This window comes from Gemmiger formicilis (assembly GCF_016900095.1).
Classification (GTDB): domain Bacteria; phylum Bacillota; class Clostridia; order Oscillospirales; family Ruminococcaceae; genus Gemmiger; species Gemmiger formicilis_A.
The window spans coordinates 1-53,776 of sequence record NZ_JACJJP010000024.1; the positions used below are offsets into that span (position 1 = coordinate 1).

Genomic DNA, 53,776 nt, shown 5'->3' on the forward strand with positions numbered 1-53,776 from the left:
CTTGTTTTTTTGGAATTGATTAAAGTGTTTTTCCAAACACTGTAAGGTTCCACAAGTTTCAGGTTTGTTCAATTTTCAAGGTCCTGCGCGCTGCCCTCGCGGGACAGCTTAGTTATAATACCACTCTCAAAGAGTTTTGTCAACACTTTTTTCGAAGTTTTTTTCACTTTTTTTATCCGGGGTTTTTGGGGGTCTTTTCTTACCTATTCTATATACAAAAAGGCCCCGGACAGGGCAGAGCGTCTGCGCCGTCCGGGGCCGATGCCGTATACCATTACCGCTTGCTGCCCACCCAGAACAGCGCCACGGTGCCGGGGCCGCTGTGGGCACCGATGACCGGGCCGATGTCCCCGATGTGCAGATCCTTCACGCCCAGGGCCCGCAGCTTGTCCGCCACATAGTCGCAGTCGGCCTTGCAGTCCCCGTGGCTCAGGAACACCGTGCCCCCGGTCACATCCAGGGCGGTGGCCTGGTAGTGCTTGACCAGGGCGTCCAGGCTGGCGCGGCGGCCACGGACCTTCTCCATGGGGATCAGGTGGCCTTCGTCGTCCACGTGCAGCACCGGCTTGATGCCCAGCAGGGTGCCGGCCACGGCGGCGGCGCCGCTGCAGCGCCCGCCCCGTTTGAGGAACATCAGATCATCCACCGTGAACCAGGCGCAGACGGTGGGGGCCAGCTTGCGGGCATAGTCGGCCGTCTCGTCCAAAGAGGCGCCGCCCTTGGCGTAGTTGGCCACCAGATAGCTGAACAGCCCTTCGCCCATGCTGGCCTGCAGGGAATCCACCGTGAGGACGCGGCGGCCGGGGAACTTTTCCATCAGTTCCTGGGCGGCCAGGTTGGACGCCTGGTAGGTGCCGGAAAGGCCGCTGGAGAAAGCCAGGTACAGAATATCCTGTCCCTGTTCCAGCACGGGGGTGAAGGCGTCCTCAAAGTCGGCCAGGGTGACCTGGCTGGTGGTGGACATGCTGCCGTTGCGCAGCTTGTTGTAGAAATCCGAAAGGGGCATTTCCCGGCCGTCGGGGTAGTTGCGGTAGGTGGCGCCGTCCAGGGTGAAGGTCATGGGCAGCACCTGCAGGCCGGCCTGTTCGATCAGCGCCGGGGTCAGGTCTCCGGTGGAGTCGGTAAAGATCAGATAATTTGCCATTGTCAGAACGCTCCTTATCAGTATCATCCGTCCCGTTGGAACGGTGGTTATCCATTGCTTACTATACCACACATCCGCCCGGTTTGAAAAGGCCCGGGCAACCGTACAGGCAGCAAAAACCCGGCAGACCGTATGCCCGCCGGGAAGGTATTGCCGAATCAGGATTCTTCGGGGCGCCAACCCTTGCCGATGTCCACCCAGCCGGCGAACTCCTGAGCCGCCCGTTCCAGTTCGGGAATGTGCAGCCGCACGGCGCTGTGGTCGGTGCCCGCCGCCGGATAGACGATGTCGAACCGGCGCAGGCTTTCGTCCAGGTAGACGGGCACCCCCGGCAGATGGTCGAAGGGGCACACCCCGCCCATGGGATGGCCCACCAGCTCCACCAGCTTGTCGGGGGGAATCATCACCGCCTTGGTGCCGAACTGGGCCTTGTACAGGCTGTTGTTGATCCTGGCGTCCCCCGCCAGCACCACCAGAATGGGCCCCGTCTTGGTCTGAAAGGCCATGGTCTTGGCGATGTGGGCTTCCTCGCAGCCCAGGTCGGCGGCCGCCTGGGCCACCGTACCGCTGCACTGGGCCAGGTCGATGGCCCGGTCCCCCAGGCCGAATTGTTCCAGATACTCCCGTACCTTTTCAAAAGACATGGTTGCTCTCCCCTTTCTCGTCAACGGGCCTTGCCCAGCAGCTTGGTGCGCACATAGGCAAAGCAGGCGTCCTCCCCCTCATCCCGCAGGATGGTCAGGGCGGTTTCCAGCTGGGCCCGGCTGTCCGGGTGCATGACATAGTGGTCCTTGCTGCGCTCGTAATACTCCCAGGCCGTGGCGTTGGTGTACTTGTCGCCGGTATAGTTGCGGCTGGCGGCAATGCGGTCACAGATCATCTCGGCCACATACCGTTCCGGCATCCGCATCCCCGCCAGGGCGTAGGGGCCCTTGGGGGAATAGTCGATCCAGTATTCCAGGTGGTGCTTGTTCCGGCCCTTGTGGTGCAGCCAGGCGGCGCTGTAGCCTTCGGCCTTACGCTGGGCGTTGTTGGGGCTGCAGCTGCCCTGCCAGTATTTGGCCCCGGCCAGAAATTCCACCGGGGACAGCTTGCTCAGGTCATGGAGCAGGCCCTGGCGGTACAATCCGCAGCGGAAGCAATACCGCATGACCAGCATTTTGTGGTGGTGAATGGTTTTATAGTGCTTGATGGGGTGCCACACGGGCCGCCGCCTCCTTTTCCCCGCCGGGCGGGGGAGTCTTTCTTGATTGTACACGAAAACCCGGACTTTGAAAAGCCCCGCCGGGGGCGGGGCTTTCGCTTTCAGGAACGGGATGCCGGTTGGGCCGCCGTCTTGGCCTGGGAAGCTTCGGCGGTTTTTTCGGCGGCCGGTTTGCGGCCGGGCAGCTGTGCCCCCACGATGGCCGCAAACATCAGGCAGCAGCCCAGGGTCTCCACGGGGGTCAGGGTCTGGTGCAGCACCACCCATCCGGCCAGGGCGCTGAAGACGCTTTCCAGGCACATGGCCAGGCTGGCGATGGTGGGGTCCAGGTTCTGCTGGCCCAGAATCTGCAGGGTATAGCCCACCCCGCTGGACAGGATGCCGCAGTACAGGATGGACACCGCCGCCCCGGCCAGCTGGGCGGGGGTGGGGTTTTCAAACAGGAACATGAACAGGGTGGAGAGCACCGCCGTCATGAGGAATTCCGCAAAGCTCAGCTGCACCCCGTCCAGCTGAGGGCCGAAGTGGTCCACCAGCATGATCTGGAAGCTGAACAGCAGGGCGCAGAGCAGCAGCTGCCATTCGCCCCCGGTGAGGGTGAGGGCATCCCGCCCGGCCATGCACAGCAGGTACAGCCCCACCACGCTGACGGCCACACAGACCCACAGCTTGGCGCCGGGGCGGCGGCCGGCGAACAGGCCCAGCACCGGCACGATGACCACGTACAGGGCGGTGAGGAACCCGGCCTTGGCGGTGCTGGTGGTGCCCACGCCCATCTGCTGGGCGGCGGAGGCGGCGAACAGGGCGATGCCGCACAGCGCCCCGCCCAGCACCAGGGTTTTGGGCTTGATCCAGAAGGGCAGGCGGCTGCCCTGTTTCTGCCGGGTCTTGTGGCGCACAAAAATCAGGCCCAGCAGAAAGGCGCAGGCCAGCCAGCTGCGGGCCGCCAGAAAGGTGTAGGCGCCCACATAGCCGCTGCCCACGCTCTGGGCCACAAACGCCACGCCCCAGATCAGGGCGCCCAGCACCAGCAACAGGGTGTTGCGCAGCTGGGTACGGTCAAGGGTGGGATGATGCATGGGTGTGATTCCTCCTGTTCGTTTGGGGAAGGTAGATGCAGAGCCTCCCCTGTGCAAGGGAAGTCGGGGCACAGCCCCGGAAGGGTTGTGGAGTTTGCCGTATTTGCCGTTCGCGGGCAACAACAGCAAGTTTCCAACCCCTCAGCCGCCTTCGGCGCCAGCTCTCCTTACACCGGGGAGCCTTTTGGGTTTATGCTTCCCGGGGGGCAAAAAAAGGAGCCGGCCCGGGGGCCGGTCTCTTTGCCGTTAGGCGTCTTCGTTTTCCACGGTGGTCATTTCCTCGCTGCCCACACCGGTCACGGTCATGGCGCCGGTGATGTAGTAGCTGCTGGAATCATAGCTGATATACACCTTGTACATCTTGCCGGGGGTCAGGCCGGAGATGGTGGCGGTGGAGCACTCGCCGCCGGTGGCAAAGTAGACGGTGGTGCCCTGCACGTAGCTGGTCTGGGTGCGGTCATCGGACAGTTCCCAGATGGCGGCCTTGAACTCGTTGATGGTGGCGGAATCGGTGGTGGCGTAGGCGGTGACGGTGACGCTGTCACCACCGGCCACGAAATAGTCGGTGCTGCGGTTGGCAATGCCGTTGAAGGCGATGTACAGGGTGTCGCCGTGGACTTCGTTCACAAAGCGGCCTGTGGTCTCCATGCCGTCGGGGAAGGTGATGCTGCCGCCGGCTTCGGCCTTCTTTTCGGGGGCTTCGTCCTCGTCACCGGCATCGGCATCCCGGAACCCCAGCACGGTGGCGGTGGTCAGGATGGCGTTGGACAGCATTTCCTTGGGGCTGCAGGCGGTCAGGGTCAGGGCCATGACCCCGGCCATTGCCAGTGCGGCCAAACGTTTTTTCAGGCTCATATTGCATACCCTCCAGGGGAAACTTCGTGTGGTGTGCGGCGGCGGGATACACCCCCGCAGTTTGAAAATCTTTGTTTATTATACCCGATTTTCCACGCCGGTACAAGGGGCCGGGGAAAATTCACATGTAAACAGTGGGCAGGCGGGAAAGCCTCCCCTGTGCAAGGGGAGGTGCCGCTTCTTTCCCTCATGCCTCCCCTGTGTAAGGGGAGGTGCCGCGCAGCGGCGGTGGGGTTGTTTTGCTGCCGGCTTCTGGGGGGGAACGACAGATGCCGTTGGGTCTCTTCTTTTTGGTTTGGCAGGTTGGAGGCTGCCGGGGGGACGGCTGGCAGCCGGAGTGTCCTTTCTTTTTTTCTGTCGGCATCCTGCCGGGCGGACGGCTGCCGGCTGTTGAGTCCTTCCTTTTGTGACCAAAAGGAAGCGAAAAGTCCCACCGTTTCGACGCGGTGGACGCCGACCAGGGCTGCGGCCCTGGACCCGGAGATGCGGCCACCTTACGACGGCCTACTCAGGTCCTGGGGGACCTGAGCAAGGAATGGATTTAGAAATCCTTGCGGGGGAGCCTCCCCTGTGTAAGGGGAGGTGCCGCGCAGCGGCGGTGGGGTTGGAAACCATGCCTGATTTCCCGTTACCGGGTAATGCCGTCAAGTCTCCAACCCCTCAGTCGCCTTCGGCGCCAGCTCCCCTTGCACAGGGGAGCCATTACCAGCTGCTGCCGGGAAAAGGTGGCCGCACTCCAACGGGGCAAGGTTTCTCACCCAACCATTGGCCGCTTTTCGCGGCCGCCCCGTTTCGGAAACAACGCTGCGCGTTGCTTTTTTGCCCGGGCGGCATAGCCGCCCGGGCAAAAAAAAGCCCGCACCGGGCAGGTGCGGGCCAAAAACAAAGGTGTTTTACTTCTTCTTTTCCTCGTCCAGACGGTCGAGCAGGTCCCAGACGCCCAGCATATACTGGATGCCCAGGGCACGGTCGTACTTGCCGTAGCCGGGGCGGCAGTTGCCGGGGCCTTCCTCCCACAGCTGACGGCCGTGGTCGGGGCGGATATACCCCTCAAAGCCGCAGTCATGGTAGGCGCGCAGGATCTCGATGATGCCGGTCTCGCCGCAGCAGTCGCGGTGAGCAGCCTCAGAGAAGTCGCCGTTGGGGAAGTGGTGGATGTTGCGGATGTGGGCGAAAGCGATGCGGTCGCAATGCTTGCGCACGATATCGGCAACGTTGTTGTTGGGGTTGGCGTTCAGGCTGCCGGAGCACAGCGTCAGGCAGTTGTACGGATCGTCCACCATGGTCAGGAAGCGCTGGATGCTCTCCTCGTCCACCATCAGGCGGGGCAGGCCGAAGATATCCCATGGCGGATCGTCCATGTGAATGGCCATCTTGATGTCGCATTCGCGGCAGGTGGGCATGATGGCTTCCAGGAAGTACTTCAGGTTCTCCCACAGCTTTTCCTTGGTGACGGGGGCATAGGCCTTGAACAGCTCGTCCAGCTTGGCCATGCGCTCCGGCTCCCAGCCGGGGAAGGTCATGTTGTACTTCTCGGTGAAGTTCAGGATATACTCGGCCATGGCCTTGTAGTCGTCCTGGATCATGTCCTTCTGGTAGAACAGGGCGGTGGAGCCGTCGCCCACCGGGTGGAACAGGTCGGTGCGGGTCCAGTCGAAGATGGGCATGAAGTTGTAGCAGATGACCTTCACGCCGAACTGGGACAGGTTGCGGATGCACTGCTTGTATTTCTCGATGAGCTGGTCACGGGTGGGCAGACCGATCTTGATGTCGTCGTGCACGTTCACAGACTCCACCACATCGGCGTTGAAGCCGGCGGCCTCGATCTGGTCCACGACCTTCTTGATCTCGTCCACTTCCCAGATCTCGCCGGGCATCTTGTCATGCAGGGCCCAGACGATGGTGGAAACGCCGGGAATCTGTTTGATGTCGCCCAGGGTGATGGGGTCGTTGCCCTCACCGTACCAGCGCCATCCCATTTGCATAGGCATAGGTTGTCCTCCTTTATATTGGGTTCACGCCCGCGGGGGGCGAAGGATTACTGCAGAGCTTCGTGCAGGGTCTTGCGCACGGCGCCGGGGCCGGCCAGTTCCGCCACGAAGAACTTTTCGATCTTGTCGGCCAGCACGGTCTGGGTCAGATCGGTGCCGAAGATGGAAGCGTTGCTCAGGATGCCCTTCAGCTGACCGTTGTAGGTTTCGGGCTTGCCCACCTCGATGCCGGCGAGCTTGGCCTGCAGGTCATCCTTCAGCGGGTCGGCAGAAACTTCGAAAGCCTTGCCTTCGTCGTCCACAGCCAGCAGGTAACGCAGCCAGCCGGCCAGGGCCAGAGGAATGGAAACCAGGGTGTTCAGGTCGCGGCCTTCGGCGATATAGCTCTTGATGGTCTCACCGAAGCGGATGCCCACCTTCTGGGAAGTATCGGTGGCGATACGCTGGGGAGCGTCGGGCATGAAGGGGTTGGGCAGACGCTGCTCCACCACCTCGTCGATGAAGGCCTTGGGGTCCAGGATGCCGGGGTTGACCACCACGGGCAGACCTTCCTGGTAGCCCAGGCGCTTGATCAGGGCCACGATGTCGGCGTCCTTCATCTCGTCGCAGATCAGGGTGTAGCCCAGCATGCAGCCGTAGACGCTCATGGCGGTGTGCAGGGGGTTCAGGCAGGTGGTGACCTTCATGCGCTCGGTCTTGTTGACGGTGTCGCGGTCGGTCATATACACGCCGGCCTTTTCCAGGGCGGGACGGCCGTTGGGGAACTTGTCCTCAATGACCAGGTACTGCGGGCGCTCGGCGTTGACGAAGGCCGCAATGAAGGTGTTCTTGGAAGTGACGATGGGAGCCATGCCCTCGATGCCGTCCTTGGCCAGGGATTCCTCCACGATCTTGTGGGGGCGCGGGGTGATCTTGTCGATCATGGACCAGGGGAAGGTGATCTTGGTTTCATCGGTCAGGTAGTCGATGAAGTCCTGGCCCACGTAGCCCTTCTCGGCCCAGGCCTTGGCCACGGTCATGACGCTGGACTGCAGCTTTTCGCCGTTGTGAGAGCAGTTGTCCATGCTGACCACGGCCAGAGGATACTTGCCGGCGTTGAAACGCTCGAACAGCAGGGCGGCCACCATGCTCATGGCATGGCGGGCATGGTCGGGGCCTTCGTCGATGTCGGCCTGGACAACGGGCATCAGGCTGCCGTCCGGACGGTACAGGGCGTAGCCCTTCTCGGTGATGGTGAAGGAGATCATCTGCAGACCGGGATCGGTGAAGATTTCCTTGAAGCGGGCCATCATGGCGGCGTCGGCGGAGTTGGCGCGCAGACCTTCGGCCACGGAACCGATGATCTCACGGCTGGTGGTGCCGTCGGGGTTCAGGGTGACGTTCATGGTCAGGCAGTCGTAAGGGGTGTAGATCTTGTCGATGATGTCGTAATCGAAGGTGTCGGCGGCGATGATGCCCTTGTCGGCCAGGCCCTCGTTCAGCAGGCGCTGCTGCAAAGCGGCCACAAAGCCGCGGAAGATGTTGCCGGCGCCGAAGTGGACCCAGATGGGATGGGCTTTGGTGGCGGCGGAAACGGCCTCGTGGTCAAAAGCGGGCAGCTTGACGCCCAGGGCTTCCCATTCAGCCTTCTGGTTTTTGATGGATGCAGCGTTCATTTGCATGATGATACACACTCCTTAACAGTTGCTTAAAGGGGCGGCGGACGGTGTGTTCCGTTCTGCCTTTCTGTCCCCTAGTATACGATGTTCTTTTTACAAGTTAAATTGACGGGATTGCTTGAAAGATTGCGAAAATTGCGGTACAATCAGAAGGTAAGCTCTGCTGTTCCACCATGTGGATTTTTGCGGCTGCTGTGTGGTTTGTGGGTTGTGTTTTTTGGCTTTTCCGGGCAGACGGCTGCCTGCCGTGGGGTTGTCGCTTTTTGGCGTCAAAAAGCGACGGAAAACCGCCACCGTTTCGACGCGGTGGACGCCGACCAGGGTTTTCAACCCTGGACCCGTGTGCGGCCACCTGACGACGGCCTATTCACCGGCCTGGGGGCCGGTGAACAAGGAAATGGATTTAAAACCATTTCCCGGCAGCAGCTGCTGAAGGCTCCCCTGTGTAAGGGGAGCTGGCGGCCGTCAGGCCGACTGAGGGGTTGGAGACTTGACGGGTTTGCCCGGTAACGGGAAATCAGGCAGGGTTTACAACCCCTCCGCCGCTGCGCGGCACCTCCCCTTACACAGGGGAGGCCTGGAGGAAGATGCGACTGCGCGGCACATCCCCTTGCACAGGGGAGGCTTTCCGGAAGCGCCATTTTAATCATTTTCCTTGCTCAGGTCCCCCAGGACCTGAGTAGGCCGTCGGTAGGTGGCCGCATCTTGGGGTCCGGGGCCGCAGCCCCGGCCGGCGGCCGCCGCATCGGAACGGCGGGACTTTTCGCTTCCTTTTGGTCACAAAAGGAAGGACTCAACGGCAGGCCGCCGCTTGCCAGGAAGTGTACAACCCCTCAGTCGCCTTCGGCGACAGCTCCCCTTACACAGGGGAGCCGGTCTCGGCATCCAGTTTTCCCTCATTCCAAGGAGGTCTCCCTCATGTCCACACCCTTCCAGCCTTACACCCGGCGCCAGACCATGATCGCGTCGGACTTTGAGGTGTACCGCTATCGCAGCACCTACATGAATGAGGTTGCCCTGCATCACCATGATTTTTACGAAATCTATCTGCTGCTGCGGGGCCAGGTGAGCTATATCGTGGAAAATCACCTGTACAAGATGCGCCCCGGGGACATCATGCTGGTCAGTCCGCTGGAACTGCACCAGGCCCGCATTGCCACCGACACCGAACCCTATGAGCGGATCGTGCTGTGGGTGGCGCGGCCCTATCTGGAGCGGCTTTCCAGCGCCCGCACCAGCCTGACCCGGTGTTTTGACACCACCGTGGCCGGGCACACCAACCTGCTGCGCCTGCCCGGGGCCACCAGCGCGGCCATGCGCCAGAAACTGGAAACCCTGGGGGAGCTCCATGCCCGGCAAGGCTACGGCGATGACCTGCTGGCCACCGGGTGCCTGGTTTCCCTGTTGGTGGAGCTGAACCGGGCCGCCGCCGACCGCCGTGGCCAGAACATCGCCGACTGCTCCACCGACCGGGTGGTGGACGCGGTGCTCACCTACATCAACGAGCACTACAACGAGCCCCTGACCCTGGACATGCTCTCGGAAAAATTCTTTATCAGCAAATACCACCTGCTGCGCAAATTCGACGCCCAGGTGGGCACCACCGTGCACCGGTATATCCTGCAAAAGCGTCTGCTCATTGCCAAGCAGCTGCTGGCCGGGGGCGTGGCCCCCAACGAGGCCTGCGGCTACTGCGGGTTCGGGGATTACGCCAATTTCTATCGGGCTTTCCGGGGGGAATATGGCACCACGCCCCGGCAATACGCCCAAACTATTCGCGAACAGGGGTAGTTTTTTGGCCAAAACCTCTCAAAAGAAGTATACCACACCCCCTCCCTTCCACGCAAGCACCCCCGCCGGGCCAAGGGCTGCCCCGCCAAAAATTCCCTGGCAGTTTTTTTGACGCAGCCGTGAAAATTCCCCGGTGAGAAAGCTTTCATTTTTGTACATTATGTCCCCATTTTGTGCATAAAATTGCCAAGTTAGGCTTGCATAACCCACCGGGTCGGTGCTACAATGATGAAAACGCGGGAGACCGTACCTGTACGGTATTCCGCGTGTCGGCGTACCGTCCCACCGTGCAAAGCGGCCGCCGTGCAAAAACACTATGCACGGAGATAAGGAGTATCACCATGGCTCATACCGTTTCCAGCGAATGCGTTGCTTGCGGCGCCTGCGTTGACACCTGCCCCGTCGGTGCTATCAGCATGGCCGACAAGGCTGTCGTCGATGCCGCTACCTGCATTGATTGCGGCGCTTGCGAAGGCGTCTGCCCCACCGGTGCCATCCAGCCGGAATAATCTTCCGACCGAACATGGTTACAAAAGCCCCGTCGTGTTTTTGGCACGGCGGGGCTTTTTGTTTTTTCCGCAGCCTTCCGGCCGGGAAAATTTTCCACAATTTTTGATTTTCCGGTGAAAAACTCAGTAGATGGGCCCCTGGGCGAAGAATTCCATGGTGTACAGCACCCCCAGCACCGCCCACAGCACCAGGGCGGCGGCCCGCAGGCCGTTTTTGCGGAAAATCACCGCCGGCAGCACCGGCAGCAGGAAGCAGGCGGCGAAGTACCGGGGCAGGCTGATGGCCCAGGTGGTTCCCGCCGTGAGGGCGAAGTAGGCCAGGGCGTAGCCCAGGTACTGGGGCGGCAGCCGCCGGGCGGTGAGGGCCAGCAGCCCCAGCACCAGGAAGATGGCCGCCACCGCCGCCCCGCACAGGTAGAGGGCGGCGGTACGGTTGGAGGTCCACCACTGGGCCATGTACCGCAGATGGTAGGCCACCGTGTTGGGGAACAGGCCCAGGGCCTGGCCCCAGTGGTCTTTCTGGTAGAAGGCGTACTGGGTGGGGTTGCCGTACACCGCCCAGTTCAGGGCAAAGTAGAGTCCCAGCCCTGCCGGGGGCCCGGCCACGGCCAGCACCGCCCCGGGGCCGGGGGCGTGCATGTGGCAGCAGGCCCGCCCGATGAGCCAGATCAGGGCCAGGCCGCAGAGCAGCCCGCCGGGGGCCCGGGTGAGGGCGGCCAGCAGACCCACCAGCCCGCACAGGGCCCAGTGCTGCCGTTCCAGCAGCAGCACGTAGGCGGTGGAGAGGAGCAGGAAGAGGCTTTCGGTCATGGGGGCAAAGAAGAAGAGGCTTCCCGGCCCCACCGCCGTGAAAGCCAGCGCCCACAGGGCCCGGTGGTGGCCGAACCGCCCGGCCAGCACCAGATAGAGGTTGGCCCCCGCCGCGGCGAACAGCGGTACCTGCACCGCCAGGGCCAGCACCCCCCAGTCCAGAACGCCCAGGGGGTTGAGCAGCCGCAGCAGGGCGGGAAAGAGCGGGAAGAAGACGATCATCAGGTACTGTTCGGGAAAGGCCTCCCCGGTGCCGTAGCCGTATTGGGCCAGGTCAATGTAGTGGCGGGCGTCGGTGTTGCCGTAATACTGGGCCTGCAAAGCGGCCAGGGGGTCCAGGTCAGGATAGCGCACCAGGGCGGCGGTCCAGAACACGGCCTGCCACACCAGGGCGATGAGCAGGCAGACGGCGGCGGCATGGCGCCATTTCCAGCGGGGGCCGGTGTCCCCGGGAGGCAGCGGGCGCAGGATGGCGGGGCGCAGGGTGCCCGCCACGCACACCCCGGCGCACCACACAAAGAGCAGGACGGCCAGGGCGGGCTGAATCCATGGGATGATTGACAAGATGGTTTCCCCCTTTTTGGCGGAATACAAAAGCGCCCCGGCGCGCCCGCGAAGGGGAGCAGGCCGGAGCGCTGCAAAGGCAGGATTATTCGTCGGAGATGGGAATGTTGCCGTTCTCCTCTTCCTCGGGAGCCAGCTCAATGTCGAAAGCGGCGCCGCAGTTGGGGCAGACCAGTTCCTGGTTGAGCAGAGTGTCCTCGTCCACGGCGGTGACGGCGCCGCAGTTGGGGCAGGTGACCTCGTATTCGGCGTCATCGTCGTCGGACTCGTCTTCCTCGTCCTCGTCGTCGATGCCGAAGAGGGCGTCGGTCAGATCGTCCATGTCCTCATCGATGGCGTCCAGCTCATCGAACGCCTGGTCCAGCGCCTGGTCATGCTCGGTGACGGTGGCAGCCATCGCCTCCAGCAGATCCATCATGGCGGCAATGATCTTGCCGTTCTTGCTGTTGGGGTCAAATTCCATGCCGGTCATCAGGCCGCGGATGTAGGCGGCCTTGGCGTTCAGGTCCATAGCCATAAGGGTTTACCTCCTTTGTTTTGCAAACGGATATGCTGCACCCGCCAGGGGTGCAAAAAGCCGGGCGCGGCAGACCCGCGGCCCGGCTCAGGCACATAAATCAGTTGACGCGCTCCATATACTCGCCGGTGCGGGTATCGATGCGGATCTTGTCGCCTTCGTTGATGAACAGGGGCACGCGGATTTCGGCGCCGGTCTCAACCTTGGCGGGCTTCAGGGTATTGGTGGCGGTGTTGCCTTTGAAGCCGGGTTCGGTCTCGGTGACTTCCAGCTCGATGAAGTTGGGGATTTCCACGCTGAAGACCTTGCCCTTGTAGGACAGCAGCTTGCAGACTTCGTTCTCCTTGCAGAACTTGAAGTTTTCCGGCACGTCGGAAGCGCTGACCGGGATATCGTCGTAGGTCTCGTTATCCATGAAGTGATACAGGCCGCCGTCCTCGTAGCTGTAGGTCACTTCCTTGCGCTCGATGAACGCCTGGGGGAACTTGGCGGTGGGGTTGTAGCTGGTTTCGACCACGGAACCGGTGATGACGTTCTTGGTCTTGGTGCGCACAAAGGCAGCGCCCTTGCCGGGCTTGACATGCTGGAACTCCACAACCTGGAGAACCTGGCCGTCCTGTTCAAAGGTGACGCCGTTACGGAATTCGCCTGCAGAGATCATAAATGGATTCCTCCGATTACAGAATTAAGTTGATGCAAATAAAACATACCTGTTGATATTTTACCCGAAAACTTGGCGTATTGCAAGTGTTTTGAGCCACACAAGCACAAAAAATGGGGATTGCGGGTGGATTTTTTGCGGCAGAATCGCTGTCTGCACAAGCACGGACCGGCTCCCCTGTGTAAGGGGCGGCTTTGCGGACGAGCCGAGACCGGCTCCCCTGTGCAAGGGGAGCTGGCGGCCGCAGGCCGACTGAGGGGTTGTAAGCTTGGTGGTGTTGCCCGGTAATGGGAAATCGGGCAAGGTTTACAACCCCTCCGCCGCTGCGCGGCACCTCCCCTTACACGGGGGAGGCATAGGGAGAAAAAGGCGGCACCTACCCTTGCATAGGGGAGGCTTTTCGGAAGTGCCATTTTAATCATTTTCCTTGCTCAGGTCCCCCAGGACCTGAGTAGGCCGTCGCAAGGTGGCCGCACTCCCCGGGTCCAGGGCCGCAGCCCTGGTCGGCGTCCACCGCGTCGAAACGGTGGGACTTTTCGCTTCCTTTTGGTCACAAAAGGAAGGACTTTCCGTCAAGCACCCGCTTGCCAAGAAGCAAGAGGCAGACCAACCCCTCCGCCGCTGCGCGGCACCTCCCCTTACACAGGGGAGGCTTAGGGAGAAAAAGGCGGCACCTCTCCCCTTGCACAGGGGAGGCTTTCCTCATCACGCCTCCTCAAACGCCTTTCGCAAAGTCGCCGCGTCCTCCGCCTGGGTGCCGGCGGATTCGCAGATGAAGGTGGGGTGCAGCCCCCGCTGTTTCAGCAGCTTCATCAGGGGTTCATGGGGCGGGCCGTACTGGGTGTCCGCAAAGGTCAGGTGCATCTTCTCCCCGCCGTCGGTGTAGGCGATGCGGGAAAAATGGGCGTGGAAGTTTTTGGCCCGCTCATCCCCCAAAGCCTCCTCCAGCCGGTCCAGCAGGGCGGCGTACCCCTTGCCCTCGGGGTCGGCCAGGTCCTGGCCCCGGCTGCGGGCGTACAGATGCCCGAAGTCGATGCAGGGGGTGATGCGCTTGTCCACGGCGCACAGGGCCAGCACCTCGTCCAGGGTGCCCAGCTGGCCCACCTTGCCCATGGTCTCGGGGCAGAGGATGCAGTCCCCGTACCCCGCCTCGTCCACCGCCTTCTGGGCCCGGGTCAGGGTGTCCATGGCCTTTTCCAGGGCGGCTTCCCGGCTCTGCTTGCCGCAGGACCCCGCGTGGAAGATCACCCGGCGCCCGCCCATGGCCTTGACGGCGGCACAGCTCTGGAGCAGATAGTCCACGCTGTGCAGGCGCTTGTCCTCCTCCAGGCTGCTCATACTGATGTAGTAGGGGGCGTGCACCGAAAGCACGATCCCCTGGGCGGCACAGGCGGCGCCCAGTTCGGCGGCACGCTCGGCACTGATTCGCACCCCCCGGCCGCACTGGTACTCGAAGGCGGTGAGGCCGAAGGAGGAGGTGTAGCGGGCAATGTCCGCCGGGGTCTTGCCGCCGGTGGCCTTGAAGCTGTCCGACAGGCCCGCCGTGCCGAAACGGGGAGATTCATTCATGGGTCACACCGCCTTTTTCGTAGTATCGGCGCACAAAGGGCTTTTCCAGCCTGCGCTTGAGGCGCACCACCTTGTTCTTGTCGTGGGGGGTGCGGGGCAGCACATACAGGCACTGGATGCCGTACAGCCCCGCCGCCATCCGGTCGGTGAAGATCTGGTCCCCCACCATGGCCATGGCGCTGCGGGGCACCCCCAGCCGGTGCCGGGCCACAAACAGCCCCACCGGCAGAGGTTTGCAGGCCAGAGGCACAAAGGCCAGGCCCACCCGCCCCGCAAAGGGCCGCACCCGCTTGGCGGTGTTGTTGGACACGATGGTCAGCGAGATACCGGCGGCGCGCATGGTATCCAGCCAGGCCTGGACGGATTCGTCCAGCTGCTGGCTGCCGTCGCCGGTGAGGGTGTTGTCCACATCCAGCACCAAAGCCCGGATGCCCCGGCTGCGCAGAAATTCCGGGGTGATGGATTCCACATGACGGAAGATGATTTCGGGTGTTAGCAGCATGGTGTTGGCTCCTTGGTTGTGATCGGGTATGAACTGATGGAAGATATTTGTTTTTTACGGCTTCTTGGCAAGCGGCTGCCTACCGGAGTGTTGTCGCTTTTTGACGCCAAAAAGCGACGGAAAAAGCGCCACCGTTTCGACGCGGTGGACGCCGACCAGGGCTGCGGCCCTGGACCCGGGGATGCGGCCACCTTACGACGGCCTACTCAGGTCCTGGGGGACCTGAGCAAGGAAGAAATTAAAAACCATAAGGGAAAGTCGTTGCCAATCCGGAGTCTGCCATGAGCTGTTGCTGTTGGGCAATGGTATAAAAATCATACCTTGTTCACCGGGCCCCAGCCCGGTGAATAGGCCGTCCCGGAGGGGTGGCCGCACATGGGTCCAGGGTTGAAAACCCTGGTCGGCGTCCACCGCATCGAAACGGTGGGACTTTTCGCTTCCTTTTGGTCACAAAAGGAAGGCCCCAACGGCAGACTGCCGTCACCCCGGCAGCCTCCAATCCGCCAAGCAAAAAACAAAAAGCAGACCCGCCGCAGCGGATCTGCTTTGCCGTTCCTTTTGTAAACACGGGTCATCAAATGCAGCCATACAGCCGCTTTTGCCGAAATTTACTTATACTTGCGCTTGCGGGCGGCTTCGGACTTCTTCTTGCGGCGCACAGAAGGCTTCTCATAAGCCTCGCGCTTGCGCACTTCGGCCAGGACACCGCTGCGAGCAGTGCTGCGCTTGAAACGGCGCAGGGCGCTCTCCAGGGATTCGCCCTCCTTGACACGGATCTCCGACATCTTTATCCCTCCCTTGGTCTTTAGACAGGAGTTTGCCGGTCAAAAATTTCTAATCAACCAGTAAACAAAAGTATACTATATGAAAAGGCCGGCTGTCAACCTCGTTTTCGCCGCTTCGGCGAAATTCGCACAAAGTTTACAAATTAAATAACAGCCACAGGGCGCCAAACACCACCGGCTGGTGCAGCATGTACACCAAAAGGCTGTGCCGTCCCAAAAAACACAGGGGTTTCAGCCCCGCGGGGGCGGTTCCCCGGGGGATGGGCGGGCGCATGCGCCCCACAAAATACCCGCACAGGAACAAGAACAGCCAGGGCAGCAGCGGGAAATAATCGGCGGAGGAAAATTTTGTCAGGTCCGGCAGACCCAGCCAGAACAGGTTGGGGGCGTACAGCGCCCCGGGCACCCGGCAAAGGCGCAGCCCCTCGAACCCCAGATACCCCGACGGCAGCTGGTTGGTGAGGGCGAACACCACCGCCGATACCACCAGCCCCGCCGCCGGGGGAATTTTTTCCAGCAGCGGCCGGGCGGCGCAGCACAGCAGGATGGCGCACCCCACCAGATGCAGCACCCCGAACCAGATGGATTCCGACGGCAGGAAGCCCACCGTGACCACAGTGAGCAGCACCGCACACCCGGCCACGATCAGCCCGTTTTTCAGCGGCCGGCGGGAGAGGGTGAAGCTGTACCCCGCCAGCAACAGAAAGCTCCAGCAGATGTACTGCTGCCACACATGGCACCCCGGGGCGGTGATATCGTACCAGGACGAGGTCTGCCCGAACACATACACCCAGTCAAACATGGCATGGTAGGCCACCATGTTGATCATGGCCAGCCCCCGCAAGGCATCCAGCGGCCACAGCCGGGCGGCAGTGGATTTCGGCACGGCGATTCCCCCTTTTTCTGGGACCAGTGTAACACAGCAAGGCCAAAAAGCGCAAGGGGAACGGTTGCAAACCGACGAAATTTGCGGTACAATCTTTGTGGAAAATGACAACATCTGGAAGACCCGCGCCCACTGGGTGCCGGGACCGCAAGGAGGCAGCACCATGCAGGATATCCGCCTGATCGCGCTGGATTTGGACGGCACGGTCTTTGATGATCAGAAGCACATCACCCCCCGCACCCTGGCAGCCATCCGGGCCGCCCTGGACAAAGGCATCGACGTGATTCCCGCCACCGGGCGGTCGGTGACCGGCGTGCCCAAGGAATTCCTGCACATGCCGGGGGTGCGCTACGCCCTGACCTCCAACGGGGCCAGCGTGGTAGAGCTGGCCACCGGCAAGGCCATTGTGACCCTGCCCTTTGAGACCGACCTGGCCCTGCGTGTGCTGGAAGTGGTACAGCGGTTTTCCTCTTCCCTGAGCCTGTTTGTGAACGGCGAATGCTACACCGACCCCGCCAGCGCCGCCATTGTGGAAGCCTGCTGCCCGCCGGAACTGCTGTCCTACGTGCGGGACAGCCGGGTGGTGGTGGACGATCTGGCCGCCCTCATCCGCAGCCGCCCCGGCGAGGTGGAAAAGTTCAGCATCATGTATGCCAGCACCGAGCTTCGGGACGCTGCCCGGGAAGCGGTGCTGGCCGCCTGCCCCGAGGTGGACGCCACCAGCAGCGTGAAGGACAACCTGGAACTGAACGCCCCCGGGGTGAACAAGGGCCGGGGTCTGATGGCCCTGGCGGAGTATCTGGGCCTGCGCAAGGACCAGGTCATGGCCTGCGGCGACAGCGGCAACGACCTGGAGATGGTGCGTCTGGCCGGGCTGGGGGTGGCCATGGCCAACGCCTTTCCCGAAGTGAAGGAGGTGGCCGACGTGATCACCCTGGACAACAACCACGACGGGGTGGCCGCGGCCATTGAAACCTATGCTCTGGGCAAACCTGTTGCGTAAAAAGCTTGCCTTTTTGGCCGCGCTCGCATACAATGTAAAATAGTAAACTATGCGTACCTTTTGTGCGCAGGAATCAACCCAAAGAAGGTGAAAGACATATGGCATGGAATCTCCTTGTCGGGCAATCGGGCGGGCCCACCGCCGTCATCAACTCCAGCCTGGCCGGCGTGTTTGAAAGCGCCCGGGCATTCGGCGCCCAGCATGTGTACGGCATGCAGTATGGTATTGAAGGTCTTTTGGAAGGCCGCATCGTGGATCTGAACGACCAGCTGGGCGACAAGATGGCCATTGAGCTGCTCAAGCGCACCCCGTCCAGCTTTCTGGGCAGCTGCCGCCACAAGCTGCCCGATTTTGCCGTGAACGAAAAACCCTACCAGATCCTGTTTGACCTGTTCAAGCGGTATTCCATCGGGGCGGTGCTGTACATCGGCGGCAACGACTCCATGGACACCATCGCCAAGCTGGCGGCCTACGGCGCCGTGAAGAACAGCGAGATCCGGTTCATCGGCGTGCCCAAGACCATCGACAACGACCTGATGGGCACCGACCACACCCCCGGCTACGGCAGCGCGGCCAAGTACATCGCCACCATTTTGAAGGAAGTCATCTGCGATTCCAGCGTGTACGACCTGCGCAGCGTGACGGTGGCCGAGATCATGGGCCGCCACACCGGCTGGCTGGCGGGGGCGGCTTCCCTGGCTGCGGGCAGCGACAGCGCCGGGCCGGACATTATCCTGCTGCCGGAACGCACCTTTGACGAGGAAGCGTTCTTGAAGCGGGTGGCCGACCTGACCGCCGAAAAGAAGAACGTGATCATTGCCGCCAGCGAGGGCGTGAAGAACAAGGACGGCGTCTTCCTGTGCGATCTGGTGAGCACCGCCGGCCAGCTGGACGCCTTCGGCCACAAGGCCATCCTGTCCGGCACCAGCCGGTACCTGGCCGACCTGATCCGGGTGCGGCTGGGCTGCAAGACCCGGGCCATCGAATTTTCCACCCTGCAGCGGTGTGCCTCCCATCTGGCCAGCCGCACCGACATCACCGAGGCCTATCAGGTGGGCGGCGCCGCCGTGGAAGCCGCCTACAACGGCCAGACCGGCAAGATGTGCGGCATTGTGCGGCTGTCCGACATGCCCTACCGCACCGAAACCACCACCGTGGACGTGGCCGAGGTGGCCAACAAGGAAAAGTGCGTGCCCGCCGACTGGATCACCCCCGACGGCATGCATCTGAACGAACAGTTTGAAAAGTACGCCCGGCCGCTGATTCAGGCCGAACTGACCCCCATCTACATCAACGGCGTACCCCAGCACATCCACCTGCAGGGCTGAGCGCCCGCGCCGGGGGATCCATCATCCGAACGCTGCACGCGTCGAGGACCGCCGCCAGAAGCCCGGTTTTCGGCGCGTGCTTTTTTGTATGGGTATGGGAGTGGATTTTGTCATGAACAACGCATCCGTGCGGGCCCGGCGTGTGGGCTACGCGGCCTTTTTCCTCAGCGGCATCTGCGCCATCAGCAGCGGGGTGGTGGTCAGCCTGCTGCAGCAGCGGTACGGGCTGGCCTACGGCGTGTCGGGGTCGCTGATCTCGGTGATGAGCGTGGGCAACCTGGTGGCCGGGTTTCTGGCCGGGGTGCTGCCCAGCCGTCTGGGGCTGAAGACCACCACCCTGATCCTGGGCACCGGCTACACCCTGGGCTACGCCCTCATGGGGGTATCCGGGCAGGTATGGCTGCTCACCGCGGCCTTTGCCCTGGTGGGCCTGGCCAAGGGCGGGGCCATCAACGCCTGCACCATCCTGGTGGGGGACAACGTCCCCGACCGCACCCGGGGCATGAACACCATGCACAGCTGCTACGCCTGCGGGGCGCTGCTGTGTCCCTTTGTGGCGGCGGGGGCTTCGGCGGCTTTCGGGATTTCCGGCCCCACCAACCTGCTGGCGGTGCTGGGCCTGGGCCTGCTGCTGGCCTTTGCCCTGGCCCCCGCCTCCCTCACCGGGCAGCGGCAGGGGGCGGCCCGGCCGGACTGGAGTTTCTGCCGCAGCCGGAAATTCTGGCTGCTCACCGCCCTGCTCTTCTGCCAGAACGGGGCCGAGACCAGCGTCACCGGCTGGCTGGTGACCTACTTCAAGGACCAGGGCATCCTGAGCGGGGCGGTGAGCCCCTACACCGTCACCCTGCTGTGGGGGGCCACCATGGCGGGACGGCTGTACCTGGCCTTTGTGCGCCCGCCCAAGAATCCCTACACCGCCATGATGATCATGGGCCTGGGCTGCACGGTGTTTTACGGCGGGCTGATGCTGGCCCGCACCCAGGTACCGGCCCTTTTGCTGCTGTTGCTGTTTGCGTTGTCCATTGCGGGGATGAACCCCACCGCCGTGGCCTGCGCCGGCAAGATGACCAGCGTGACCAGCATGGGGGTCATGCTGCCCGCGGCGGGGCTGGGGGCCATCCTCATGCCCTGGGTCATCGGGCTGGTGGCCGACGCCGCCGGGCTCACCGCCGGCATGGCCTGCAACATCCTGCCCTGCGCCGGGATGCTGCTCTTTGCCGCCCTGGTGCGCCGGGAATCCCGCGCCGATGCCCCCGCCTGAACTTTGCACCATAAAAACTCCCCCGTTTCCGGTCTGCCGAAGCAGGCCCCGGAAACGGGGGAGTTTTGCTGTCATGATCATTCCCAGGCGTTGGGGTCGCTCACCCGCACCCGGATGTAGGCGCTGTCATACTGTCCGTACTCCTCCTCGGGGTCGGTGCAGTAGTCGGTGCTCACGGTCAGACCGTCGTCGGTGTCGTACCAGGTGTACGCCTCCTCATAGGGGTAAGCCGCGGTCATCTTTTCGGCAAAGTCGTCGGGCAGCAGCTCGGGGGCGAAATAGTCCCCCGCCCCGTCAGGGATGGGGATGCCCTGCAGCACCCGGGTGGCTTCCTCCAGCCGGGTGCGGGCCCGGTCCAGGTTTTCCTCGGGGGTCTGCTGGATGTCCACCCCCAGGATGTACTCTATTTCGGCCACCTGTCCCCGGTTGTCCACCAGGACCGAGACCTTCACGTCCTCCGGGGTGATGAACACATCCTCCCCGCCGGAAAGATACCCCGAGACATAGTACCCGTAGTCGGCGTATTGGTCGTAGGGGTCGCTGTACCACACGCCGGTGCAGCCGGCTTCCTCCAGGGTGGCGGCCACCGACTGCAGCCCGGCCGCGGCCAGCTGTTTGCTTTCCTCTATCTGCCGGGCCCCGGCCCCGTACCGGGGCAGAAACACCGACAGCAGCACCGCCGCCGGCAGCAGCACCACCCCCACGGTCACGGCCGACGCCGGCGGGGTGGGAATCTCCCACCAATGGGCCACGGTGCCCGGGGGCAGGTCCGGCCCGGCGCCGGGGGCAAAAGGCCCGGCCCGCAGGGTACGGTCACACAGGTCCAGCCAGGCGGGGTCGGTGCTGCGGCGGCGGGCGGCCACCAGGCAGACGATGGCCCCGGCCCCCAGCAGCACCGCCAGCACAAAGCCCAGGATGACCCCGGGGCGGTAAGCGTCCCGGCGATGGAAAAACACCGAGTCCGCGGCGGTCAGGGCTTCGGTCAGCACCAGCATGACGGCGCAGGCGGTCAGGCCGTCCCGGGCCAGCAGGGGCAGCAGGGTGTATTTTTGGATCAGCTTGCGGTCAGTCGGCGTCAGCATGGGGAGTCTCCTGTTGCGGTTCGGCGGGTTTGTCCGCCGGGGATTCCGCCGCCGGGGGTGCGGGCATCGGGGCAGGCCTGGCGGGCCTGGCCACCGCCAGGCGCACAAGACCGCCGATGGATGCCGCCCCCGCCGGGGCAAAGGCGAAGTTCCACAGCATGGGGATCAGGTGGGGATGGGGCTCGCAGTGGGCGGGGGCCAGCACCATCCAGCTGACGGGGGCGGCCAGACCCAGCACAAAGAGGGCAGCCAGCCCGGCGTATTCGGGGGGCAGGGCGCGGCGGCGAAGAAACAGCACCACCGCAGCCAGCACAAAAGCGGCCAGGCAGATTGCCAGCCACACCGGCGGGGTGAGGCCCACCGGGCCGATCTGCAGGATGGCGTCCCCCTGCACAAAGTAGCGGTCCAGCATGGCGGCGGCGGTGGCGGTGCCGCCGGTGGTGTGGCGCAGAGCTGCGGCCACCACGTTGTCCACCGCGTCGGCCCAGTTGCCGAAGTAGAGCAGGCTTTGCACCAGCCAGACGGCCAGGGCCACCACCACCCCGGCCAGACAGGCCAGCCCGGTGCGGACCATCCGCATGAACCAGCCCCAGGCCGGGCGTTTGCGGCCCAAGGCCAGCACCCAGCAGACAAACAGGGGGATTTCGGCCAGGATCAGGAAGGTGGAGATGAACTCAAACCCGCACATACACCGCACCAGGACGGCGGCAAAGACCAGGAAGTAGGCCCAGTCGGGGGTGATGCGTTTGCGTTTGGTGGCGGCGCACAGGGCCAGCCCCGCCAGGGCGGGGAGCAGCCAGGTCCACAGGCACCAGTACAGGTCCTTCATGCCCCGCTGCACCCAGGGGGAGAGCAGCACCGCGGCCATCCAGCCGACGGCGGCGGGGGCGCCGAAGGTCCGCCACAGCCCGATGCACAACCCCAGAGACACGGCGTAGAACAGGATGCTGTTGGCGGCGTAGAGCATCCGTTCCCGGGCCTCGCCGTTATCCTGCCACACCGAAAACACCTTGTTGAGCACCCCGAACCCCAGGCCCTGCAGCCCGGTCTGGTGGGTGTAGCTCAGGTACTGGTCGGGGGTGACGGGGGTGTTTTCCCGGTAAAGATACCGGTTCTGGGTGTCGCCGAACTCCCCGGTGTAGCTGCCCAGGAACCCGCCGGGGGCGCTCTGGTCCTGCTGCATCTGCAAAATGCGGGCAAAGACCAGGGACTGGGAGTAGTCGTCCCAGAAGCCGGTGCGGTAGGTATCCTGGTTGTGCATGAGGAAGGTCAGCACCACCGAAAGCACCCCCACCCCCAGCAGGGTGAGCAGGGTGCGCAAGATTTTTGGTATGCGGTGAAACAAAGGGAAACCGCCTTTCTGCGGGAATTTTGGTTTTCCCGCTCTTGGGTTATTTGGGGGAAGGCAGACGGGAGTCTGCCGGGGGAAACGGCTGCTTGCCGTTACCTCTTTCCTTTTCGTGCCCGAAAAGGAAACGAAAAGGGCCCGCCGTTCCGATGCGGCGGCCGCCGGCCAGGGTTTTCAACCCTGGACCCGTGTGCGGCCACCCCTCCGGGACGGCCTACTCAGGTCCTGGGGGACCTGAGCAAGGAAAATGATTAAAACGATGCTTCCGGAAAGCCTCCCCTGTGTAAGGGGAGGTGCCGCGCAGCGGCGGTGGGGTTGGAAACCATGCCTGATTTCCCGTTACCGGGCAATACCGTCAAGTCTCCAACCCCTCAGTCGGCCTTCCGGCCGCCAGCTCCCCTTGCACAGGGGAGCCTTCAGCAGCTGCTACCGGGCAATGGTATTAAAATCCCTTCCTTTTCGGGCACGAAAAGGAAAGAGTCCCCGGCAGACTGCCGTCCGCCAAGAAGCCGCCTGTCAAAAATTCAAAAACTCACCGGTCCCACTTATCACACAGCGAGGCAATCTGGCTGGCAAAGCGGGCCAGGTCCTTGTTGGCGCCGCCGCGGTTGTGCTCGATGACCACCATGAGCCGCTTGCCCATGTTGACCAGCCGTTCGTAGGCGGCCGCCGCACGGCGGGACTTGTAGCCTTCGGGGGCGGTGGAGGTGCCCGGTTCCTTGGGAGCGATCTTTTCCCGGTTGCCGGGGGCCACACAGTGCACCTGTCCCCCGCCCAGGATGTACTCTCCGCCGTTGTAGGGGGCTTCGGCGGCGTAGCCTTCCAGCTGCAGGGCCTTGGCAAAGTCGGCGCAGGCGGCGTCCTCGCCGTGGTTCACAAACACAAACCCCGGTTTGGGGGCAAAGCTGTGGATCCACCGCAGCAACCCTTCGTTGTCCGCGTGGCCGGACATGCCGGACATCTGGGCGATCTCGGCATTGACCTGCACCGTCTCGCCGAAGAGCTTCACCTCGTCGATGCCCTCCAGCAGCGCCCGGCCCAACGAGCCGCCCGCCTGGTACCCCACAAACAGGATGGTACATTCCTCCCGCCAGAGGTTGTGCTTGAGATGATGGCGGATGCGCCCGGCGTCGCACATGCCGGACGCCGATATGATCACCTTGGGATTGGGGTCGGCGTTGATGGCCACCGAGTCTTCCTTGGTCTCGCTGATGCGCAGGTTGGGGAACTGCAGAGGGTTTTCCCCCTTGTTCACCAGGGCCAGGGCCTCCTCGTCGTAACATTCGGAGTAGTTTTCCCGGAAAATGTTGGTGGATTTGCTGGCCAGCGGGCTGTCCACATAGACTTCAAAGCCGTCGTGGTGCCTGATGCGCCCTTCGGCCTTGATCTGGCGGATGAAATAAAGCATTTCCTGGGTGCGGCCCACCGCAAAGCTGGGAATGACCACGTTGCCGCCCCGGTCAAAGGTGCGCTGCAAAATTTCGGTCAGTTCCCCCACATAGTCCGGCTTGGGCCCATGGCTGCGCCCGGCGTAGGTGGATTCCATGACCACATAATCCGCGTCGGTCAGGTACTGGGGGTCCCGCAGCAGGGGCTGGTTCAGGTTGCCGATGTCCCCCGAAAAGACGATGGTCTCGGTGTTGCCGTTCTCGGTGATATACAGGCTGATGGAGGCGCTGCCCAACAGATGCCCCACGTCGGTGAAGCAGGCTTCCACCCCGTCCACAATCGGCACCCGCTTGCCGTAGGGCTGGGCCCTGAACTGGGCCATCACCGCCAGGGCGTCCTCCACCGTGTAGTCCGGTTCGATCAGGTCCCGGCCGCTGCGCTGGGCTTTGCGGTTCTTCCACTCCGCCTCCTGCTCCTGGATGTGGGCCGAATCCTCCAGCATGATGCCGCACAGGTCCATGGTGGCGTCGGTGGAGTAGATGGGCCCCTTGTACCCGTTTTTGTACAGGTAGGGAATCCGCCCCGAATGGTCGATATGGGCGTGGGTCAGCAGCACCGCGTCGATCTCGCCGGGGGCACAGGGCAGGTCGGCGTTCTCATAGGTGTCCTTCCCCTGCTCCATGCCGCAGTCGATGAGGATTCTGTGGCCGCCGGTCTCCAGCAGGGTACAACTGCCGGTGACTTCCCGGTCGGCGCCCAAAAAGGTCAGTTTCATGACGAACGCTCCTTCCCGCAGTGGCGTTATTCTGTTTTGTCGTTCAGCTCACCCGGCCCGCCCCGTAGGCAGGGGCTTCGGGCAGCACGAACGGGTCGGCAAAGTTGTTGGTGCGGTCGTTGATGTTCATCCGCACATCCCAGAAGGCGTCCCCGTAATCCCGCAGGACGGTGTAGTTCTGGTCGCTGAGGGTGCGCAGGGTGGTGGTGTCGGTGATGAGCAGGGCGTCCCCCTCGTACTCGTAGCCCACCAGGCTGTCGGCGTAGGTCTGGGTGACGGTTCCGCTTTGCAGCAGCTGGGACACCGCCTCGGCGGTGGTCTTCACCAGCTGCACCCGGGCCCCCGCGGGCAGGCTGTTCAGCAGGGCGCCCCGGGTGACCTCCCCGTATTCCGGCTGGGTCACGCCCCCCGCCACGGCGGTCAGGGGCAGGTCGGCCAGGCCGTCCTCCAGGCTCTGCCAGTTGTCCTTGTCGCCGTCGGCGTAGGCCAGCCACACTTCGGCCACATAGTTGCCGAAGGAGACGGTCTTTTTCTCCTCCTCAAGGGTGAAGAGGGTCTGCCCCGCCACCGAATCGTCCCCCGCCGCCAGGGATTGCAGGCTGGTGGTGGTGGAATCGTAGGTAGCCCGGGCGTCGTCGGACAGGCTTTCCCGGTTGGCCTGGAGGGTGGCGGCGGGCAGGGTCTGGGCGTTGCGCACGCTCACCCCACCCTTGGCGTCAAACACCAGTTCCAGGCTTCCCACGCCGTCCAGGCCGCCCGACACAGCCACCACCGGCAGGCCGTCGGTGGTGGTTTCGGCGGCATTGGCGCTGATGACCGCGCTGACACCCAGGTTTTTCAGGTCGCCCAGGATGGGGGATACATCGGTGTCCGGCCCGGCAATGCAGAGGATGGCCTGGGCGCCGGCGGCCTTGAGGGCCGCCACCTGCTCCGAGGCGGTCTGGGCCAGGTCGTCAGCGGACATGCCGTTGGCGTGGGCGTAGTTGCCGGTGGAAGCCAGAGAGAAGAACCCGATGGTCTTGCCCGCCCGCTGCACCGTGTAGTTCATGCCGTTGGAAATGCGGTTGCGGCTCCAGCAGGTGGACCGGTAGAACAGGGGCGCCCCCTCGGTGCCGCGCAGGTTGGCAGCCAGGGAAGGCCCGTTGGCGGTGACCACGTCGTCCAGCAGCCGTTCGGGACCGAAGGCCAGGTCCACCCCGTCGAAGGCCTGCAGGTCATACCCCGCCGCCGCAAAGGAGGAGGTTATATCCATGCCGCCGGTGAGACTGGTGTTGGCGGTGCCCTGCACGCTGCCCCCGGCGTCCAGCAGGATGGCGTCGGTGTCGGAAGCCAGAGCGGCCACGTCGGCCAGGGTGACGGTGCCGTTGTCGGTGACGCCCCGCAGGTTGCCGGTGGCGTAGACGGGCACGCTCACCTCCCCCACCCGCACGGTGACGTCGGCGGTCTGGCGGCCGTCGGCCAGGGTGGCGGTGATGATGCAGCTGCCGTCCCCCTTGGCGGTAACAACCCCCTTCTTGTTCACGGTGGCCACATTCTCATCGCTGGAAGTCCAGAAGATGCGCTGTCCGCCCTCCTCCTCGGTGACTTCGTCGGTGGTCAGGGTCACCTTGTCCTTGGCGGCGCCCAGCCACAGTTCGTTGGTATAGGTGTCGTTGGTAAAGCTGGGCTGGGCCGCGGCGGCCTTGGCGTCGGTGATGCCGGTGAGCAGCAGCTCCTCCATCACAAAGTCGATGTCCACCGTCTCGCTCTGCACCCCGTAGGCGGCGCCGGGCTCGGTGTAGCTGGCCTGCCACATGGTGTAGGGGCCGGTGTAGCCCAGGTCGGAGTTGAACCGGGCGATCCAGAAATTGTCCCGCCACTCATCAAAGCCCGCGTCCATCAGACGGCCCCGGGTCCAGTTCAGCGAGGCATAGACCCCCTGTTCCCCGGTGTAGCCCCAGCTTTCCAGCTGGTCGAAGAAGGCGGCGGTGAGTTTGGCCATCTCCTCGGGGAAAAGGCCGGTGATGGCCTTGTCCTCCAGGTCATAATACACGGGATAGTCCAGCTTGTATGCCTTGGATGTATAGTCGGTCAGACCCTCGTGGTCGGGGGCTTTCAGCCCCAGAAGCCGGGCCACATGGTCGGCCTCGCTGCGGGCCTGCTCCTCGGTGGTGGCGTAGGAGTAGAGGTAGGCGCCGAAGGGGATGCCCAGTCGGGTGCACTCGTCGGCGTTGCGCTCCCAGTACTCGTCGTCCTGGGCGTACTCCCCTTCCCCGTTCCACTCGCTGCCGAAGCCGCAGCGCAGAATGGCAAAGTCGATGCCGGCGGCCTGGGCTTTCTCCCAGTCCACCTCGCCCTGGTATTTGGACACATCAATGCCCTTTTTCACCGCGGGCAGAATCACTTCCCCCGCATCGTTGAAATAATACCCGTTTTCGTTTTTGGCCCAGGCGCCGGCGGCGGTGCCCACATCGGGCACCGCCGGTTCCCGGGGGCCCTTGTCCCGCCCGGCAATGACCACAATGATGATGGTCAGAATGACGGCCAGCACACAGACGCCGGCCAGCAGCAGGGCGCCGGGGCCGAACGCCGATGCACGGTTTTGCGGTCCTTTTCCATAACAGTCCTCTTTTATCTTGGGGCGGGGCGGCGGTTTTCCGCCCGCAGTTTCCTTTTATATATAGATTAATAGTACCATTTTGCCCGTGAAATTACAACGCCCGTTTCCGGCAAAATGTGTAAAATCAAGCCGGAAACGGGACGTGGTTTATTGCGTTTTTTCCAGAATTGCGCGCACTTCGGCCTCGGTCAGGCCCAGGCGCACGGGGGCGGGCTCTCCCCTGTCGGATTCGTCGGCCAGATGCAGCCACCAGGTCTGCACGTCCAGCCAGCGGCCGAACTTGTACCCCGACCGGGGCTGGGTGCCTGCCTTGAAGAACCCCAGCGCCTTGTGGAAGGCTTCGCTTTCGGGATTGGGGTGGGTGATCAGGGCGGCGGCTTCCCGGTAGCCCTGGGCCTTGAGCATGGCCAGCAGGGGGCGATAGAGTTTGCCCCCCACCCCCTGGCCCATGCAGTCGGGGGCGCAGTAGATGGTGGTCTCCACGCACCAGCCGTAGGCGGCCCGGGGGTGCAGCGGATGGGCGCAGGCATAGCCGCACAGGCGGCCGGCAGCGTCCTCCGCCACCAGGAAGGGGGCCCGCTGCAGCACGCCCCGGATATTTTCTTTCATCTCCTCCACCGTGGACAGTTCATACTGGAAGGTGGCGGTGGAGTGGGTGACGTACCAGTTGTACAAGGTCACCACGGCCTGGGCGTCCTCCTCGGTGGCCAGGCGGACGGTGACTTTGTGCTCGGCGGCCCAGGCATCGGCCAGGGCCTCCTTTTCGGGGCGGGAAAGCTTTTTCAGCGCCGCTTCCTGGCGCAGGGCCTCGCTCTTGTCGGCGCAGCGCCGGGCATAGGCCAGCCTGGCCCCGCCCTTCATGCGGGTGTACCGGGCGCCGGTGCCCCCGGCGTGGTTGTGCAGGCGGCGGGCCAGGTCGTTGGTCCAGCCGGAATACAGGCTGCCGTCGGCGCAGCGGACCATGTAGACCCAGGCGGTGGGGGCGTCGGTGGCACGCAGGTCGGCGGTGCTGGGGGCAAAGCCCCGGGGCGGGTCGTCGTGGAGGTAGGCGCTGCTCATTCGCTCACCGGCTTTCCGGCGGCGCGCAGGGCGCGGCGACAGGCTTCCACCGCCTGGTCCTTGTCATCGGCGGTGATGAGGAAGCGGCTGGGGTGGCAGAACCGCAGGCCCAGACCGCTGCGTTCCCGCAGAACGGCTTCGGGCTGCCCGGCCCAGGCCGGGGGGAAGGGCACCTTGCTGCGGCGGGTCTTGTAGTCGGTGACGCACTGGGCGCTGTAGCCGCCCCGCTGGCTGGGATACACCACAAAGATGGCGTCGGTCTTGTACAGGCCGTTTTTCCAGGGCATGTAGGCGGGCAGCACCACAATGCCGTCCTTGGCGGCCTTCCAGGCACGCTGGACCGTCTCGTCCGCCCGGTTGACGGCGTTGGCAGCGGCGATCTCGTTGCGCAGGATCTGGTCGGCCACCGCCACTGCCCGCCAGAAACACTCGTCGGGGTCGTCCTTGGAATCCCACACCGGGTTGAAGGAGCCGATGGCGTCGGCCAGGGAGTTCTGTTCCCCGGTGTTGTCGTTCAGGTCCAGGGGCTGGACGAAGTTTTCATCCAGCAGACGGGCCTGGTGCTCCCCCACCAGCCCGGCGCCCAGCACCCGCCACAGCAGGCCGAAGGCGGCGTAGGGCACCCCGTTGGGGCGGGATTCCCGGGGTTCGCTGTGGTGGTCGAACATGCCGCCGCCGATATCGAAGACGATGCCGTCAAAATTGTCCGGCACGGTGAAGCCCCGGGTGATCTGGATGTCGGGGCGAAGGATGCGCAGCAAGGCGGTGGAAAACACGTCGTCGGCGTGGAATTTGCCGCCGTGGGTGAAGCCTTTGGACGGAATTTTCATGGGATTTTCCTCCTGTATGGAACACGGCCGGAAAGGCCGATGGGTTTTGGTTGGACGGGTTTTATTATAGCACATTTGGGGGGTGGGGGAAAGCTGTGGTGTTTTTCTTGGTTTTTCCTTTGGGGTTCGTTTTGGCTACTTGGCAGGCAGCTGCCGACCGGGAACTCTTTCCTTTTCGTGCCCGAAAAGGAAACGAAAAGGGCCCGCCGTTCCGATGCGGCGGCCGCCGGCCAGGGTTTTCAACCCTGGACCCGTATGCGGCCACCCCTCCGGGACGGCCTACTCAGGTCCTGGGGGACCTGAGCAAGGAATGGATTTGAATAGCACCTCCAAAAAGCCTCCCCTGTGCAAGGGGAGGTGCCGCGCAGCGGCGGTGGGGTTGGAAACCTTGCCCCCTTTCCCGTCATCGGGCAATACCTCCAAGTCTCCAACCCCTCAGTCGCCTGTCGGCGCCAGCTCCCCTTGCACAGGGGAGCCTTCAGCAGCAGCTGCCGGGAAATGGTTTCAAATCCTTATCCTTGTTCACCGGCCCCCAGGCCGGTGAATAGTCCGTCGTAAGGTGGCCGCATCCCCGGGTCCAGGGCCGCAGCCCTGGTCGGCGTCCACCGCATCGAAACGGTGGCGGTTTTTCCGTCGCTTTTTGACGCCAAAAAGCGACAACTTTCCGGCAAACTGCCGCTTGCCAAGAAGCCAACAACACAAAAGCAGAATTTTTCGTTTCCTTTTCAGCCACAAAAAAGGAAAAACTCTCCCACTTGCATCCTCCTGCAAATCTGGTATAATAATAGGTTGTCGATACATCGCACTTATTTTCTCAGTTGTCCAAAAAAGGAAGTAGTTATGCAAAATTTTAGTAAAACCCTCCGCAGCAGGGCCTTCTGGCTGGGCAAGGTACTGCCCTTTGTGCTGGCGGTGGCCGCGGCTTTTGTGGCCCGGTATCAGCTGGAACTTTCCGACGGCGTCACCCCCGACTATCTGGCCGGGCAGTGGCCGCTGTACGCCCCCCTCAATGCCCTGACGGCCTTCTGCCTGACCCTGGTGTTCTTTGCCTTCATCGGGCGGTGGAGCCTGGCCACCGGCCTTTCGGGGGCGCTGTTCACCCTGCTGGCCATCGTGAACTATTACACCCGGGACCTGCACGGCACCGCCCTCATGCCCCAGGATATCCTGAACATCGGCACCGCTGCCGCGGTCATGGGCAGCTACACCCTGCGCATCACCCAGACGGTGCTCACCATCGTGGGGTTGTGCGTGCCGGTGCTGGCTATCGCGGTGGCCCAGCATTTTCTGGCTTACGGCCGCAGCAAGCCCCCCAAAATCCACTGGAAGCAGCGGCTGACACGCTGGGCCGGGTGTTTCGTGGGCATCTTCCTCATTCTGTATGTGGGATACTTTGCCCCCTTTGCGGTCAAGCCCAAGCAGACCTACGGCTGGGCCTGGCAGCTTACCTATTATAAGTACGGGTATCTGGCGGGCACCATCGAGTCGGCGGGGCTGCTGATGAACCCCATCGTGCAGCCGGACAACTATTCCGACGAGGCCGCCGAAACCGCCGCGGCCTCCACCCGGAACTACACGCCGGAGACCGCCGCGGTCTCCGAGCAGGAATACCCGGACATTGTGCTGATTTTGTCCGAGAGCTTTTACGACTTTGACCTGGTCACCGACCTGCAGGCGGACACCGAGATCATGCCGGTGACCAAGAACCTGGAAAACAGCATCTACGGCCACACCGTGTCCCCCCAGGTGGGCGGCGGCACCAACTCCAGCGAATACGAGATGCTCACCTCCAATTCTCTGATGCTCATGCCCAGCATCACCCCCTTCAACTGGCTGAACCTCTACGGCGCCGACAGCGTGGTCAGCTATCTGGAGGACCTGGGCTACTCCACCATGGCGGCCCACCCCTACACCAACCTGAACTACCGCCGCAACAGCGCCTGGCTGGCCCTGGGCTTTGACAATGTGTATTTCCAGGACAGCTTCCCCACCCAGGAGTATTACGGCAACCGTCCCTACCAGACCGACAGCGCCACCTACAAGGACCTGGAAGCCATGTACGAGTCCATGCCGGAGGACCAGCCCCGGTTCACCTTCCTGGTGAGCATCCAGAGCCACGGCGACTACGACATGAACGAGCCGGAACTGGACATCGTGCATGCGGCCACCGACTACGGCGAATATGATTCGGTGATGGACGAGTATCTGTCCTGCATGAAGATGACCGACGCGGCCTTCGGCGAGCTGACCGAGTATTTCACCCAGGTGTATGAACAGACCGGCCGCAAGGTGATTGTGGCCATGGCCGGCGACCACGCTCCCAGCTTCGTCACCCATGTGTCGGACCAGAGCCGGGCTTCCGAGAACGATCTGCAGGTATTGCAGCGCAGCACTCCCTTCATCATCTGGGCCAACTACCCGCTGGAGAACGCCGGCGAGACCAACGACCGCGACCCGCTGAACCGGATGGACCTGTGCATGCTGGTGCCCACCGTGGCCGAGCAGGCGGGCCTGCCCCTGACAGACTACTACAAGTATCTGCTGGCCATGAAGGAGGACGTGCCCCTGATGACCGCCGGCAACGACTATATGGACGCCGACGGTGTGACCCACGTGTTTGGAGAAAACCAGACCAACGACGACTGGGTCCACGGCTACTTTGCCCTGGAATACAACAACATCGGCACCCACGCCAAAAAGAACGATGCTTTGTTCCGGCTGAACGGATAAAGCCTGACTTCCCTGCCCTGCCTTTTCCTTGCGAAAGGGCGGGGATTTTTTGTTTTTTATGTTGCGGGCTGCTTGGCGGACGGCAGGCAGCCGCTTGGGGAGCCGAGATTGGCTCCCCTGTGTAAGGGGAGCTGGCGGCCGGAGGCCGACTGAGGGGTTGTGAGCTTATTTTGGCCTCCCGGTAACGGAAAATGTCGCAAGGTTTCCAACCCCTCCGCCGCTGCGCAGCACCTCCCCTTACACAGGGGAGGCTTAGGGAAAAAGCGGCAGCACTCCCCCTTGCACCGAGGAGGCGTTCCGGAAGCAGAGACCGGCTCCCCTGTGTAAGGGGAGCTGGCGGCCGGAGGCCGACTGAGGGGTTGTGAGCTTATTGTGGCCTCCCGGTAACGGAAAATGTCGCAAGGTTTCCAACCCCTCCGCCGCTGCGCGGCACCTCCCCTTACACAGGGGAGGCTTAGGGGAAGCAGCATTTTAAAAACTTTCCTTGCTCAAGCCCCCCAGGGCTTGAGTAGGCCGTCGGTAGGTGGCCGCACACCCCGGGTCCAGGGCCGCAGCCCTGGTCGGCGTCCACCGCGTCGAAACGGTGGGACTTTTCGCTTCCTTTTGGTCACAAAAGGAAGGACTAAATGGCAGGCAGCCGTTACCCAAGAAGCGAGAAACAAACCAGCCCCTCGGCCGCTGCGCGGCACCTCCCCTTACACAGGGGAGGCTTAAAAAACCCGCCCCGAACAAAAGCAAAAAAGCACCCCCACCCTGCCCTTTCGGACAGAATGGGGGTGCTCTTATTTATGCAGCTTTACCAGACTGCGCAGGTCTTACTTGTACAGTTCGACCAGCTTGGTCAGGTGCTCGTAGCGGCTCTCGGCGGCCTTCTGGTTCTTTTCGAACAGATCCTTGGCGCGATCCGGGAACGCACGGGACAGACGGCTGTAACGGGTCTCGTTGGCCAGGAAGTTCTGGTATTCTTCCATCTTGCCAGCCTTGGAGGTCAGGGTGAAGGGGTTCTTGCCCTCGGCCTTCAGAGCGGGGTTGAAGGTGAACAGGTTCCAGTAGCCGGACTCGACGGCCTTCTTCATCTCGTTCTGGCAGTTGGTCATGCCGCCCTTGATGCCGTGCAGTTCGCAGGGAGCATAGCCGATGATGATGGACGGGCCGGGATAAGCCTCAGCCTCGGCAATGGCCTTGACAGCCTGAGCCATGTTGGCGCCCAGAGCGATCTGAGCAACATAGATGTAGCCGTAGGTCATGCAGATCTCAGCCAGGCTCTTCTTGCTGATTTCCTTGCCGGCAGCGGCGAACTGGCAGACTTCGCCGATGTTGGAGGCCTTGGAAGCCTGTCCGCCGGTGTTGGAGTACATCTCGGTGTCGAAGACCATAACGTTGACGTCGTGGCCGGAAGCCAGGACGTGATCCAGGCCGCCGTAACCGATGTCGTAAGCCCAGCCGTCGCCGCCGAAGATCCAGAAGCTCTTCTTGGCCAGGTACTGCTTGTCCTTCAGGATTTCCTTGGCTTCATCGCAGCCGCAGGCTTCCAGAGCAGCGATCAGGGCCTTGGCGGGAGCGTCGTTGGCCTTGGTGTTGTTCTTGGTTTCCAGGAACTTGTCGATGACAGCGTCCATCTCGGCGCTCTTACCCTTCAGGGCAACAACCTTGTTGATCAGGTTGGCGCGGATGGTCTCGTAGCCGATCTGCATGCCCAGGCCGTGCTCGGCGTTATCCTCGAACAGAGAGTTGTTCCAGGCGGGGCCGCAGCCGCTTTCCTTGTTGGTGGTGTACGGGCTGACAGAAGCGGTACCACCCCAGATGGAGGAGCAGCCGGTGGCGTTGGAGATGAACATCTTTTCGCCGAACAGCTGGGTGATCAGGCGGGCATAAGAGGTCTCGGCGCAGCCAGCGCAGGAGCCGGAGAACTCAAGCAGCGGCTGGTTGAACTGAGAGCCCTTGACGGAGATCTCGGAAACAACGCCGGGGACATTGTCCTTCTTGCGGATGTTCTCGACGCAGTAATCGAAGGCAGCCTGCTGGTCGGCCTGGGATTCCTGCGGCTTCATCTCGATGGCCTTGGTCGGGCAGACGGTGACGCACTCGCCGCAGCCCATGCAGTCCAGAGGAGAAACAGCGATGGTGAACTTGTACTCGCTGGCCTTCGGCTTGGTGTCGGCGCTCTTCAGGCTGGCCGGAGCGGCAGCCATTTCGTCGGCGGTCAGGCAGAAGGGACGGATGGTAGCATGAGAGCAGACGAAGGCGCAGTTGTTGCACTGAATGCACTTGCCGGCATCCCATTCGGGCACCATGACGGCGGTGCCGCGCTTCTCGTAAGCGGAAGCGCCCAGTTCCCATTCGCCGTTGGGGTTATGCGCAAAGGCGGAAACAGGCAGGCTGTCGCCGTCCATACGGGAGACAGGCTCCATGACGTCGCGGACCATCTTGACCAGCGGAGCGGGTCCCTTCAGTTCCTTGGCGGGAGCGTCCGGCTCGGGGTTGTGCCAGCTTTCGGGCACTTCCACCTTGTGGACAGCGTCCACGCCGGCATCGATGGCCTTCCAGTTCATCTGGACAACGGCGTCGCCCTTCTTGCCGTAGCTCTTCTTGGCGGCGGCCTTCATGTACTCGACGGCTTCGTCGATGGGCATGACGTCGGCCAGCTTGAAGAAGGCAGACTGCAGGATGGTGTTGGTGCGCTTGCCCATGCCGATCTCGATAGCCTTGTCGATGGCGTTGATGGTGTACAGCTGAATGTTGTTGTCAGCGATGTACTTCTTGTCGGCAGCGTTCAGGTGCTCGCCCAGTTCCTCATCGGACCACTGGCAGTTGATCATGAACACGCCGCCCGGCTTGACATCCTGGACCATCTTCATGCCCATGTGGATGTAGGCGGGGTTGTGGCAGGCAACGAAGTCAGCCTGGTTGATGTAGTAGGGGCTGCGGATGGGCTTGTCGCCGAAACGCAGGTGGCTGATGGTCACGCCGCCGGTCTTCTTGGAGTCATACTGGAAGTACGCCTGAATGTACTTGTCGGTATGGTCGCCGATGATCTTGGTGGAGTTCTTGTTGGCGCCGACAGTGCCGTCGCCGCCCAGGCCCCAGAACTTGCACTCCTTGGTGCCGGGAGCGGAGGTGATGGGAGCGGGCTTGACTTCGGGCAGGCTCAGGTTGGTCACGTCGTCCACGATGCCGATGGTGAAGCGGGACTTCGGAGCATCCTTCTCCAGTTCCTTGTACACGGCAAAGACGCTGGACGGCGGGGTGTCCTTGGAGCCCAGGCCGTAACGGCCGCCGGTCAGGACGATGTCGTTCAGGCCGGCCTCACGCAGGGTAGCGGCCACATCCAGGTACAGGGGCTCGCCCAGGGAGCCGGGCTCCTTGGTGCGGTCCAGAACGGCGATCTTCTTGACGGTCTTGGGCAGAACCTTCAGCAGGGCTTCGGAGACCCAGGGACGATACAGGCGGACCAGAACCAGGCCGACCTTCTCACCCTTGGCGGTCAGGTAGTCGATGACTTCCTCGGCCACGTCGCAGATGGAGCCCATGGCGATGATGACGCGGTCAGCGTCCTCGGCGCCGTAGTAGTTGAACAGATCGTAGTTGGTGCCGATCTTTTCGTTGATCTTGTCCATGTACTTCTTGACAACGGCGGGCAGAGCCTCGTAAGCCGGGTTGCAGGCTTCACGATGCTGGAAGAAGATATCGCCGTTTTCATGGCTGCCGCGGGTCTTGGGATGCTCGGGGTTCAGTGCAGCGGCGCGGAATTCTTCCACGGCCTTCATGTTGCACATTTCCTTCAGATCCTCGTAGTCCCACTTTTCGATCTTCTGGATCTCGTGAGAGGTACGGAAGCCGTCGAAGAAGTTCACGAAGGGAACGCGGCCCTCAATGGCGGACAGATGCGCCACGGGGGACAGGTCCATGACTTCCTGGGGGTTGGATTCGCACAGCATGGCGAAACCGGTCTGGCGGGTGGCGTAAACGTCGCTGTGATCACCGAAGATGTTCAGTGCATGGGTCGCCACGGTACGGGCCGAAACGTCAAAGACGCAGGGCAGACCTTCGGCGGCGATCTTGTACATGTTGGGGATCATCAGCAGCAGGCCCTGGGACGCGGTGAAGGTGGTGGTGATGGCACCGGTGCCCAGCGAGCCGTGCACGGCGCCGGCCGCGCCGGCCTCGGATTCCATCTCAACAACCTTGACCTGGTTGCCGAAGATGTTCTTCAGACCCGCAGCGCTCCACTGGTCAACGGTGTCGGCCATCGGGCTGGAGGGGGTGATGGGGTAGATGGCAGCTACGTCGGTGAACGCATACGCTACGTGGGCCGCAGCGGTGTTGCCATCCATGGACTGTTTTGCTCTTGGCATTTTTCTTCCTCCGTTTACTTCGGTGTGCCAAAGGCCGCCACGGCCTTGCGACCCACCAATTTGGATTCAGCACCCGCACACGACCATAGGGGCCCACGGACATACCATGGCCCCGAACGGCTGTTTGCAGGAGAAAGTTTCCCCATACCGCAGCCCGTTGCCGGGCAGCCCTGCGATACGGGAACGCTTTTGCTTGCTCTCATTTTACCAAATTTGTTCCCGTTTCGTAAAGTATTATTGCATAGAATGTTGTACGATTTTTTTGTTAAAATATTGGCAATTTGACGATTCTCTTGTGGAATGTTACCGTATTTTCTACAAGACCCTTGTGTAATAGAGAGATATTTTGTATAATTCTGTTTGTCGCCCCTCAATTTGACCGTATACGGATGTTTTTTGCGCATCAAAAGGGGAAAAATACCCCTTGCAAATTCTTCGTTTTGTGGTAAAATGAGGGTCCAAACAGTTAGCAATGGCTAACTGTTTGGATACAAGGTCTCTTTCACGTTGCCCATGCAACACATTCTGCCCTCCGGCGGGTCTATACTGGGTACGGAAGGGGGGCCTTGCCCCTCGTCAGACCGCGCAGTCCGCGGGTCTGGATTCACCGTTTTTTCCCTTATTTATAAGGAGGTACCGTCGATGCACAACTATCCCCAGTGGGAAGGCTTTGAAGGCCGCATCTGGAAAGAGGAAGTCAACGTCCGCGATTTTATCCAGAAGAACTACCGCCCCTATGACGGGGATTCTTCCTTCCTGGCCGGCCCCACCGAAGCCACCAACAAGCTGTGGGGCGCTCTGCAGCAGCTGCAGAAGGAAGAACGCGCCAAGAACGGCGTGCTGGACATGGAGACCGAAGTGGTTTCCGGCCTGACCGCCTACGGCCCCGGCTATATCCGGGAAGACCTGAAGGATCTGGAAAAGATCGTGGGTCTGCAGACCGACAAGCCCCTCAAGCGCGCTTTCATGCCTTACGGCGGCATCAAGATGGCCGAGCAGGCCTGCACCACCTACGGCTATACTCCCAGCGAAAAGCTGCACGAGATTTTTACCAAATACACCCGCACCCACAACCAGGCGGTGTTTGACGCCTACACCCCCGAGATGAAGAAGGCCCGCCACAGCCACATCATCACCGGCCTGCCCGACACCTACGGCCGCGGCCGCATCGTGGGCGACTACCGCCGTGTGGCCCTGTACGGCATCGATGCCCTGATTGCCTGGAAGCAGGAAGATTTTGCCAACTGCGGCGACGGCACCATGACCGACGACATCATCCGTCTGCGGGAGGAGATTGCCCTGCAGATCAACGCCCTGAAGGGGATGAAGGAGATGGCCGCCATCTACGGCTACGACATCTCCGCCCCCGCCAAGGACGCCAAGGAAGCCATCCAGTGGCTGTACTTCGGCTATCTGGCTGCCATCAAGACCCAGAACGGCGCCGCCATGAGCGTGGGCCGCATCTCCACCTTCCTGGACATCTACATCCAGCGGGACCTGGACAAGGGCATCCTCACCGAGACCGAGGCCCAGGAGCTCATCGACCATCTGGTCATGAAGTTCCGCATGGTCAAGTTTGCCCGCATCCCCAGCTACAACCAGCTGTTCAGCGGCGACCCCGTGTGGGCCACCCTGGAAGTGGCGGGCATCGGCATGGACGGCCGGTCCATGGTCACCAAGAACGACTACCGTTTCCTGCACACCCTGGAGAACATGGGCCCCGCGCCGGAGCCCAACCTGACGGTGCTGTACTCCAGCGCCCTGCCGGAGAACTTCAAGAAGTACGCCTCCGAGATCTCCATCAAGACCAGCTCCATCCAGTACGAGAACGACGACGTGATGAAGCCGGTGTGGGGCGACGACTATTCCATCTGCTGCTGCGTGTCGGCCACCCAGACCGGCAAGGAGATGCAGTTCTTCGGCGCCCGTGCCAACCTGGCCAAGTGCCTGCTGTACGCCATCAACGGCGGCATGGACGAGAAGCTGCATGACCAGGTGGGCCCGGCTTACGCCCCCATCACCAGCGAGTACCTGGATTATGACGAGGTCATGAAGAAGTACGACGTGATGATGGACTGGCTGGCCGGCCTGTACGTGAACGTGCTGAACCTGATCCAGTACATGCACGACAAGTACTACTACGAGGCCGCCGAGATGGCCCTCATCGACACCGACGTGCGCCGCACCTTTGCCACCGGCATTGCGGGCTTCAGCCATGTGGTGGACAGCCTTTCTGCCATCAAGTACGCCAAGGTCAAGACCGTCCGGGACGAGACCGGCCTGGTCATCGGCTACGAGACCGAGGGCGACTTCCCGAAGTACGGCAACGACGACGACCGCGCCGACGACATCGCCGTCTGGCTGCTGAAGAGCTTCATTGACAAGGTGAAGCGCCGCCACACCTACCGCAACTCCGAGGCCACCACCTCCATCCTGACCATCACCTCCAACGTGGTGTACGGCAAGGCCACCGGCGCCACCCCCGACGGCCGCAAGGAGTACACCCCCTTCGCCCCGGGTGCCACCCCCAGCTACGGCGCCGAGACCCACGGCCTGCTGGCGTCCTTGAACTCGGTGGCCAAGCTGCCCTATCACTGGGCGCTGGACGGCATCTCCAACACCCAGACCATCAACCCCGATGCCCTGGGCCATTCCGAGACCGAGCGCACCAACAACCTGGTGCAGGTGCTGGACGGCTACTTCGATCAGGGTGCCCATCACCTGAACGTGAACGTCTTCGGCACCGAGAAGCTGCTGGACGCCATGGAGCATCCCGAGAAGGAAGAGTACGCCAACTTCACCATCCGCGTATCCGGTTATGCGGTGAAGTTCATCGACCTGACCCGGGAGCAGCAGCTGGACGTCATCGCCCGTACCTGCCACAAGAAGATGTAAGCTTGGCGGCGTGATGCCATAAACCAAAAATTCCCCCGCATGCGCCTACCGGCAGGGCCGGCGGCGGCATGCGGGGGTCTTTTTTTGGGGCAGGGAAGACGCTTATTGGCGGGAAACGGCGGTCAGTTCCCGGGCGAAGTCCCGATAGCCGGCATCGGCCAGCAGAAGGCCGTTGGCGATGGCCTGCACCGCGGCGTCGGCCACGGCGGCCGCCAGGTACAGGTACAACAGGGGATACTGCCCGGTCATGGCCAGGTACATTCCCAGGTTCATAAGCAGCAGCACCAGGGAGGCAGCGCCCCCCACGACCCCCAGCCAGGCCAGCACCCGGACGCCCCGGCGCAGCATATAGCTGATGCCAAAGGCCACCACCAGGCCCAGAACCAGGTTGCCCACCACCGACATGGCAAAGATGCCTGCCGCCACCATGGCCAGGGTAACCAGGGTGCAGGCGATGCGCACGCCCACCCACAGGTTGGTCAGGCGCACGCACTTGGCGTAGGCGGCAGCGTGGTCTGCGCGCAGGGCTTGCAGGCGCTCGTTGATGTTTTGTTGCGTTCCGGTGTTGTTTTCCATCCGTTGGCACCTCTCTTTTCCTGCTACCAGTGTAGCACACTTGCCCCCAAAATGCCACACGCATTTTGTTGTTTTGTCATATTGCATTGTTGTTTTATCATATTATCCAAAATTTACCGCGGCGGTTTATACACTGCCGCCAAGGAGGCCACTTATGTCGGAAGCCGTCAAACAGCCTTTGGGCTATATCAATTCGGTGGAGACCTTCGGTCTGGTGGACGGGCCGGGGGTGCGGTACGTGCTGTTTTTGCAGGGGTGCCGCATGCGCTGCCGGTACTGCCACAACCCCGAGACCTGGGCCTTTAACAAGGACAACGCCCAGACCCCCGCCGAAGCCTTTGCGGCGGCGTATCGCTACCGCAACTACTGGAAGAACAACGGCGGTCTGACGGTGAGCGGGGGAGAACCCCTTTTGCAGATCGAGTTTTTGACCGAGCTGTTCCGCCTGGCCAAGGAAAAGGTGGTGCACACCACCCTGGACACCTGCGGCCAGCCCTTCACCACCGAGGAACCCTTCTATTCCCGGTTTGTGGAGCTGATGAAGTACACCGACCTGGTGATGCTGGACATCAAGGAGTGGGACAGCGCCCGGCACAAGGCCCTGACCGGCCACCCCAACGAGAACATCCTGGAAATGGCGCGGTGGCTGTCGGACCACGGCAAGGACATGTGGATCCGCCACGTGCTGGTGCCCGGCCTGACCGACGACGAGGCCGCCATGGCCGCCACCGGCGAGTTCATCAAGGGCCTGAAGACGGTGCGCCGGGTGGAGGTTCTGCCCTACCACACCCTGGGACTGTTCAAGTGGGAGAAGCTGGGCATTCCCTACACCCTGGACGGTGTGCCGGTGCCCACCGACGAACAAGTCAGCAAAGCCGAGGAATTGTTGGGGGTTGTGAAGGAATAACCCAAAGGCTCCCCTGTGTAAGGGGAGGTGCCGCGCAGCGGCGGTGGGGTTGTGAAGTTTCCCTGGCATCCCGTTACCGGGCAACCACAGCAGCCCTCCAACCCCTCAGTCGGCCTTGCGGCCGCCAGCTCCCCTTGCACAGGGGAGCCGGTCTCTGCCCCTCTATACAAAAAACCTGCCATGGAACTCCATGGCAGGTTTTCTTATTCTTTGTTGACCGAAAGAACAGTGGCGTCGCCCCCGTCCACGGTGAACTTCACCTCATATCCCGCAAACCGCAGGCCGTACACCCGGCCGGGGTCGTGCTGGTAGCCGGGGCGGGGGTCGTTTTCCAGCACCCCCACCAGCCCCGCCCGGGTCTCCGGGTCCAGGGCGGCCAGCCGGTTTTCCGGGTCGTGGACGGTGAGGGCGTGGGCCTCCACCCGGCCCGCAAACCCGGACCTGGCCTCCGGATGGGCGTCCACATAGGGCAGGTAGGGCTTGATGTCATAGATGGGGGTGCCGTCCAGCAGGTCCGCCCCCGCCACCTGGATCACCGGGCCGTCGGGGGTATGGGGCTGCACCCCCAGCAATTTCACGCAGGAAAGCCCCAGGGCGTTGGGCCGGAAGGGGCTGCGGGTGGCAAACACCCCCATCCGGGTGTTGCCCCCCAGCCGGGGCGGGCGGACGGTGGGGCGCCAGTGTTCGCCGTCGGCCCCCGCCGCCACCACCGTGGAAAACTGCCAGATCAGCCACAGATGGCTGTATTCCTCCAGCCCCCGCAGGGCGTCGGCGTTGCGGAAGGGCTCCTCAAACACGATGGTGGCCCGCAGTTCCTCCACCAGGCCGCTCTGCCGGGGGATGCCGAACTTGTCCGCAAAGGGGGTGCGGATGCGGGCGATGGGGGTGATGGTATAGCTGTCCTGCATTATTTTCTCCTTGCCACCGGCAGCAGGGGCTGTCCGGTGCGCTTGCGCCAGCCCCACCACAGCAGGGCCAGCAGGGTCAGGGCGCTGACGAGCTCCGCCCCGCGCCAGGTCAGGGGCGCCGAAAATTCCACCGTGAGCAGGCCGTCGTATCCTGCGGCCAGCACCACGCCCAACCGCCCGTCGTTCAGGGTGGTCAGGGCGGCGGTGCCCCCGTCCATCCGGGTGATGGTGTATCCGGGATAGGCGATCAGGGGCAATTCCACCATGCCGTCGGCGCCGCTGCCGTTGGCGGCGTCCAGGGTCAGGGTCAGGCCCCGGCGCTCCACCAGGTCGGCGCTGACCCCGTCGGTCACCACCAGAGCGGTGTTGTCGGAAGTTTCGGGGTCAAAGGTCACGGGCAGGTATTCCAGGGCGCTGCTCACCTTGCCGCTGTCCAGTTCCCGGCTTTCGCCCGCCCGGTCCCGGCCGTAGTCGCCCCGCAGATACTGGCCCATGTCCATCCAGGCGGACACCAGCGCCACCGACAACAGGCAGGCGGCGCAGGCCAAAGCCGCCCTGCGGCCATGAAGGGCCAGGGTTTCGTCGGTCTGCAGGCGGGCCACCCCCGCCGCCGCCACAAAGCACAGGCAGGGAGAGGCCAGCACCAGAAACCGGAAGGGGAACTGTACCGCGCAGGCATAGTGGGCCAGGGTCTGGCCCACGGCGTTGCTGAAGTTGGCCCAGTCAAAGCTGCTGCACAGGTAGATGCACCCCACGGCGCAGACCAGGCAGGGCAGGCAGAGCTGGTCGGTCTTGCGGTGGGCACCGGCGGCCCGCAGAGCGGCGTAGAGCACCACCCCCAGCACCAGCCCGGCGCCCAGGCGCAGGGTGTCCATGTTGGTGGGGGTCCAGAAATCCAGCAGCATGGTCCAGTTCACCGCGGTGGCGGTGGGGGAGTTGACGCTGGACACATCGGTGATGCGGTAGTCGCCCCCCATGTACTGCAAAAAGGGCACCAGGAATCCCAGGTTGAGCAGCACGCTGAGCCCGGCACCCTTGAGCAGGGTCATCAGCCGCTTTGGCTGCAAAGCCTTGCGCCAGCAGAAGACAACCAGCACCACCGCCGCCAGAGCGGTGATCTCGGTGGTGAGCAGATGGCTCTGCACCAGGCCGGTGAACCCGATGAGCAGAGGCAGCCAGGCGCCCTTGCGCTGGGTTTCGTCGGCGTCGTCGGCGTACAGGGCCCAGAACCCGTAGAGCACCACCGGCAGGAAGATCTGGGCGGTGATCTCGCCGGCGGCCTGCCGCCAGTAGAGGTTGAACAGCCGGTAGTTGCAGCAGGCATACAGGAAGGTGCCCACATAGGCGGGCAGACGGCGGCGGAAGATCTTGTGCAGGCAGAGGTAGGTCACGCCCACCGTCAGGGCGTTGACCAGCACGTTGAAGAAGTTGTAGGCGGTGAAGAGGGGATACCCCGCCAGCACCAGCAGGGCCGGGATGTAGAGCAGGGCCTCGCCGTAGAAGATGGGGCTGGCGTAGCCGTAACCGTTGAGGAAGTCCGGGTAGAGGAAGACAGGGAACTGCCCGGTGCGCAGGCCCTCGGCGATGCCCGCCACCCGGGACATGTGGTAGTGCAGGTCGGAGCCGTAGGGGGCAAAGCCGCCGAGGCATCCCAGGCTGACCAGCAGCACCAGCCCGGCCAGACCCACAAAGGTGACGCGGCGGCCCTTGTCCGCCCGGTGGAGAAAGAGCAGCAGAATGTCCAGGGCGGCAAAAAGCACAAAGGCCGACCCCCATTGGACCAGCCGCCAGCCCCACAGTTCCCGCACCTCCAGGCTCAGGAACCGGAAGTCGGTGTTGCAGGCGTTGACCAGCACCCCGGCATCCTCTGCGGGCACGTCGTTCTGCATCCAGAAATGGCCGGTGAAGTTGTTGACGGTGCCTTCCAGGGTCATGGCGGCGGACACATCCACCGCCTCCCCGGTCTGGAACACCACCTGACCAGCGGGGCAGGGCGCGCAGTTTTTTCATGGGGGAAAACTCCTTTTTCAGTGCCCGCGCAGCAGGTCGGCCAGCCGGTCCCCCAGGGTCTTGGGACGGGCGGCTTCGGCGGCCAGGCGCAGGTGGTATTTCCGATCATTTTCGTAGATGCTGCCCCAGCAGCTGCGGTTGCGGCGCAGATGGGGCCCGCGGCGGAAGATTCCGTCCAGGAACCGGAAGCAGGTTTCGTCGTCCGCGTAGGCCGCCGCCCGGCTGGACCCGTCCGGGGCCAGGATGGGGGCGCGGCAGACCTTCAGATAGGCGTCCTTGTCCGCCGCCAGGGCCTGCATGGCCTGGATCAGGGCGTTTTCGTCGGGGTAGTCGGCGGCGCACAGGAAGGATTCCGGGTTGAATTCCCCCTTCACCTCCGGGTCGCCCCAGTACACCGGCACCGCCCCCGCCGCAAAGGCGTCGGCGATCTTCTCGGTGCAGTAGCCGGGGTCGGCGCTGTTCTCATAGGCCAGGGCAAAGCGGTAGTTCTGCTGGAAGGCGGTCTTGTCCGCCACCGGGCCGCCCACGTTGTTGCGGTACCCGCCGCCGCTGTCCAGCAGGCCCCGCTGCATCAGGGTTTCCATGAAGGCGTTGCGCTCGGCGGAAAAATCGTTGCTGACCACACAGCAGCAGAATCCCGGCCGGTCCAGATAGTAGGCGTCGGGGTGTTCGTGCTTGTGCAGGGCGGCGGCCCAGGTATCCCGCATGGCGTACAGCGGCAGGCGCAGATACCGCCCCTGGTAGGCAAAGTCGGGGAAGCCCATGGCGTAATCGTACAGGTTCAGGTCCGGCCAGCTGTCCTCCCCGGAAAACTGGATGCGGCAGCAGTCGTAGTTAAGGGCTTCGTGGCCGAAGGTGCCGCAGAGCACAAAGTCCGGCTTGTCGGCGGGGGAGGTGCAGTACTGGATGGTGTACCCCCGCTTGGTCAGGGCCCGGGTGAAGTAGTTGTCCCGGGGGTTCCAGTCGGCGGCCAGATCACACAGGGCCAGGCGTACGGTGGGCATCACAGGGCCTCCCGCCGGCGCAGCAGCTCATATTTCAGCAGGGCCGCCACCGTCTTGGAATCCTTGATTTCCCCGGACAGGACCATCTCCAACGCCTTGGCAAAGGGAACCTTCACCACGTCCAGGAACTCGTCCGGGTCCAGATGCTGGCCGGTGGTGGAAAGTCCCTTGGCCGCGTACATGTAGATTTTTTCGCTGTCGTAGCCCACGGTGGGGTAAAGCACCCCCAGGTCGGTATAGTGGTCGGCGGTGACGCCGCACTCCTCGGCCAGTTCCCGCTTGGCGGCCTCGAAGGGGTCTTCGTCCTTTTCCAGCTTGCCGGCGGGCAGCTCCCAGATTTCCTCCCCGAAGGCATACCGGAACTGGCGCACCATGTAGACCTGGTCGTCGTCGGTGACCGCCAGCACGCAGGCGCCCCCGTGGTGGTGGACGATCTCCCGTTTGCTCTTGTCGCCGTTTTCCAGTTCCACCTCGTCCAGAGTCACCCGGATGACGTGGCCGTTGAAGATTTCCTGGCTGCTGAGGGTCTTTTCGGTATGGGGCATGATGCAGCGCTCCTTTGTATCAGTTTATCTGCCGGTAAACCGGCGTTTTTGGTTGTGATTCGGTTTTATTGTACGTCGGGGCGGGAGGGGTTGTCAACTTGGGAGTTAAATGGCTTACTTCTGGCTTCTTTGATTTTTTGGCGGACGGCGGGCTTCTTGACAGACGGCAGGCTGCCGGAGTGTCCTTCCTTTTTGTCACCAAAAAGGAAGCGAAAAAGTGCCACCGTTTCGACGCGGTGGACGCCGACCAGGGCTGCGGCCCTGGACCCGGGGTGTGCGGCCACCTGACGACGGCCTATTCACCGGGCTGGGGCCCGGTGAACAAGGAATGGTTTTAATACCATTGCCCGGTAGCAACTGCTGAAGGCTCCCCTGTGTAAGGGGAGCTGGCGCCGAAGGCGACTGAGGGGTTGGAAACTGACCGGTATTGCCCGGTAACGGGAAATACGGCAAGGTTTACAACCCCTCCGCCGCTGCGCGGCACCTCCCCTTGCACAGGGGAGGCTTAGGGAGAAAAAGGCGGCACCTCCCCTTGCACAGGGGAGGCTTTCCGGAAGCATCTTTTTAATCATCTTCCTTGCTCAGGTCCCCCAAGACCTGAGTAGGCCGTCGTAAGGTGGCCGCATCTCGGGGTCCGGGGCCGCAGCCCCGGCCGGCGGCCGCCGCATCGGAACGGCGGGCCCTTTTCGTTTCCTTTTCGGGCACGAAAAGGAAAGCCCCCCGGCAAGCACCCGCTTGCCGAGCAGCACAAAGTATCCCAACGGCTGGCAGCCACCACCCAAAACCAAAAAATTCCCCGGGAAAAAACCTCCCGGGGAAGATAAAAACATTATACGGTTTTCCGTTTCCGGCTGCGGACCAGCCCAAAGACCAGCCCCGCCAGGGTGAGCAGGCTCACAACCTCCGCCGCCCGCCAGGACAGGGGTTCGGCAAAGCCCACGGTGAGGGTGCCGTCGTAGCCCGGTTCCAGCACCACGGCCACCTGGCCGGTCTCGCCCCTGGTCACCACGGCGGCGCCGCCGTCGTTGGCCAGCACCTGATACCCCGGATAGTACACCAGGGGCAGTTCCAGGTTGGCGTTCTGGTCGGCGCTCTCATTCACCAGCCGCAGGGTATAGCGCAGGCTGCCCTTTTCCAGCACCACACAGCTCAGATAGTCGCTGGGGGCCAGGTTGGGGTTTTCCGCCTGTTCCAGGGCGAACTCCGCCGGCAGATACTCCATGGCGCTGCTGGTGGCGGTGTCCGAAAGGCCCTCGGTGGTGCCGTGACGGCTGCGTCCGAACTGGGCGTCGGTGTAGGGCAGCAGGTCCAGCCCCGCAAACACCACGCACAAAGCCACCAACCCCGCGGCGCAGATCTGCCCGGCGCGGCTGCCGGCCAGGTTGCCCAGCAGCCAGACCAGGGCCCCGCCCGCGGCGGACAGCCCCAGCACCGCAAACACCAGAAACCGGAAGGGGAACTGGAAATTCAGAAACATCCGGCCGACGCTCTCGCCCATCCACCCGGCCAGGGTGGTCCAGCCGGTAAAGCCCACCAGAAGGGTGGCAAAGCCGCCCAGCAGCAGCCCCGCCTTGCCCGCCTGGCGGCCCCGGCCGGGCAGGTCGGATTTCCAGACCAGCACGGCCAGCAGGCCCGCCGCGGCCAGCAGCAGCGGCGCCCCCAGATGGATATAATCCACCTTGGTGTTCCAGGGCTGAAGCAGCCCGGCCAGGGAGATGGCGTAGCCCGCCGGGTCGATGGCGTTGGAATCCGCCCGGAAGCGGTAGTTGCCCCCCAGCTCCTGGAGCATGGGCACCACGAACCAGGCACACAGCCCCACCGTGAGCAGGGCCCCCTGCAAAAGTGTGAGCAGCCGCCGGGGCCGGAAGGCCCGCCTGGCGCAGCACAGCACCGTGAACACCGCCATGATGGCGGCCAGCTCGGTGGTGATGGTGTGGGTGAGGATCACCCCGCTGAACCCGAAGGCCAGAGGCAGGAAGGCGCGGCGGCGCTGGGTTTCGTCGGCATCGTCGGCGTACAGGGCCCAGAACCCGTAGAACAGCAGGGGCAGGAAGGTCTGGGCACAGGTTTCGCCCAAAGCCGGGCGATAGTACATGTTGAACAGCCGGTAATAGGCGGTCATGTACAGGGCGGTGGCGGCCAGGGCCGCGGCCCGTCCCCTGAAGATGCGGGAAAAACTCCACCAGCTGATGGCGGCGGTGAGGATGTGCACCCCCACCAGCAGCAGGTTGTACGCCCTGAAGAGGGGCATGCCCGCCAGCACCAGCACCGCGGGGAAGTACAAAAGCAGATCCCCGTAAAACAGAGGGCTGGCGTAACCGTACCCGTTCAGGAAGTTGGGGTAGATGCGCACCGGGAACTGACCGTCGGCCAGACCTTCGGCCACGCCCGCCAGCCGGGACATATGAAAGCTCAGGTCAAAGCCGTAGGAGACGGCGTCGTTGAGCACCGGCAGGCTGCAGGCCAGCACCAGGCCGGCCAGCACCGCCAGCACCACCCGGCTTTGGGGCCGTGGCAGCAATCCGGTGCCGGGCAGCAGGGCCAGCAGCAGCCAGTTGGCCAGCAGCAGCACGGCCAGCCAGCCCAGGGCGCAGGTCACATCGTACCAGCCCTGGCGGTGGAGGGTGATGCTTTGCAGCGTCCAGTCGGCGTGATCCGCCCCGAAGACCAGCCGCACCCCGGCGTCGGCCTCCTCCAGCCAGACCACGTGGGTGACGGTGCCCCCCGCCTTGTCGGTGGCGGGCAGCGCCGCGTTCATATCGATGATGTCCGCCGATTCCGGCAGCAGCTGCAGCTGGGCGTCCTGCCCGGCCGTGTACGCCACCGTCACCAGATACCGCCCCGCCGGCAGGGCAAAGGCGTCGCTGACCAGCAGGGAAGGGGGCGGGGTCTCGTCCTCCGTCTCCTCCCCGGCGTCGGTCGTGTCCGGCTGGGCTTCTTCCGCCCCGTCAAACAGGGTGGTTTTGCGGGCGTCGGGGGTCACCGACCCGTCGGCGCCGGTTTCCAGGGTCAGGGTGTCGGCGTACTGGTTGGTCAGATCAGCGGGGGTAAAGCTGCGGTAGGCGGGGGTTCCCACACCCCGCAGCAGCACCAGCACCACCCACACCAGCTCCGCCAGCAAAAGCAGGGGCATCCACCGGGGCAGGGCCACCGGGCCTTTGGGGGTTTTCAATACAATCTGCATGATTCCGTGCCCTTCCTGTGCCTGCGGCAGGGATTATTCCTCGGTGTCGGGGGCGGCGGAATCGGCGGCTTCGTCGGCGCGCTCCTCCGCCTCAATGCGGGCCAGTTCCTCGGCGGAAGGTTCCCCTTCGCCCTCCTCGGCTTCCGGCTTCTGGGTCTCGGCGCCGTTGTCCCGCTCCACGCGGGCCACCATGGCCACCTTGTCTTCCTCGCCCAGGCGCATGACCCGCACGCCGCTGCCGTAGCGGCTCTGGACGTTGATGTCGTCGGCGTGCATCCGGATGAGGATGCCGTTCTGGCTGATCAGGATCAGGTCGTCGGAATCGTCCACGATCTTGACGGCGGCAACCCCGCCCTTGGCATAGTTGCGGATGCCCAGACCGCCCCGCTTGGTGATGCGGTAGTCGTCCACGCGGCTGCGGCGGCCCTTGCCGTCCTCGGTGACGGTGAGCAGGGTGGCGCCGGGACGGCAGACGCCCACGCCCACCACATAGTCATCGTCACGCAGGCGGATGACCCGCACGCCGTGGCCGGTGCGGCCCATGCTGCGGGCGTCGGATTCGGTGAAGTGGATGGCGGCGCCGTTGTGGGTGGCCACGATGAGGTCATCGCTGCCGCCGGTGATGTGGCACCACACCAGGCTGTCGTCCTCGTTGAGGGCGATGGCATTCAGGCCCGCCTTGCGGATGTTGCGGAACTGGGAAAGCGGGGTGCGCTTGATCAGGCCCTGGCGGGTCACCATGGTGATATAGTTGTGTTCCTCGTCGATGTCGGCGGGCTGGCGCATCATGATGGTGACCTTTTCGCCCTCCTGCAGTTGCAGCAGGTTGGCGATGTGGCTGCCCTTGGCGGTGCGGGCGCCTTCCGGCACCTGGTAGCCTTTCAGGCGGTAGACGCGGCCCCGGTCGGTCATGAACAGCATGTGGTCATGGGAGGAACCCACGAACAGCTCTTCGGTGAAGTCGTCGTCCTTCTGGTTCATGCCCTGCACACCGCGGCCGCCGCGGTTCTGGGCGGTGTAGGTGTCGGCGGCGGTGCGCTTGATGTACCCGGAATGGGTCAGGGTAAAGACGCACTGTTCCTTGGGGATCAGGTCTTCGATGTCCACCTCGCCGGAGACAGCCTCGATGGAGGTGCGGCGCTCGTCGCCGTACTTGTCGGCCAGGGCCTGCAGGTCGTTCTTGACGATGAGCATGGCGTGGTGTTCGTTGGCTAGAATGTCCTTGTAGTTTTCGATGGCGGTGCGCAGCTGGCCCAGTTCCTCATCGATCTTGAGGATTTCCAGACCGGCCAGACGGCCCAGCTGCAGCTTGACGATGGCGTCGGCCTGGGGATCGTCGAAGCCGAATTTTTCCATGATGGCGGCCTTGGCCTCGGCGAAGCCGCCCTTGCAGGCGCGGATGGTGGCGATGATTTCGTCCACGATGTCCACGGCCTTGCGCAGACCTTCCAGGATGTGTTCCCGGTCCTGGGCCTTCTTCAGCTCAAAGGCGGTGCGGCGGCGGATGACCTGACCCTGGAATTCCAGATAGCGCTGCATCATGGTTTTCAGGCTCATGATCTTGGGCACGCCGTCGTCCAGGGCCAGCATGATGACGCCCACCGTGTCCTGCAGCTGGGTGTAGCGGTAGAGCTGGTTTAAGACCACCTGGGGGTTGGCGTCCCGCTTGATCTCAATGACGATCTTCATGCCGGTGCGGCTGGAGCTCTCGTCGTTCAGGTCAGAGATACCCTCGATGCGCTTGTCCTTGACCAGGTCGGCGATGGACTCGATGAGGCGGGTCTTGTTGACCATGTAGGGAATCTCGGTGATGAGGATCTCAAACCGGCCGTTGGCCTTCTCCACGATCTCGGCGCGCCCCCGCAGGGTGATCTTGCCGCGCCCCGTGGCGTAGGCGGCCCGGATGCCCGAGCGGCCCATAATGATGCCGCCGGTGGGGAAGTCGGGGCCCTTGACGTGTTCCATCAGGCCGGGCAGGTCGATGTCGGGGTTGTCGATCATGGCGCACAGGCCGCCCACCACTTCCCGCAGGTTGTGGGGCGGAATGTTGGTGGCCATGCCCACGGCGATGCCCTGGCTGCCGTTCACCAGCAGGTTGGGGAAGCGGCTGGGCAGCACGTGGGGTTCTTTCTTGGTCTCGTCGAAGTTGGGGTCCCAGTCGATGGTGTCCTTCTCGATGTCGGTGAGCATCTCGCAGGCCATCTTGGACATGCGGGCTTCGGTGTAACGGTAGGCAGCCGGGGGGTCGCCGTCGATGGAACCGAAGTTGCCCTGGCCGTCCACCAGGGGATAGCGCAGGCTGAAGTCCTGGGCCAGACGGACCATGGCGTCGTAGACGCTGGCGTCACCGTGGGGATGGTAGGAGCCCAGCACGGCACCCACGGTGTCGGCGGATTTGCGGTAGGGGTGGGAGGGGTCGTTGCCCCGCTCGTGCATGGTATACAGAATACGGCGGTGAACCGGTTTCAGGCCGTCGCGCACGTCGGGCAATGCACGGGAGACGATGACCGACATGGAGTAGTCCAGGAAGGCACTCTCGATCTCTTCCTTCACATCGCGCACGATGACCTTGGTGCCGGAACCCGGCGTCATAATGACATTTTCTTCCATTGGTACTCACCTTTCTGGGAGGGAATCTGGATGGTGTTTGGGGGGCCGGATGGCCGTGGGGGCAAGCAGGTGCTTGCATCCGCAGGACGGCAGGCTTCTTGGCAAGCGGCTGCTTGCCGGGAACTCTTTCCTTTTCGTGCCCGAAAAGGAAACGAAAAGGGCCCGCCGTTCCGATGCGGCGGCCGCCGGCCAGGGTTTTCAACCCTGGACCCATGTGCGGCCACCCCTCCGGGACGGCCTACTCAGGTCCTGGGGGACCTGAGCAAGGAAAAAATTTTGAAAATCCTTGCGGGAAAGCACTTGCCAACCCATAGCCTGCCATTAGCAGCTGCCATCGGGCAATGGTATTAAAACCATTCCTTGTTCACCGGGCCCCAGCCCGGTGAATAGGCCGTCGTCAGGTGGCCGCACTCCCCGGGTCCAGGGCCGCAGCCCTGGTCGGCGTCCACCGCATCGAAACGGTGGGACTTTTCGCTTCCTTTTGGTCACAAAAGGAAGGACCAAACGGCTGCCAGCCGTTTTCCCGGCAGCCAGCCGTCTGCCAAAAAAATCAATCACACATCCAGATTCGCATATTTCGCGTTCTTCTCGATGAACTGGCGGCGGGGTTCCACCTGTTCGCCCATCAGGATGCTGAAGGCCTCGTCGGCGCGCTCGGCGTCCTCGATGGTGATCTGGACAATGACCCGGTTGTCCGGGTTCATGGTGGTTTCCCACAGCTGTTCGGGGTTCATCTCGCCCAGACCTTTGTAGCGGTTGACCTTGGCGCCGGGCATTTCGGCGGAAAGCACCTTCATTTCGTCGTCGTTGTAGGCGTACTTGACGGTCTGGCCCTTCTGCAGCTTGTACAGGGGGGGCTGGGCCACGTAGACGTACCCGTGGTCGATAAGCGGGCGCATATACCGGAAGAAGAAGGTCAGCATCAGGGTGCAGATGTGGGAGCCGTCCACGTCGGCATCGGCCATGATGAAGATCTTGTGGTAGCGCACCTTGGAGATGTCGAACTCGTCCCCGATGCCGGTGCCCAGGGCGGTGACCACCGGCATGAGCTTGTCGTTGCCGTAGATGCGGTCGGCCCGGGCCTTTTCCACGTTGAGCATCTTGCCCCACAGCGGCAGGATGGCCTGGATGTTGGAATCACGCCCCTGCTTGGCGGAGCCGCCTGCAGAGTCGCCCTCCACGATGAAGAGTTCGGTCTTGCTGGGGTCTTTTTCGTGGCAGTCGGCCAGCTTGCCGGGCATGCGGTTGGATTCCAGGGCGCTCTTGCGGCGCACCAGATCCCGGGCCTTCTGGGCGGCGGCGCGGGCGCGGGCTGCCTGGGTGGCCTTGTCCAGAATGGCCTTGGCCACGGCGGGGTTTTCCTCAAAATATTCACTCAGGGCCTTGTACACCACGCCGGAAACCAGCGTCTTGATGTAGGTGTTGCCCAGCTTGGCCTTGGTCTGGCCTTCGAACTGGGCTTCCTGCAGTTTCACGCTGATGACCGCGATGATGCCTTCGCGCACATCGGGGCCCTTGAGGTTTTCGTCCTTGTCCTTCAGGATGCCCTTGGCCCGGGCGTACTCGTTGAACACGCGGGTCAGGCTGAGCTTGAAGCCCTCCTCATGGGTGCCGCCTTCGGGGGTGTGGACGTTGTTGGCAAAGCTGAGCATCAGCTCGTTGAAGCTGTCGCAGTACTGCAGGGCCACCTCGGCCACGGCGCCGTCCGCCTCGCCCTTCATGTAGATGGGTTCGGGGTGCAAAGGCGTCAGGTCCCGGCGCTGCTGCAGGTAGGAAACAAAGCTGCGGATACCGCCCTCATAGCACATGGTTTCCCGCACGGGGGCGCCGTCGGTCTCGGACAGGCTTTCCTCCCGCTCGTCGGTGAGGGTGATGCGCACGCCCGCGTTGAGGAAGGCTTCCTCCCGCAGACGCTTGAGCAGAATGTCGTAATCGTAGACGGTGGTGTCGGTGAACATCACCGGGTCGGGCTTGAAGGTGACGGTGGTGCCGGTGGAGGCGGCGGGGCCAATCTTTTTCAGATCGCCGTCGGGCTTGCCCCGCTTGAAGCTCTGTTCGTACTCGGCGCCGTCCCGGCGCACCCGCACAACCAGCCATTCGGACAGAGCGTTGACCACCGAGGCGCCCACGCCGTGCAGACCGCCGGCCACCTTGTAGCCGGAATCCTCGCCGCCGAACTTGCCGCCGGCGTGCAGCACGGTGTAGACAACGGTGACAGCGGGAATGCCCATCTTGGGCTGGATGTCCACGGGGATGCCGCGGCCGTTGTCCGACACTTCAATGACGTTGCCGGGCTTGATGGTCACCTCGATGTGGGTGCAGTACCCGGCCAGGGCTTCGTCGATGGAGTTGTCCACGATCTCGTATACCAGATGGTGCAGGCCGGACGGGCCGGTGGACCCGATATACATGCCCGGGCGTTTGCGCACCGCTTCCAGGCCTTCCAGAACCTGGATCTGGGCGCCGCCGTACTCGTGGTCGGTGGCGGTTTCCCGGTTGGTGCTCGTGATCTTTTCTTCTGCCATGCTGCTTTCCTTTCCTCTATTGGGTTGCGATGGGGAATCATGTGGCTGCCGTTCGCCTTGCGCCTCCCCTGTGTAAGGGGAGGTGCCGCGCAGCGGCGGTGGGGTTGTGGGCTTATCCGCATTGCCCGAAAACGGGCGGCGGCGGGAACTTTCCAACCCCTCAGTCGCCTTCGGCGACAGCTCCCCTTACACAGGGGAGCCTTTTGGGGAGCCTGCCGTTCGCCTTGCGCCTCCCCTGTGCAAGGGGAGGTGCCGCGCAGCGGCGGTGGGGTTGTGGGCTTATCCGCATTGCCCGAAAACGGGCGGCGGCGGGAACTTTCCAACCCCT

At 63.1% G+C, this 53,776-nt stretch carries 40 protein-coding genes; 9 read left to right on the forward strand and 31 right to left on the reverse strand.

Annotated features, from left to right (window positions below):
• Positions 1-274: 274 nt before the first annotated feature.
• The 8 genes from H6B15_RS11140 to H6B15_RS11175 form a co-directional block, all read right to left on the reverse strand.
• Positions 275-1,144, reverse strand: coding sequence for a DegV family protein (locus H6B15_RS11140; RefSeq protein WP_204648055.1), 870 nt, complete (start codon positions 1,142-1,144; stop codon positions 275-277).
• Between the two features lie 158 nt (positions 1,145-1,302).
• Entirely contained in the window at positions 1,303-1,788 is a 486-nt protein-coding gene (locus H6B15_RS11145; RefSeq protein ID WP_204648056.1) for a YbaK/EbsC family protein, read from the reverse strand.
• Between the two features lie 20 nt (positions 1,789-1,808).
• A complete protein-coding gene (locus H6B15_RS11150) occupies positions 1,809-2,348 on the reverse strand; it encodes a DUF5662 family protein (protein ID WP_345941980.1) in 540 nt (179 codons plus the stop codon).
• 101 nt (positions 2,349-2,449) lie between these two features.
• Positions 2,450-3,427 carry a DMT family transporter gene (locus H6B15_RS11155; protein ID WP_204648058.1) on the reverse strand — a complete coding sequence of 326 codons (978 nt, stop codon included), beginning with the start codon at positions 3,425-3,427 and terminating at the stop codon, positions 2,450-2,452.
• Between the two features lie 246 nt (positions 3,428-3,673).
• Positions 3,674-4,282, reverse strand: coding sequence for a hypothetical protein (locus H6B15_RS11160; protein ID WP_204648059.1), 609 nt, complete (start codon positions 4,280-4,282; stop codon positions 3,674-3,676).
• An 893-nt stretch (positions 4,283-5,175) separates the two neighbouring features.
• Positions 5,176-6,273 carry a mannonate dehydratase gene (uxuA, locus tag H6B15_RS11165; protein ID WP_204648060.1) on the reverse strand — a complete coding sequence of 366 codons (1,098 nt, stop codon included), beginning with the start codon at positions 6,271-6,273 and terminating at the stop codon, positions 5,176-5,178.
• 47 nt (positions 6,274-6,320) lie between these two features.
• Complete coding sequence (locus H6B15_RS11170) at positions 6,321-7,934, reverse strand: mannitol dehydrogenase family protein (RefSeq protein WP_204648061.1); 1,614 nt, start codon at positions 7,932-7,934, stop codon at positions 6,321-6,323.
• Positions 7,935-8,024: 90 nt separating this feature from the next.
• A complete protein-coding gene (locus H6B15_RS11175; RefSeq protein WP_204648062.1) occupies positions 8,025-8,261 on the reverse strand; it encodes a hypothetical protein in 237 nt (78 codons plus the stop codon).
• Between the two features lie 588 nt (positions 8,262-8,849).
• Here H6B15_RS11175 and H6B15_RS11180 point away from each other — a divergent pair.
• Complete coding sequence (locus H6B15_RS11180) at positions 8,850-9,722, forward strand: helix-turn-helix domain-containing protein (protein WP_243424393.1); 873 nt, start codon at positions 8,850-8,852, stop codon at positions 9,720-9,722.
• A gap of 341 nt (positions 9,723-10,063) precedes the next feature.
• Positions 10,064-10,231 carry a DUF362 domain-containing protein gene (locus H6B15_RS11185; protein WP_204648064.1) on the forward strand — a complete coding sequence of 56 codons (168 nt, stop codon included), beginning with the start codon at positions 10,064-10,066 and terminating at the stop codon, positions 10,229-10,231.
• Between the two features lie 123 nt (positions 10,232-10,354).
• Here the strand turns inward: H6B15_RS11185 and H6B15_RS11190 are convergent, their stop codons facing one another.
• The 7 genes from H6B15_RS11190 to H6B15_RS11220 all read right to left on the reverse strand — a co-directional run bounded on the left by H6B15_RS11190 (position 10,355) and on the right by H6B15_RS11220 (position 16,525).
• Positions 10,355-11,605: a hypothetical protein gene (locus H6B15_RS11190; protein ID WP_204648065.1), complete on the reverse strand. Its 1,251-nt coding sequence runs from the start codon at positions 11,603-11,605 to the stop codon at positions 10,355-10,357.
• A gap of 85 nt (positions 11,606-11,690) precedes the next feature.
• On the reverse strand, positions 11,691-12,122 hold the full coding sequence (locus H6B15_RS11195; protein WP_204648067.1) for a CD1247 N-terminal domain-containing protein: 432 nt from the start codon (positions 12,120-12,122) through the stop codon (positions 11,691-11,693).
• Positions 12,123-12,222: 100 nt separating this feature from the next.
• Positions 12,223-12,783 carry an elongation factor P gene (efp, locus tag H6B15_RS11200; protein WP_204648068.1) on the reverse strand — a complete coding sequence of 187 codons (561 nt, stop codon included), beginning with the start codon at positions 12,781-12,783 and terminating at the stop codon, positions 12,223-12,225.
• Positions 12,784-13,488: 705 nt separating this feature from the next.
• Positions 13,489-14,352 (reverse strand): TIM barrel protein, encoded by an 864-nt coding sequence (locus H6B15_RS11205; protein ID WP_204648069.1) that lies wholly within the window; start codon positions 14,350-14,352, stop codon positions 13,489-13,491.
• A complete protein-coding gene (locus tag H6B15_RS11210) occupies positions 14,345-14,854 on the reverse strand; it encodes a YqeG family HAD IIIA-type phosphatase (RefSeq protein ID WP_204648070.1) in 510 nt (169 codons plus the stop codon). Before H6B15_RS11210 ends, H6B15_RS11205 begins: the two co-directional genes overlap by 8 nt.
• A gap of 608 nt (positions 14,855-15,462) precedes the next feature.
• Positions 15,463-15,639, reverse strand: coding sequence for a 30S ribosomal protein S21 (gene rpsU, locus H6B15_RS11215; RefSeq protein WP_087170910.1), 177 nt, complete (start codon positions 15,637-15,639; stop codon positions 15,463-15,465).
• 136 nt (positions 15,640-15,775) lie between these two features.
• Positions 15,776-16,525, reverse strand: a complete 750-nt coding sequence (locus tag H6B15_RS11220) for a heparan-alpha-glucosaminide N-acetyltransferase domain-containing protein (protein WP_204648071.1) — start codon at positions 16,523-16,525, stop codon at positions 15,776-15,778.
• Between the two features lie 163 nt (positions 16,526-16,688).
• On the opposite strand from H6B15_RS11220, the gene H6B15_RS11225 reads away from it, so the two are divergent.
• From H6B15_RS11225 to H6B15_RS11235, 3 genes are all read left to right on the forward strand, one after another.
• Entirely contained in the window at positions 16,689-17,528 is an 840-nt protein-coding gene (locus H6B15_RS11225) for a Cof-type HAD-IIB family hydrolase (RefSeq protein ID WP_204648072.1), read from the forward strand.
• A 98-nt stretch (positions 17,529-17,626) separates the two neighbouring features.
• Positions 17,627-18,856 (forward strand): 6-phosphofructokinase, encoded by a 1,230-nt coding sequence (locus tag H6B15_RS11230; RefSeq protein ID WP_204648074.1) that lies wholly within the window; start codon positions 17,627-17,629, stop codon positions 18,854-18,856.
• Positions 18,857-18,968: 112 nt separating this feature from the next.
• Positions 18,969-20,117 (forward strand): MFS transporter, encoded by a 1,149-nt coding sequence (locus H6B15_RS11235; protein WP_204648076.1) that lies wholly within the window; start codon positions 18,969-18,971, stop codon positions 20,115-20,117.
• 77 nt (positions 20,118-20,194) lie between these two features.
• Here the strand turns inward: H6B15_RS11235 and H6B15_RS11240 are convergent, their stop codons facing one another.
• The 6 genes from H6B15_RS11240 to H6B15_RS11265 form a co-directional block, all read right to left on the reverse strand.
• A complete protein-coding gene (locus H6B15_RS11240; RefSeq protein WP_204648077.1) occupies positions 20,195-21,199 on the reverse strand; it encodes a hypothetical protein in 1,005 nt (334 codons plus the stop codon).
• Positions 21,183-22,544: a hypothetical protein gene (locus H6B15_RS11245; protein WP_204648078.1), complete on the reverse strand. Its 1,362-nt coding sequence runs from the start codon at positions 22,542-22,544 to the stop codon at positions 21,183-21,185. Before H6B15_RS11245 ends, H6B15_RS11240 begins: the two co-directional genes overlap by 17 nt.
• 535 nt (positions 22,545-23,079) lie before the next feature.
• The gene (locus H6B15_RS11250) at positions 23,080-24,711 is read right to left on the reverse strand and encodes an MBL fold metallo-hydrolase RNA specificity domain-containing protein (RefSeq protein WP_204648080.1); all 1,632 of its coding nucleotides are present in this window, start codon (positions 24,709-24,711) and stop codon (positions 23,080-23,082) included.
• A 43-nt stretch (positions 24,712-24,754) separates the two neighbouring features.
• On the reverse strand, positions 24,755-27,241 hold the full coding sequence (locus H6B15_RS15550; protein ID WP_345941981.1) for a GH25 family lysozyme: 2,487 nt from the start codon (positions 27,239-27,241) through the stop codon (positions 24,755-24,757).
• 216 nt (positions 27,242-27,457) lie between these two features.
• The gene (locus H6B15_RS11260; RefSeq protein WP_204648081.1) at positions 27,458-28,369 is read right to left on the reverse strand and encodes a GNAT family N-acetyltransferase; all 912 of its coding nucleotides are present in this window, start codon (positions 28,367-28,369) and stop codon (positions 27,458-27,460) included.
• Positions 28,366-29,199: an MYG1 family protein gene (locus H6B15_RS11265; protein WP_204648082.1), complete on the reverse strand. Its 834-nt coding sequence runs from the start codon at positions 29,197-29,199 to the stop codon at positions 28,366-28,368. The genes H6B15_RS11260 and H6B15_RS11265 overlap by 4 nt, the downstream gene beginning before the upstream one ends.
• 840 nt (positions 29,200-30,039) lie before the next feature.
• On the opposite strand from H6B15_RS11265, the gene H6B15_RS11270 reads away from it, so the two are divergent.
• Positions 30,040-31,929 (forward strand): LTA synthase family protein, encoded by a 1,890-nt coding sequence (locus H6B15_RS11270; protein ID WP_204648084.1) that lies wholly within the window; start codon positions 30,040-30,042, stop codon positions 31,927-31,929.
• Positions 31,930-32,744: 815 nt separating this feature from the next.
• On the opposite strand, the gene nifJ is transcribed toward H6B15_RS11270, so the two are convergent.
• Both nifJ and H6B15_RS11280 read right to left on the reverse strand, forming a co-directional pair.
• Positions 32,745-36,284 (reverse strand): pyruvate:ferredoxin (flavodoxin) oxidoreductase, encoded by a 3,540-nt coding sequence (gene nifJ / locus H6B15_RS11275; protein WP_204648086.1) that lies wholly within the window; start codon positions 36,282-36,284, stop codon positions 32,745-32,747.
• A 14-nt stretch (positions 36,285-36,298) separates the two neighbouring features.
• Positions 36,299-36,688 carry a hypothetical protein gene (locus H6B15_RS11280; RefSeq protein WP_204648087.1) on the reverse strand — a complete coding sequence of 130 codons (390 nt, stop codon included), beginning with the start codon at positions 36,686-36,688 and terminating at the stop codon, positions 36,299-36,301.
• A 238-nt stretch (positions 36,689-36,926) separates the two neighbouring features.
• Between H6B15_RS11280 and pflB the strand changes: the two genes are divergently transcribed.
• On the forward strand, positions 36,927-39,179 hold the full coding sequence (gene pflB / locus H6B15_RS11285; RefSeq protein WP_204648089.1) for a formate C-acetyltransferase: 2,253 nt from the start codon (positions 36,927-36,929) through the stop codon (positions 39,177-39,179).
• Positions 39,180-39,281: 102 nt separating this feature from the next.
• Here the strand turns inward: pflB and H6B15_RS11290 are convergent, their stop codons facing one another.
• Positions 39,282-39,755 (reverse strand): hypothetical protein, encoded by a 474-nt coding sequence (locus H6B15_RS11290; RefSeq protein WP_204648090.1) that lies wholly within the window; start codon positions 39,753-39,755, stop codon positions 39,282-39,284.
• Positions 39,756-39,909: 154 nt separating this feature from the next.
• On the opposite strand from H6B15_RS11290, the gene pflA reads away from it, so the two are divergent.
• Positions 39,910-40,662, forward strand: a complete 753-nt coding sequence (pflA, locus tag H6B15_RS11295; protein ID WP_204648092.1) for a pyruvate formate-lyase-activating protein — start codon at positions 39,910-39,912, stop codon at positions 40,660-40,662.
• Between the two features lie 203 nt (positions 40,663-40,865).
• Here pflA and tsaA read toward each other — a convergent pair whose 3' ends face one another.
• The 4 genes from tsaA to H6B15_RS11315 are packed head-to-tail and all read right to left on the reverse strand — an operon-like array spanning position 40,866 to position 45,129.
• A complete protein-coding gene (gene tsaA, locus H6B15_RS11300; RefSeq protein WP_204648093.1) occupies positions 40,866-41,570 on the reverse strand; it encodes a tRNA (N6-threonylcarbamoyladenosine(37)-N6)-methyltransferase TrmO in 705 nt (234 codons plus the stop codon).
• A complete protein-coding gene (locus tag H6B15_RS11305) occupies positions 41,570-43,546 on the reverse strand; it encodes a hypothetical protein (RefSeq protein WP_204648095.1) in 1,977 nt (658 codons plus the stop codon). The genes tsaA and H6B15_RS11305 overlap by 1 nt, the downstream gene beginning before the upstream one ends.
• A 51-nt stretch (positions 43,547-43,597) precedes the next feature.
• Complete coding sequence (locus H6B15_RS11310; RefSeq protein ID WP_204648097.1) at positions 43,598-44,584, reverse strand: glycosyltransferase family 10 domain-containing protein; 987 nt, start codon at positions 44,582-44,584, stop codon at positions 43,598-43,600.
• A complete protein-coding gene (locus H6B15_RS11315; RefSeq protein WP_204648098.1) occupies positions 44,584-45,129 on the reverse strand; it encodes an NUDIX domain-containing protein in 546 nt (181 codons plus the stop codon). Before H6B15_RS11315 ends, H6B15_RS11310 begins: the two co-directional genes overlap by 1 nt.
• Positions 45,130-45,308: 179 nt before the next feature.
• Here H6B15_RS11315 and H6B15_RS11320 point away from each other — a divergent pair, with 179 nt between their 5' ends.
• The gene (locus H6B15_RS11320) at positions 45,309-45,467 is read left to right on the forward strand and encodes a hypothetical protein (protein WP_204648100.1); all 159 of its coding nucleotides are present in this window, start codon (positions 45,309-45,311) and stop codon (positions 45,465-45,467) included.
• Between the two features lie 491 nt (positions 45,468-45,958).
• Here H6B15_RS11320 and H6B15_RS11325 read toward each other — a convergent pair whose 3' ends face one another.
• From H6B15_RS11325 to gyrB, 3 genes are all read right to left on the reverse strand, one after another.
• Positions 45,959-48,313 (reverse strand): hypothetical protein, encoded by a 2,355-nt coding sequence (locus H6B15_RS11325; protein ID WP_204648102.1) that lies wholly within the window; start codon positions 48,311-48,313, stop codon positions 45,959-45,961.
• Positions 48,314-48,346: 33 nt separating this feature from the next.
• Positions 48,347-50,923: a DNA gyrase subunit A gene (gene gyrA / locus H6B15_RS11330; protein WP_204648104.1), complete on the reverse strand. Its 2,577-nt coding sequence runs from the start codon at positions 50,921-50,923 to the stop codon at positions 48,347-48,349.
• A 554-nt stretch (positions 50,924-51,477) separates the two neighbouring features.
• Positions 51,478-53,448: a DNA topoisomerase (ATP-hydrolyzing) subunit B gene (gene gyrB, locus H6B15_RS11335; RefSeq protein ID WP_207751527.1), complete on the reverse strand. Its 1,971-nt coding sequence runs from the start codon at positions 53,446-53,448 to the stop codon at positions 51,478-51,480.
• Positions 53,449-53,776 lie beyond the last annotated feature (328 nt).

Coding starts and splice junctions, on each gene's coding strand:
- H6B15_RS11310 (WP_204648097.1), bottom strand. CDS start 44,584: ATGCCCACCGTACGCCTGGCCCTGTGTGATCTGGCCGCCGACTGGAAC.
- H6B15_RS11205 (WP_204648069.1), bottom strand. CDS start 14,352: ATGAATGAATCTCCCCGTTTCGGCACGGCGGGCCTGTCGGACAGCTTC.
- H6B15_RS11185 (WP_204648064.1), top strand. CDS start 10,064: ATGGCTCATACCGTTTCCAGCGAATGCGTTGCTTGCGGCGCCTGCGTT.
- H6B15_RS11180 (WP_243424393.1), top strand. CDS start 8,850: ATGTCCACACCCTTCCAGCCTTACACCCGGCGCCAGACCATGATCGCG.
- H6B15_RS11270 (WP_204648084.1), top strand. CDS start 30,040: ATGCAAAATTTTAGTAAAACCCTCCGCAGCAGGGCCTTCTGGCTGGGC.
- H6B15_RS11195 (WP_204648067.1), bottom strand. CDS start 12,122: ATGGCTATGGACCTGAACGCCAAGGCCGCCTACATCCGCGGCCTGATG.
- nifJ (WP_204648086.1), bottom strand. CDS start 36,284: ATGCCAAGAGCAAAACAGTCCATGGATGGCAACACCGCTGCGGCCCAC.
- pflA (WP_204648092.1), top strand. CDS start 39,910: ATGTCGGAAGCCGTCAAACAGCCTTTGGGCTATATCAATTCGGTGGAG.
- pflB (WP_204648089.1), top strand. CDS start 36,927: ATGCACAACTATCCCCAGTGGGAAGGCTTTGAAGGCCGCATCTGGAAA.
- H6B15_RS11315 (WP_204648098.1), bottom strand. CDS start 45,129: ATGCCCCATACCGAAAAGACCCTCAGCAGCCAGGAAATCTTCAACGGC.
- efp (WP_204648068.1), bottom strand. CDS start 12,783: ATGATCTCTGCAGGCGAATTCCGTAACGGCGTCACCTTTGAACAGGAC.
- H6B15_RS11160 (WP_204648059.1), bottom strand. CDS start 4,282: ATGAGCCTGAAAAAACGTTTGGCCGCACTGGCAATGGCCGGGGTCATG.
- H6B15_RS11145 (WP_204648056.1), bottom strand. CDS start 1,788: ATGTCTTTTGAAAAGGTACGGGAGTATCTGGAACAATTCGGCCTGGGG.
- tsaA (WP_204648093.1), bottom strand. CDS start 41,570: ATGCAGGACAGCTATACCATCACCCCCATCGCCCGCATCCGCACCCCC.
- H6B15_RS11280 (WP_204648087.1), bottom strand. CDS start 36,688: ATGCGCAAAAAACATCCGTATACGGTCAAATTGAGGGGCGACAAACAG.
- H6B15_RS11265 (WP_204648082.1), bottom strand. CDS start 29,199: ATGAAAATTCCGTCCAAAGGCTTCACCCACGGCGGCAAATTCCACGCC.
- uxuA (WP_204648060.1), bottom strand. CDS start 6,273: ATGCCTATGCAAATGGGATGGCGCTGGTACGGTGAGGGCAACGACCCC.
- H6B15_RS11235 (WP_204648076.1), top strand. CDS start 18,969: ATGAACAACGCATCCGTGCGGGCCCGGCGTGTGGGCTACGCGGCCTTT.
- H6B15_RS11250 (WP_204648080.1), bottom strand. CDS start 24,711: ATGAAACTGACCTTTTTGGGCGCCGACCGGGAAGTCACCGGCAGTTGT.
- H6B15_RS11230 (WP_204648074.1), top strand. CDS start 17,627: ATGGCATGGAATCTCCTTGTCGGGCAATCGGGCGGGCCCACCGCCGTC.
- H6B15_RS11170 (WP_204648061.1), bottom strand. CDS start 7,934: ATGCAAATGAACGCTGCATCCATCAAAAACCAGAAGGCTGAATGGGAA.
- H6B15_RS11325 (WP_204648102.1), bottom strand. CDS start 48,313: ATGCAGATTGTATTGAAAACCCCCAAAGGCCCGGTGGCCCTGCCCCGG.
- gyrA (WP_204648104.1), bottom strand. CDS start 50,923: ATGGAAGAAAATGTCATTATGACGCCGGGTTCCGGCACCAAGGTCATC.
- H6B15_RS11240 (WP_204648077.1), bottom strand. CDS start 21,199: ATGCTGACGCCGACTGACCGCAAGCTGATCCAAAAATACACCCTGCTG.
- H6B15_RS11260 (WP_204648081.1), bottom strand. CDS start 28,369: ATGAGCAGCGCCTACCTCCACGACGACCCGCCCCGGGGCTTTGCCCCC.
- H6B15_RS11140 (WP_204648055.1), bottom strand. CDS start 1,144: ATGGCAAATTATCTGATCTTTACCGACTCCACCGGAGACCTGACCCCG.
- H6B15_RS11225 (WP_204648072.1), top strand. CDS start 16,689: ATGCAGGATATCCGCCTGATCGCGCTGGATTTGGACGGCACGGTCTTT.
- rpsU (WP_087170910.1), bottom strand. CDS start 15,639: ATGTCGGAGATCCGTGTCAAGGAGGGCGAATCCCTGGAGAGCGCCCTG.
- gyrB (WP_207751527.1), bottom strand. CDS start 53,448: ATGGCAGAAGAAAAGATCACGAGCACCAACCGGGAAACCGCCACCGAC.
- H6B15_RS11290 (WP_204648090.1), bottom strand. CDS start 39,755: ATGGAAAACAACACCGGAACGCAACAAAACATCAACGAGCGCCTGCAA.
- H6B15_RS11155 (WP_204648058.1), bottom strand. CDS start 3,427: ATGCATCATCCCACCCTTGACCGTACCCAGCTGCGCAACACCCTGTTG.
- H6B15_RS11210 (WP_204648070.1), bottom strand. CDS start 14,854: ATGCTGCTAACACCCGAAATCATCTTCCGTCATGTGGAATCCATCACC.